Origin of the sequence: Thermococcus barophilus MP (assembly GCF_000151105.2) — an archaeon.
Classification (GTDB): domain Archaea; phylum Methanobacteriota_B; class Thermococci; order Thermococcales; family Thermococcaceae; genus Thermococcus_B; species Thermococcus_B barophilus.
Window position 1 is genome coordinate 667,822 of sequence record NC_014804.1, and the last position, 53,299, is coordinate 721,120.

71 protein-coding genes (1 of these 71 cut by a window edge) are annotated in these 53,299 nt (G+C 40.8%); 23 read left to right on the top strand and 48 right to left on the bottom strand.

The features are described from left to right. Both trmBL2 and rgy read right to left on the bottom strand, forming a co-directional pair. Positions 1-495, bottom strand: partial view of an HTH-type transcriptional regulator TrmBL2 gene (gene trmBL2 / locus TERMP_RS03815; RefSeq protein WP_013467037.1) — the 5' portion only. Its footprint begins 300 nt before the window's first position; the window shows 495 of its 795 coding nt (coding positions 1-495); it begins with the start codon at positions 493-495; its stop codon lies beyond the left edge, outside the window. A gap of 252 nt (positions 496-747) precedes the next feature. Further along, positions 748-4,398 (bottom strand): reverse gyrase, encoded by a 3,651-nt coding sequence (gene rgy, locus TERMP_RS03820; RefSeq protein ID WP_013467038.1) that lies wholly within the window; start codon positions 4,396-4,398, stop codon positions 748-750. A gap of 77 nt (positions 4,399-4,475) precedes the next feature. On the opposite strand from rgy, the gene TERMP_RS03825 reads away from it, so the two are divergent. Next, on the top strand, positions 4,476-4,850 hold the full coding sequence (locus TERMP_RS03825; protein ID WP_013467039.1) for a hypothetical protein: 375 nt from the start codon (positions 4,476-4,478) through the stop codon (positions 4,848-4,850). Here the strand turns inward: TERMP_RS03825 and TERMP_RS03830 are convergent. Next, entirely contained in the window at positions 4,816-5,370 is a 555-nt protein-coding gene (locus TERMP_RS03830) for an SWIM zinc finger family protein (RefSeq protein ID WP_013467040.1), read from the bottom strand. The two genes, TERMP_RS03825 and TERMP_RS03830, sit on opposite strands and share 35 nt — an antisense overlap. A gap of 113 nt (positions 5,371-5,483) precedes the next feature. Between TERMP_RS03830 and TERMP_RS03835 the strand changes: the two genes are divergently transcribed. Next, on the top strand, positions 5,484-5,717 hold the full coding sequence (locus TERMP_RS03835) for a hypothetical protein (RefSeq protein ID WP_013467041.1): 234 nt from the start codon (positions 5,484-5,486) through the stop codon (positions 5,715-5,717). Here the strand turns inward: TERMP_RS03835 and TERMP_RS03840 are convergent. Then, on the bottom strand, positions 5,714-7,021 hold the full coding sequence (locus TERMP_RS03840; protein WP_013467042.1) for a DUF4139 domain-containing protein: 1,308 nt from the start codon (positions 7,019-7,021) through the stop codon (positions 5,714-5,716). The genes TERMP_RS03835 and TERMP_RS03840 overlap by 4 nt on opposite strands. Positions 7,022-7,162: 141 nt before the next feature. On the opposite strand from TERMP_RS03840, the gene TERMP_RS03845 reads away from it, so the two are divergent. After that, a complete protein-coding gene (locus TERMP_RS03845; protein WP_013467043.1) occupies positions 7,163-7,861 on the top strand; it encodes an acetate--CoA ligase family protein in 699 nt (232 codons plus the stop codon). 40 nt (positions 7,862-7,901) lie between these two features. Here the strand turns inward: TERMP_RS03845 and pyk are convergent, their stop codons facing one another. Together pyk and TERMP_RS03855 are read right to left on the bottom strand one after the other, a co-directional pair. Next, a complete protein-coding gene (gene pyk, locus TERMP_RS03850) occupies positions 7,902-9,329 on the bottom strand; it encodes a pyruvate kinase (RefSeq protein ID WP_013467044.1) in 1,428 nt (475 codons plus the stop codon). Between the two features lie 51 nt (positions 9,330-9,380). Further along, positions 9,381-9,848 (bottom strand): COG2426 family protein, encoded by a 468-nt coding sequence (locus TERMP_RS03855; RefSeq protein ID WP_013467045.1) that lies wholly within the window; start codon positions 9,846-9,848, stop codon positions 9,381-9,383. 99 nt (positions 9,849-9,947) lie between these two features. On the opposite strand from TERMP_RS03855, the gene TERMP_RS03860 reads away from it, so the two are divergent. The 5 genes from TERMP_RS03860 to TERMP_RS03880 all read left to right on the top strand — a co-directional run bounded on the left by TERMP_RS03860 (position 9,948) and on the right by TERMP_RS03880 (position 13,455). Further along, a complete protein-coding gene (locus TERMP_RS03860; protein WP_237702864.1) occupies positions 9,948-10,853 on the top strand; it encodes a lysylphosphatidylglycerol synthase transmembrane domain-containing protein in 906 nt (301 codons plus the stop codon). Then, complete coding sequence (locus TERMP_RS03865) at positions 10,829-12,058, top strand: glycosyltransferase family 4 protein (protein ID WP_048159748.1); 1,230 nt, start codon at positions 10,829-10,831, stop codon at positions 12,056-12,058. The genes TERMP_RS03860 and TERMP_RS03865 overlap by 25 nt, the downstream gene beginning before the upstream one ends. Beyond that, positions 12,036-12,749, top strand: a complete 714-nt coding sequence (locus TERMP_RS03870) for a polysaccharide deacetylase family protein (RefSeq protein ID WP_048159920.1) — start codon at positions 12,036-12,038, stop codon at positions 12,747-12,749. The genes TERMP_RS03865 and TERMP_RS03870 overlap by 23 nt, the downstream gene beginning before the upstream one ends. A gap of 71 nt (positions 12,750-12,820) precedes the next feature. Further along, positions 12,821-13,264, top strand: coding sequence for a peroxiredoxin (locus TERMP_RS03875; RefSeq protein ID WP_013467049.1), 444 nt, complete (start codon positions 12,821-12,823; stop codon positions 13,262-13,264). Further along, positions 13,261-13,455 (top strand): TIGR04140 family protein, encoded by a 195-nt coding sequence (locus TERMP_RS03880; protein WP_013467050.1) that lies wholly within the window; start codon positions 13,261-13,263, stop codon positions 13,453-13,455. The genes TERMP_RS03875 and TERMP_RS03880 overlap by 4 nt, the downstream gene beginning before the upstream one ends. Here TERMP_RS03880 and TERMP_RS11520 read toward each other — a convergent pair. The 12 genes from TERMP_RS11520 to TERMP_RS03925 all read right to left on the bottom strand — a co-directional run bounded on the left by TERMP_RS11520 (position 13,452) and on the right by TERMP_RS03925 (position 19,661). Next, positions 13,452-13,592: a hypothetical protein gene (locus TERMP_RS11520; RefSeq protein WP_013467051.1), complete on the bottom strand. Its 141-nt coding sequence runs from the start codon at positions 13,590-13,592 to the stop codon at positions 13,452-13,454. The genes TERMP_RS03880 and TERMP_RS11520 overlap by 4 nt on opposite strands. A gap of 23 nt (positions 13,593-13,615) precedes the next feature. Further along, complete coding sequence (locus TERMP_RS03885) at positions 13,616-14,668, bottom strand: radical SAM protein (protein ID WP_148221063.1); 1,053 nt, start codon at positions 14,666-14,668, stop codon at positions 13,616-13,618. Positions 14,669-14,702: 34 nt separating this feature from the next. Continuing rightward, the gene (locus tag TERMP_RS03890; protein ID WP_013467053.1) at positions 14,703-14,903 is read right to left on the bottom strand and encodes a hypothetical protein; all 201 of its coding nucleotides are present in this window, start codon (positions 14,901-14,903) and stop codon (positions 14,703-14,705) included. Positions 14,904-14,906: 3 nt separating this feature from the next. After that, positions 14,907-15,203, bottom strand: coding sequence for an ArsR/SmtB family transcription factor (locus tag TERMP_RS03895; RefSeq protein WP_013467054.1), 297 nt, complete (start codon positions 15,201-15,203; stop codon positions 14,907-14,909). An 84-nt stretch (positions 15,204-15,287) separates the two neighbouring features. Next, complete coding sequence (locus tag TERMP_RS11525; protein ID WP_158304565.1) at positions 15,288-15,443, bottom strand: hypothetical protein; 156 nt, start codon at positions 15,441-15,443, stop codon at positions 15,288-15,290. A 4-nt stretch (positions 15,444-15,447) separates the two neighbouring features. Continuing rightward, positions 15,448-15,753: a hypothetical protein gene (locus TERMP_RS03900; protein WP_013467056.1), complete on the bottom strand. Its 306-nt coding sequence runs from the start codon at positions 15,751-15,753 to the stop codon at positions 15,448-15,450. A gap of 56 nt (positions 15,754-15,809) precedes the next feature. Then, complete coding sequence (locus TERMP_RS03905) at positions 15,810-16,553, bottom strand: DUF2202 domain-containing protein (protein WP_237702866.1); 744 nt, start codon at positions 16,551-16,553, stop codon at positions 15,810-15,812. A 216-nt stretch (positions 16,554-16,769) separates the two neighbouring features. Continuing rightward, positions 16,770-17,942 carry a cell wall-binding repeat-containing protein gene (locus TERMP_RS03910; RefSeq protein ID WP_048159749.1) on the bottom strand — a complete coding sequence of 391 codons (1,173 nt, stop codon included), beginning with the start codon at positions 17,940-17,942 and terminating at the stop codon, positions 16,770-16,772. A gap of 225 nt (positions 17,943-18,167) precedes the next feature. After that, positions 18,168-18,389, bottom strand: a complete 222-nt coding sequence (locus tag TERMP_RS03915) for a DUF948 domain-containing protein (protein WP_013467059.1) — start codon at positions 18,387-18,389, stop codon at positions 18,168-18,170. Further along, complete coding sequence (locus TERMP_RS03920) at positions 18,390-19,040, bottom strand: DUF4405 domain-containing protein (RefSeq protein WP_237702869.1); 651 nt, start codon at positions 19,038-19,040, stop codon at positions 18,390-18,392. It abuts the gene before it with no gap. Beyond that, positions 19,040-19,162 (bottom strand): hypothetical protein, encoded by a 123-nt coding sequence (locus tag TERMP_RS11725; RefSeq protein ID WP_013467061.1) that lies wholly within the window; start codon positions 19,160-19,162, stop codon positions 19,040-19,042. Before TERMP_RS11725 ends, TERMP_RS03920 begins: the two co-directional genes overlap by 1 nt. A gap of 34 nt (positions 19,163-19,196) precedes the next feature. Continuing rightward, the gene (locus tag TERMP_RS03925; protein WP_013467062.1) at positions 19,197-19,661 is read right to left on the bottom strand and encodes a hypothetical protein; all 465 of its coding nucleotides are present in this window, start codon (positions 19,659-19,661) and stop codon (positions 19,197-19,199) included. A 291-nt stretch (positions 19,662-19,952) separates the two neighbouring features. Here TERMP_RS03925 and for point away from each other — a divergent pair, with 291 nt between their 5' ends. The 3 genes from for to TERMP_RS03940 all read left to right on the top strand — a co-directional run bounded on the left by for (position 19,953) and on the right by TERMP_RS03940 (position 23,067). Then, positions 19,953-21,815 carry a tungsten-containing formaldehyde ferredoxin oxidoreductase gene (gene for / locus TERMP_RS03930; RefSeq protein ID WP_013467063.1) on the top strand — a complete coding sequence of 621 codons (1,863 nt, stop codon included), beginning with the start codon at positions 19,953-19,955 and terminating at the stop codon, positions 21,813-21,815. Between the two features lie 59 nt (positions 21,816-21,874). Beyond that, positions 21,875-22,105, top strand: a complete 231-nt coding sequence (locus TERMP_RS03935; RefSeq protein WP_013467064.1) for a MoaD/ThiS family protein — start codon at positions 21,875-21,877, stop codon at positions 22,103-22,105. Positions 22,106-22,257: 152 nt separating this feature from the next. Beyond that, complete coding sequence (locus TERMP_RS03940; protein WP_013467065.1) at positions 22,258-23,067, top strand: hypothetical protein; 810 nt, start codon at positions 22,258-22,260, stop codon at positions 23,065-23,067. Positions 23,068-23,084: 17 nt separating this feature from the next. Here TERMP_RS03940 and taw2 read toward each other — a convergent pair whose 3' ends face one another. After that, entirely contained in the window at positions 23,085-23,930 is an 846-nt protein-coding gene (gene taw2 / locus TERMP_RS03945) for a tRNA(Phe) (4-demethylwyosine(37)-C(7)) aminocarboxypropyltransferase Taw2 (protein WP_013467066.1), read from the bottom strand. Between the two features lie 151 nt (positions 23,931-24,081). Here taw2 and TERMP_RS03950 point away from each other — a divergent pair, with 151 nt between their 5' ends. Together TERMP_RS03950 and cas4 are read left to right on the top strand one after the other, a co-directional pair. Further along, positions 24,082-24,435: a hypothetical protein gene (locus TERMP_RS03950; protein WP_048159750.1), complete on the top strand. Its 354-nt coding sequence runs from the start codon at positions 24,082-24,084 to the stop codon at positions 24,433-24,435. 163 nt (positions 24,436-24,598) lie between these two features. Further along, positions 24,599-25,225 carry a CRISPR-associated protein Cas4 gene (gene cas4, locus TERMP_RS03955; RefSeq protein WP_013467068.1) on the top strand — a complete coding sequence of 209 codons (627 nt, stop codon included), beginning with the start codon at positions 24,599-24,601 and terminating at the stop codon, positions 25,223-25,225. Here the strand turns inward: cas4 and tsaA are convergent. Genes tsaA through TERMP_RS03975 form a run of 4 tightly spaced genes read right to left on the bottom strand, consistent with a single transcriptional unit; the run spans position 25,213 to position 27,635 of the window. Beyond that, entirely contained in the window at positions 25,213-25,857 is a 645-nt protein-coding gene (gene tsaA, locus TERMP_RS03960; RefSeq protein WP_013467069.1) for a tRNA (N6-threonylcarbamoyladenosine(37)-N6)-methyltransferase TrmO, read from the bottom strand. The genes cas4 and tsaA overlap by 13 nt on opposite strands. 4 nt (positions 25,858-25,861) lie before the next feature. Beyond that, entirely contained in the window at positions 25,862-26,734 is an 873-nt protein-coding gene (locus TERMP_RS03965; RefSeq protein WP_013467070.1) for an MBL fold metallo-hydrolase, read from the bottom strand. A gap of 35 nt (positions 26,735-26,769) precedes the next feature. Then, positions 26,770-27,318, bottom strand: coding sequence for an HD domain-containing protein (locus TERMP_RS03970; RefSeq protein ID WP_013467071.1), 549 nt, complete (start codon positions 27,316-27,318; stop codon positions 26,770-26,772). 2 nt (positions 27,319-27,320) lie between these two features. Continuing rightward, entirely contained in the window at positions 27,321-27,635 is a 315-nt protein-coding gene (locus TERMP_RS03975; protein ID WP_013467072.1) for a hypothetical protein, read from the bottom strand. A 57-nt stretch (positions 27,636-27,692) separates the two neighbouring features. Here TERMP_RS03975 and TERMP_RS03980 point away from each other — a divergent pair, with 57 nt between their 5' ends. Further along, complete coding sequence (locus TERMP_RS03980) at positions 27,693-28,259, top strand: Era-like GTP-binding protein (RefSeq protein WP_013467073.1); 567 nt, start codon at positions 27,693-27,695, stop codon at positions 28,257-28,259. Here TERMP_RS03980 and TERMP_RS03985 read toward each other — a convergent pair. From TERMP_RS03985 to TERMP_RS04010, 6 genes are read right to left on the bottom strand one after another with little or no spacing between them, the layout of a single operon-like run. Beyond that, positions 28,256-28,495, bottom strand: a complete 240-nt coding sequence (locus TERMP_RS03985) for a hypothetical protein (RefSeq protein WP_013467074.1) — start codon at positions 28,493-28,495, stop codon at positions 28,256-28,258. The genes TERMP_RS03980 and TERMP_RS03985 overlap by 4 nt on opposite strands. Continuing rightward, positions 28,495-29,079: a hypothetical protein gene (locus tag TERMP_RS03990; RefSeq protein WP_013467075.1), complete on the bottom strand. Its 585-nt coding sequence runs from the start codon at positions 29,077-29,079 to the stop codon at positions 28,495-28,497. The genes TERMP_RS03985 and TERMP_RS03990 overlap by 1 nt, the downstream gene beginning before the upstream one ends. Before the next feature lie 20 nt (positions 29,080-29,099). After that, a complete protein-coding gene (locus tag TERMP_RS03995) occupies positions 29,100-29,555 on the bottom strand; it encodes a hypothetical protein (protein ID WP_013467076.1) in 456 nt (151 codons plus the stop codon). A 52-nt stretch (positions 29,556-29,607) separates the two neighbouring features. Beyond that, on the bottom strand, positions 29,608-30,357 hold the full coding sequence (locus TERMP_RS04000; protein WP_013467077.1) for an ATPase domain-containing protein: 750 nt from the start codon (positions 30,355-30,357) through the stop codon (positions 29,608-29,610). Positions 30,358-30,408: 51 nt separating this feature from the next. Continuing rightward, entirely contained in the window at positions 30,409-30,726 is a 318-nt protein-coding gene (locus tag TERMP_RS04005; protein ID WP_013467078.1) for a hypothetical protein, read from the bottom strand. Between the two features lie 4 nt (positions 30,727-30,730). Then, entirely contained in the window at positions 30,731-31,996 is a 1,266-nt protein-coding gene (locus TERMP_RS04010) for a hypothetical protein (protein WP_013467079.1), read from the bottom strand. 99 nt (positions 31,997-32,095) lie between these two features. Here TERMP_RS04010 and TERMP_RS04015 point away from each other — a divergent pair, with 99 nt between their 5' ends. After that, a complete protein-coding gene (locus TERMP_RS04015) occupies positions 32,096-33,190 on the top strand; it encodes a TRM11 family SAM-dependent methyltransferase (RefSeq protein WP_013467080.1) in 1,095 nt (364 codons plus the stop codon). Between the two features lie 2 nt (positions 33,191-33,192). Here the strand turns inward: TERMP_RS04015 and TERMP_RS04020 are convergent, their stop codons facing one another. After that, a complete protein-coding gene (locus tag TERMP_RS04020; RefSeq protein ID WP_013467081.1) occupies positions 33,193-33,627 on the bottom strand; it encodes a CoA-binding protein in 435 nt (144 codons plus the stop codon). 94 nt (positions 33,628-33,721) lie between these two features. On the opposite strand from TERMP_RS04020, the gene TERMP_RS04025 reads away from it, so the two are divergent. After that, a complete protein-coding gene (locus TERMP_RS04025; RefSeq protein ID WP_013467082.1) occupies positions 33,722-34,165 on the top strand; it encodes a hypothetical protein in 444 nt (147 codons plus the stop codon). Here TERMP_RS04025 and TERMP_RS04030 read toward each other — a convergent pair. Next, positions 34,128-34,523, bottom strand: coding sequence for an NfeD family protein (locus tag TERMP_RS04030; protein WP_013467083.1), 396 nt, complete (start codon positions 34,521-34,523; stop codon positions 34,128-34,130). The two genes, TERMP_RS04025 and TERMP_RS04030, sit on opposite strands and share 38 nt — an antisense overlap. A gap of 9 nt (positions 34,524-34,532) precedes the next feature. Further along, positions 34,533-35,288 (bottom strand): heparan-alpha-glucosaminide N-acetyltransferase, encoded by a 756-nt coding sequence (locus tag TERMP_RS04035; RefSeq protein ID WP_048159752.1) that lies wholly within the window; start codon positions 35,286-35,288, stop codon positions 34,533-34,535. A 51-nt stretch (positions 35,289-35,339) separates the two neighbouring features. On the opposite strand from TERMP_RS04035, the gene TERMP_RS04040 reads away from it, so the two are divergent. Beyond that, complete coding sequence (locus tag TERMP_RS04040; protein WP_013467085.1) at positions 35,340-36,137, top strand: SPL family radical SAM protein; 798 nt, start codon at positions 35,340-35,342, stop codon at positions 36,135-36,137. On the opposite strand, the gene TERMP_RS04045 is transcribed toward TERMP_RS04040, so the two are convergent. From TERMP_RS04045 to TERMP_RS04060, 4 genes are all read right to left on the bottom strand, one after another. Then, positions 36,121-37,470 carry a glycerate kinase type-2 family protein gene (locus TERMP_RS04045; RefSeq protein WP_013467086.1) on the bottom strand — a complete coding sequence of 450 codons (1,350 nt, stop codon included), beginning with the start codon at positions 37,468-37,470 and terminating at the stop codon, positions 36,121-36,123. The two genes, TERMP_RS04040 and TERMP_RS04045, sit on opposite strands and share 17 nt — an antisense overlap. 49 nt (positions 37,471-37,519) lie before the next feature. After that, positions 37,520-38,869 carry a GntP family permease gene (locus TERMP_RS04050; RefSeq protein WP_048159753.1) on the bottom strand — a complete coding sequence of 450 codons (1,350 nt, stop codon included), beginning with the start codon at positions 38,867-38,869 and terminating at the stop codon, positions 37,520-37,522. Positions 38,870-39,151: 282 nt separating this feature from the next. Continuing rightward, positions 39,152-39,820: a TIGR00703 family protein gene (locus TERMP_RS04055; RefSeq protein WP_013467088.1), complete on the bottom strand. Its 669-nt coding sequence runs from the start codon at positions 39,818-39,820 to the stop codon at positions 39,152-39,154. Between the two features lie 78 nt (positions 39,821-39,898). Continuing rightward, positions 39,899-40,333, bottom strand: coding sequence for a DUF371 domain-containing protein (locus TERMP_RS04060; RefSeq protein WP_013467089.1), 435 nt, complete (start codon positions 40,331-40,333; stop codon positions 39,899-39,901). A 157-nt stretch (positions 40,334-40,490) separates the two neighbouring features. Between TERMP_RS04060 and TERMP_RS04065 the strand changes: the two genes are divergently transcribed. After that, positions 40,491-40,694: a 30S ribosomal protein S17e gene (locus tag TERMP_RS04065; protein ID WP_013467090.1), complete on the top strand. Its 204-nt coding sequence runs from the start codon at positions 40,491-40,493 to the stop codon at positions 40,692-40,694. Here TERMP_RS04065 and TERMP_RS04070 read toward each other — a convergent pair. From TERMP_RS04070 to rbcL, 3 genes are all read right to left on the bottom strand, one after another. Beyond that, entirely contained in the window at positions 40,691-41,305 is a 615-nt protein-coding gene (locus TERMP_RS04070) for an ArsR/SmtB family transcription factor (RefSeq protein ID WP_013467091.1), read from the bottom strand. The two genes, TERMP_RS04065 and TERMP_RS04070, sit on opposite strands and share 4 nt — an antisense overlap. Before the next feature lie 156 nt (positions 41,306-41,461). After that, positions 41,462-42,040: a thymidine kinase gene (locus TERMP_RS04075; RefSeq protein ID WP_013467092.1), complete on the bottom strand. Its 579-nt coding sequence runs from the start codon at positions 42,038-42,040 to the stop codon at positions 41,462-41,464. 147 nt (positions 42,041-42,187) lie between these two features. Then, positions 42,188-43,522 carry a type III ribulose-bisphosphate carboxylase gene (rbcL, locus tag TERMP_RS04080; protein WP_013467093.1) on the bottom strand — a complete coding sequence of 445 codons (1,335 nt, stop codon included), beginning with the start codon at positions 43,520-43,522 and terminating at the stop codon, positions 42,188-42,190. A gap of 519 nt (positions 43,523-44,041) precedes the next feature. On the opposite strand from rbcL, the gene hpkB reads away from it, so the two are divergent. Further along, a complete protein-coding gene (gene hpkB / locus TERMP_RS04085; RefSeq protein ID WP_013467094.1) occupies positions 44,042-44,245 on the top strand; it encodes an archaeal histone HpkB in 204 nt (67 codons plus the stop codon). A 37-nt stretch (positions 44,246-44,282) separates the two neighbouring features. Here the strand turns inward: hpkB and TERMP_RS04090 are convergent, their stop codons facing one another. From TERMP_RS04090 to TERMP_RS04100, 3 genes are read right to left on the bottom strand one after another with little or no spacing between them, the layout of a single operon-like run. Beyond that, positions 44,283-44,801, bottom strand: a complete 519-nt coding sequence (locus TERMP_RS04090) for a metallophosphoesterase (protein WP_013467095.1) — start codon at positions 44,799-44,801, stop codon at positions 44,283-44,285. Between the two features lie 58 nt (positions 44,802-44,859). Next, a complete protein-coding gene (locus tag TERMP_RS04095) occupies positions 44,860-45,780 on the bottom strand; it encodes a transcription initiation factor IIB (RefSeq protein WP_013467096.1) in 921 nt (306 codons plus the stop codon). A gap of 4 nt (positions 45,781-45,784) precedes the next feature. Beyond that, entirely contained in the window at positions 45,785-46,087 is a 303-nt protein-coding gene (locus TERMP_RS04100) for a Gar1/Naf1 family protein (RefSeq protein WP_013467097.1), read from the bottom strand. A 236-nt stretch (positions 46,088-46,323) separates the two neighbouring features. Here TERMP_RS04100 and TERMP_RS04105 point away from each other — a divergent pair, with 236 nt between their 5' ends. After that, a complete protein-coding gene (locus TERMP_RS04105) occupies positions 46,324-47,649 on the top strand; it encodes a RuvB-like helicase (RefSeq protein ID WP_013467098.1) in 1,326 nt (441 codons plus the stop codon). Here TERMP_RS04105 and TERMP_RS04110 read toward each other — a convergent pair whose 3' ends face one another. Genes TERMP_RS04110 through TERMP_RS04125 form a run of 4 tightly spaced genes read right to left on the bottom strand, consistent with a single transcriptional unit; the run spans position 47,650 to position 50,357 of the window. Beyond that, positions 47,650-48,648: a PIN domain-containing protein gene (locus tag TERMP_RS04110; protein WP_013467099.1), complete on the bottom strand. Its 999-nt coding sequence runs from the start codon at positions 48,646-48,648 to the stop codon at positions 47,650-47,652. A gap of 2 nt (positions 48,649-48,650) precedes the next feature. Further along, a complete protein-coding gene (locus TERMP_RS04115) occupies positions 48,651-49,121 on the bottom strand; it encodes a hypothetical protein (RefSeq protein WP_013467100.1) in 471 nt (156 codons plus the stop codon). 8 nt (positions 49,122-49,129) lie between these two features. Continuing rightward, entirely contained in the window at positions 49,130-49,591 is a 462-nt protein-coding gene (locus TERMP_RS04120; RefSeq protein WP_013467101.1) for a DUF2284 domain-containing protein, read from the bottom strand. Positions 49,592-49,634: 43 nt separating this feature from the next. Further along, positions 49,635-50,357 carry an SDR family NAD(P)-dependent oxidoreductase gene (locus TERMP_RS04125; protein WP_013467102.1) on the bottom strand — a complete coding sequence of 241 codons (723 nt, stop codon included), beginning with the start codon at positions 50,355-50,357 and terminating at the stop codon, positions 49,635-49,637. Positions 50,358-50,448: 91 nt separating this feature from the next. Here TERMP_RS04125 and TERMP_RS04130 point away from each other — a divergent pair, with 91 nt between their 5' ends. From TERMP_RS04130 to TERMP_RS04140, 3 genes are all read left to right on the top strand, one after another. Beyond that, positions 50,449-50,991: a YbhB/YbcL family Raf kinase inhibitor-like protein gene (locus TERMP_RS04130; RefSeq protein WP_013467103.1), complete on the top strand. Its 543-nt coding sequence runs from the start codon at positions 50,449-50,451 to the stop codon at positions 50,989-50,991. 88 nt (positions 50,992-51,079) lie between these two features. Beyond that, on the top strand, positions 51,080-51,772 hold the full coding sequence (locus TERMP_RS04135; RefSeq protein ID WP_013467104.1) for a DUF257 family protein: 693 nt from the start codon (positions 51,080-51,082) through the stop codon (positions 51,770-51,772). A gap of 1 nt (position 51,773) precedes the next feature. Continuing rightward, positions 51,774-52,415 carry a DUF257 family protein gene (locus tag TERMP_RS04140; protein WP_013467105.1) on the top strand — a complete coding sequence of 214 codons (642 nt, stop codon included), beginning with the start codon at positions 51,774-51,776 and terminating at the stop codon, positions 52,413-52,415. Here TERMP_RS04140 and TERMP_RS04145 read toward each other — a convergent pair whose 3' ends face one another. Together TERMP_RS04145 and TERMP_RS04150 are read right to left on the bottom strand one after the other, a co-directional pair. Further along, positions 52,416-52,667, bottom strand: coding sequence for a PQ-loop repeat-containing protein (locus TERMP_RS04145; protein ID WP_013467106.1), 252 nt, complete (start codon positions 52,665-52,667; stop codon positions 52,416-52,418). Between the two features lie 119 nt (positions 52,668-52,786). Then, positions 52,787-53,269, bottom strand: coding sequence for a hypothetical protein (locus TERMP_RS04150; RefSeq protein ID WP_013467107.1), 483 nt, complete (start codon positions 53,267-53,269; stop codon positions 52,787-52,789). Positions 53,270-53,299 lie beyond the last annotated feature (30 nt).

Consider the following 53,299-nt stretch of genomic DNA (forward strand, 5'->3'; position numbering starts at 1 on the left):
GTCATCCTCAAGGTTTATTGCAACGTATCCATCGTCTGCAAGAAGTATCTCCTTCTGGACGCCCTCAAGCATTTCTTTTGTCTTGAGTGTTGAGTTTCTGATTCCTCTAACAACCCACACTCTCTCTACACCGTACTTTGGAATCTCTGTCTCTATCAATGGCGTCATGAGTTCAAGTAGCTCCTCCTTGGCCTTCCTCTTTGCCTCAAGCTCTTCTTTAACTCTCTCCTGCCACTCCTCAATGAATTTCTCAAGTATGTTTTTCGGGTGAACCGGTCTGTACTTGTTGACTTTGCCAGGTTGGCTGATGGCAAAGCCCTTCTTCTCCAAGCTCCTCAACACATCGTAAGTTCTTGGTGCTGGGACTTCAGAAACGCTGGCCAACTCCGCTGGAGTAAGAACTCCAAACGCGACCAAGGCAACATATGCCCTTGCTTCGTATAAGTTCAATTCAAAATGTTCTTGTAAAAGTTCTACCATTCTGTCTTTTGCCATTTTTACCACCATCATGGTTCTGTTAAAATATATGTGAGCCAAAGGTATATAACTTTTTTCCAACTCAATTAGTTTTACATCTTATTTAAACTTCTGATTTTAACATAACTTCATCTGATTTTATCAATGTTGCATGCATATACAAAACCTTTACTCAGTTATAATTTTAAATCTTTTGGTTCAGGCAACAATATTGATCAAATGCAACAATATATTACTAAACAAAGTAGATAACAAGAAGAAGAACAGACATCACTTTAAGATGTACTGTTTAATTTCCTCATACATATTGCTGAGAACTTCCTGATAATCTGCTTTGTTTTCCTCTACCAAGTCCATAAGCTCTTCAAGCTGCCTCGTCCTTTCTTCACTTACAAGCTCTTTGTATTTACTTATGAGATAGTGATAGACTTTAGTTCCAAGTTCCGTTGGGACTAACTTCTTCCTTCCCTTTGTCTCAATGACATAGTGTCTGTCCAAAAGGGTCTTAACAATCTTTGCATAGGTGGATGGTCTTCCAATCTTACGCTCTTTCATAAGGGCAATCAGATCACCCTGAGTGTAAAGGGAAACTTTTGGTGCTCTCCATTTCTTAACTTCAATGACTTTGAGCTTCTGTCCTTTTTCAAGCCTTGGTAACTGTTTTAATGGGGGTGCCCTTAATTTAGTCCAGCCATCAAAGATTATTTCAACGTATCCTTCAATCTCAGTCTTGGCAATTCTTGCATCGATCACAGCTTTTTCATAGAGAACTTTCGCAGCTTTCATCTGCGATGCCATGAACCGCTTAAATATCATGTCATAAAGCCTGAAATGATCTCTTGTAAGTCCCCTTGCAAGGGTAATGATACCATCTCTCAGCAGTTGCATTAATCTTCCGGTGTCAATTGGTCTTGTGGGTCTTATACACTCGTGTGCTCCCTCTTCACCCCATTTTCTTGGAGCGAAGTATTCTTCTCCAATTTCTTCGCTAATGTATTCCTTTGCAACTTCAATACCCGTGTTGCTGACATGAGTTGAATCAGTTCTGTGATAAGTAATAAGACCAAGCTCGAAAAGATCCTGTGCCAATTGCATTGTATGAGGAGCGGAAAATCCTAAGAACCTTGAAGCATCTTGAAGCATTGTATCTGTGGTATATGGTGGGAATGGGTTTATCTCCTTCTCCTCAATCTGTACATCCTCAACGATTATCTCGTTGACTTCGTCTTTAACGCCTTCAAGGGTTACGCTTAAGCCGTTCTCCAAAGTCAGCGCCATGAAATCTGTCTCGCTCTCTACAAATTCCTTGTATCTCTGTATCACCCATCCAAGAACTGGCGTCTGAACTCTACCAGCCGATAAGTTTCTGCTCTCAAAAACTTCCCACAGCTTTTGGCTGAGCTCGAATCCAATCCATCTGTCCTCTATTCTCCTCACTAATTGGGCATTGACCCTAAACTCATTAACGTCTCTCGCTTCATTCAATGCTTTCAATATGGCAGGTCTTGTAACTTCGTGGAACTCAATACGCTTGATATTTGGGGTGTAAGGACTCAGGACATTCCTGATATCCCATGCAATCTTTTCTCCCTCTACATCTGGGTCAGTCCCTATGAGAATTTCATCAACTTCCTGAGCTATCTCACGCATTGCAATTACATTTTCCAGAGCATCCCTAACATTCCTTGAGCCACATCTTGGACAGACTCCTCTCTCCTCCCAGTCAACGAACTGATGACCGCAGTCTCTACAGCGTTTTATTGTGTCATAGACTGGTATGAAGTAGAGCTTCCCATCTCTCTCCTCTATGAGAACGCCGTGATAACCTTCCGTTGTAACGAGGTCGAACATGTGCCCGCCGCTTGCCAGAATCGTGAGCATTCTGTCGCCTATGCTGACTTCATATGCCACCAAGTCGCCAATCCTTCTCTTGCTTGGCTGTCCAAAGAAATTAGCAATTGTTCTGGCTTTATTCGGAGATTCAACTATCATGAGGGCAGACTTAACTAAATCCTTGGTCTTTTCACTTATCTTTCCAGCAAGAATTAGTCTGACTTTCTCCCTATCAGAGTCAATCTCTCTCAAAAGCTCCTCAAGATTAAGCTCTTCAAACGGCTTCATTTCGAACTCAGCAAAGCGCCATCTCATCTGCCTCTTCAAGCCGTTGAAGACCTTTTCGTTGTCCACTATTATTACGCTCAGGCCCTTTGTAATTCCACCAGCAAAGAGACGTGAGGTTCTTCCGCTTGCCTGGATGTAAGTTCTAACATCTGGGATCTCAATGTACCATTTTCCCTCCTCTTCTTTGAGGCTGACGAATGGATCTTCTTCTATGCGTTTGAGCACTTCTTCTTTCTTTAGAACTCTCCTCAAGAACTCAACGCTCTGTTTGAACACTTCAAGGACATGGCTGTGGAATCCTTCCAACGGCAGACCTTCAGCCAATGCCTCTTCAATTTTCATCAATTCAAACTGTGGAATGTTTCTAATCAAACGCCTCAAGCGAGCATAAAGCCTTTCGCCTTCTCTTCTATCTTCCTCATCGAGGAATTCCATGACTTCACTCATCAATCCTAAGACCCTGTAAATTGTGGGTTGCTCTAAGTCAAGGCTGAACCTGAATTTCGGCACGCCTGTAAAGATTGCGTATCTGATCAAGTGTGGCAGATCTAATCCCCTAACTATTGTTCCATAATAGGTTGCAACACCAACCAAATAGTCAATTTCTTCGTTTTCAAACTTCTCCAGGCCTTTCTTGTTTCTTGCAGAGACAAGCTCAACCTTGAAGCCTTTTTCTTGAAGATACTGTGTAAGCTTCTCAGCATAACTAATTCCTTGATCAATTGGGACAAATATTAATCCTCCCTTACCAAGTTTTGTCAAAAGTTCTTCAACATGTTCCTCAATTGACTTCTCTGGGAAGAGATAGCTGTCAACAACGTTTCTCAACGCTGACCTTCCGCTTCCTACTTCGAAGTCTAAAAGCTCACGGTAGAGCTTTATCCTATCTCCCCTTGCGCTTCCAGTTGCTGAAGCTACAATTAATACTCCAATTTTATTCTCCCGCTTGAACTTTCTTATTTCTCTCTCAAGCTTGTTAATCTGCTTGTTGAGTTCCTTCAACTGTTCTTGCTTGTCTGGGCTGTTGCCATTAAGGAATTTTGCCATCTGCTTCTTCAGCCTTATAATTTCCCATGCCTTCTGGATTATCTCTTCTGTAAAGCCGAGCAGAATAAGGGAGCGGTCAATGTTCTTTGAGGCTTTCAGAAATGCATCAACATCATCAACGAAGATAAAGTCAAATCTCTTATCCTTGAGCATCTCATCAAAGTTTCTCGCAAGCCACTGGGCTGAAGTTATGAGAATATCAAAATCCCCGCTCATGATTTTTTCAGTCATCTCCTCTTTTTCCTTCTTCTTCATGCCACCGTGGTAATAAGCGAGGTTGATCTCAATTCCAGCCCTTTCTGCAAATGTTTTCACTCTCTTAATTGTCTGCACCACAAGCGGTGTTGTTGGTAAGACTATGTAACTCTTCTTTTTCTTTTTGGCATAATACAATGCCATGAATGATCCAAAAACACTTTTACCCATGCCTGTTGGAGCTATGATGGAAAAGCTCTTGTTTTTAATTAGCCTCTTTACCCAGGTTTTTTGGGCACTCCAGAAGTTGAAACCCGTGGCTTTCTCAAAGAGATCTTCAATTTCCCTCAGCTTCTTCTCAAGCTTGTAGATATTCTCCCAGTGCTTCAGTGTTCTACGCAGCTTGAGAGCTTCTCTAATGCCCGTTATCAAATCAAAGTAAATTTCAGCCTGAATTTCCCTATCGAGACAAACATCACATGGATGCTTCTTGTACAAGCGTTCATCACTAATCCTATCCTCACAGTTTGGACACATTTCCCTATAAATCGCTTTCATTTTCTCACCCTCTAATGTTCTATTTAGGTAATGCAAAGTTTATAAGGGTTTTTTAGATTCCCATTGTGGGTGGGACAATGATAATCGAGAGAATTAAGCTTAAGGCTGAGCTCACAGAAGAGCAGTATGAGAGAGCAATAAAGCTTGTAGAAAAGCTAAAATCAACGTTTGCAAACGTTCTCGTGAAAAAATTCAAAACACAAGAAAAGATAAGCTTTATTGATGTGGATTTAGGTGTAAGGTTGAATTTTGATGTGATAATTGGAAATCGTGGTAAGCCCTTTATAGCTGTAGAAATGGGAGGAAATAAGTCAAAATATGCCTTTCAGATAATGAAATTTTTCCTTGACGAGCTCGGTGTTGAGTATTCCTTCGATTTTGACGGAAAAGAAGTTTATGACACGTTGAAGAGGAGAATTAAGGCAAAGAGCCTGCTGGATTATTTGACATAAATTTTTTCAATTCTTCAAGCTCTCTCTCAAGCTCCTCGATGAGCTCATAATCATAAAAGACTTTCTTAAATTCCCCAAACTGTATGAGCAAGGACTCATAAAATTCCTCTGAAAACTCCCTCTTTAGCAGAGCAAGAGCTTTCCTGAATAACCTCGCAGCTTCGCTTCCACTCTCATCGTGATTCACATAATAGATCAGCTCCTTTAAGACAATGGACTTTCCAATCTCTGGATTTTCAAAAATGATCTCATCTACAACAGCCTGTGGCGAGAGTTCCACTAAATGGCTTGAAGTCTCAAAATATCTCCCATTTTCAAAAGCTTCCAGCACAGCAAATACATGCTTGCAGTCTTTCCCAATAGGACAAGTGCATCTGTTTTTTCCACTTTTTATGTCGACCTCAACGTAATACGGATAAGTCCCAAGAATCTTCCCATAGAGTTTGTTCTTATACTTCAGCACCCACAGAACCTTGCCCTTTTTGAAATACTGCTCTCCCTTCTTTTTTGCATTGTTCATGTTAACCACTAAAGTTAGTAACAACGAGGACTTTTAAAGATTTCGTTCTGCGGTACTATTAAAGGGCGAAACCTATAAATTCAGGGGAGATGACTAAATGTTGAGGTGATGGCATGGATGTTTTTGAGCTTGCGCGGAGGTATCACCAAGAGCTTGGGATAAAAGAGCCGAGCTTTGCAACTTTGGCTGCGGAAATTTTTGGAGAGCTTGGCCTCAAAATATACGAGCACTTAAAGGGCGAAGGTTACACTCTCAAAAGCACACGCTTTATTGACTACGATAAGAGCCTTGTATTGGAAGTTGTAAAAGAGGAAAAAGCCTTCGAGATTCTTCTCAGAAAGGCTTAAACTTTGTAGTCAAATACTATTTCCTTCTTTTCTCCTGGCTTTACGGTTATCTTAAACTCCACATAGTGTGCTGTATCATCTATTGGCTCTACTGTAGAGCTCAATATTTTGCCGCTCCACTTGTAATGCCTGACAACAACTTCTTTCGTCCTGTTTCCAAAATTCTCAATTGTAATCCTCACTTTGTAGTATGTTGAATCGCTTTCTCTTCTCTGCTCAAGGATTTCTGTTTTACCTTTCAGATCAACATCCCTTCCGAGCTTGAGCCTCAATGTATCACCTTTAGCGGTATGGTCAATTTTCTGCTCGCCAATTAAAACTGTTGTATCGTTCATTTCTTTGTAAATCTCTACAATGCCAGCGGGAAGCACTTTTTCAGCCTTAAATGATATAATCTCATAAATCTCATTACTTCCACCGTAGGGATAGCTCTCGTATAGATACTCTCTTTCAAAGGATGTCTCTTGGGTAATGTAAGGTATCATCTTCTTTTCAAAGGAGTTTACACTAAGCATTCCAAGGTTGTAAAGGTAGAATGCTTCAATTTTTTGAGGTTGCTCTGGAATTCCAGCAGCTGCCTTTTCTGCCGTCGCATAGACCTTTTCCATAACAACTTGCGGAGGAGCATAGAAGTTCACTTCTCCCGAAACAAGCATAACTTTAAAGTCTTCAAATGTCTTGTTTGTAGGGTTGTCAATCACTATGTATCCAAAGAGCAAAGCTTTGTTGGTTAGGTAGAGCTTATACCTTGAGCTCCAGCCAATCGACTGAACTCTGTAAATCAGCTTGAACTTATACTTTCCATCTTCTTCAGCTTGTATAATGGCATAAGTTTGAGTTTTGGCTTTGCTTCCCAATTCAGTGATCTTCATATATGCAACTTCCTCGGGCTCAATCAGATAGTAAGAATCCCCCTGAACTGCTATCTTGCCGTCTTTGTAGCCTAAAAACTTTCCCGTTATTGTTTCACCGCCCTTCAGCTTTATTGTGACAGTTTTTCCAATGTTTGCTTCAAACACTCCTTTGGTTGGGTATGCTTGCGAATTAATTCCCAAGACCATAACTTTATCGCTCAAAGGCTTTAAAGTAATTTCTTCGATATTCAAACCTTCAATCTCCGCAAGAGGTACTTCGTTGAATCCCTTTTTGAGATCCAAGGTAATTGTTTTCTCGACAACTCCAATGCGTGCAGAGTCGTAGAGAACCAGAGTCCCACTTTCATCTGCAGCCCTTGTTTGATGAAGTACTATCATTGCCAAGAGCAAAAAAGCCACAAAAATTCCACCTAAAATTTTCTTTTTCATTATTTTTCACCAAGAATAGTTGGCTTTTATACTATTTATAGAGACCGACAGCTTCAAGCCGAGTTGAAGCAAATGATGGAAAGACTTTTAACATTGTAAACATAGTTGAAACTGCAGTCATGATAATTAGAGGTGGTAAAGATGGATAGGGTTTCAAAAGCAAGGGAAATTATCGAAAAAGCCAAGGCTGAGGGCAGACCTCTTGTAGAACCAGAGGCTAAGGAGATTCTCAAGCTCTACGGCATTCCAACCCCAGATTTCAAGGTTGCAAGAAATGAGGAGGAAGCCGTTAAGTTTGCAAGGGAGATTGGTTATCCAGTTGTCATGAAGATTGTCTCACCACAGATCATCCACAAGAGCGATGCCGGCGGTGTTAAGATTAACATCAAAAACGATGATGAAGCAAGAGAAGCCTTCAGAACAATCATGGAAAATGCAAAGAGATACAAGCCAGATGCAGATCTTTGGGGTGTTATAATCTATAAGATGCTTCCACTCGGAAAGGAAGTTATCGTTGGTATGATTAGAGACCCACAGTTTGGTCCAGCTGTCATGTTTGGTCTTGGTGGTATCTTCGTTGAGATTCTTAAGGATGTCAGCTTTAGAGTTGCTCCAATAACAAAGGAAGAAGCACTTGAAATGATTAAAGAAATCAAGGCTTACCCAATTCTTGCCGGTGCAAGAGGAGAAAAACCAGTAAACATTGAGGCTTTGGCAGACATAATTGTTAAAGTTGGTGAATTGGCCCTCGAGCTTCCAGAAGTCAAAGAGCTTGACATCAACCCAATCTTTGCTTATGAGGATGAGGCAGTTGCAGTTGACGCAAGAATGCTACTTTGATTTCGTTCTTTTCTTCCATTTGCTATGAAAATAAAAAGAATTAAGCGATCGTGAAAATCTTTATTGTATTTGTCCCCACTGTCTTTTCTATTGGCTTCCCCGATGTTAAAAGCACAGTATCGTTGGTCTTCACAATTCCAAGATCCTTTATGAGCTGAATAAGCTCCTGTTCATTTGTGGTATCCTCAACGCAGAAGGGGTAAACACCGTAGGAGAACATCAGGCTATTACAGACCTGTTCATCTTCAGCAAAAGCCAATATCCACTGTTTTGGCTTGAATCTCGAAATCAAGCGGGCAGTTTGTCCTGTTCTTGTGGGTGTTAGAATGTACTTTATATCAACCGTGTTTAATGCTTCAATTATGCTTCTCGTTATGGCATCTTTTATTGTACCTCTTTTCGGTATTTTTTCCTTCCATTCAAGCATTCTTGTATGTCCTGAAGACTCCCTATATGCTTCAGTGGTCTTTGCAATTCTTGCCATCATCCTCACGGCTTCAACGGGATACTTACCTATTGCCGTCTCCTCGGAGAGCATGACAGCATCAGTTCCATCCAATATAGCATTTGCAACATCTGTAACCTCGGCCCTTGTTGGGATTTTGTCGGCAGTCATTGATACGAGCATTTGAGTTGCTGTTATGACGGGTTTTCCAACAAGATTTGCCTTGTTTATAAGTTTTTTCTGGATTATAGGAAGCTTTTCTATTGGCATCTCAACTCCTAAGTCGCCACGTGCTATCATTATTCCATCTGCAGCATTGAGTATCTCGTCAAAGTTTCTAACGGCATCTGGTCTCTCAATCTTTGCTATTGTGAAAATCTGTTTTCCTCTCTTTTCGGCAAATCTCTTGACCTTCATAACGTCATATGCCGAACCAACAAAGGAAATCCCTACGGCATCAACACCATGCTCAAGGGCAAACTCCAAAATTTCTAAATCCCTCTCGGTAATTGCCTCGAGTGGAAGATTGATCTTTGGAATATTGATACCTTTTCTTGAGAAGAGTGTGCCTCCAACTATTACCCTGCAGATAACATCATTTCCCTGAACATCCTCCACTTTTAGTGTAATGTATCCATCACTTAGGTATATTACATCCCCCTTAGAAACCAGTTTTGGGAATGCCTCACATTCCACTGGAATTGTTGTTTCGTCTCCTTCTATCCCCCTATTTGTCAGCACCACAGTTTGCCCTCTGTGCAGAACAACAGCATCGCCCTTAAGCTTGCCCACCCTAATTTTTAAGCCTGGCAAATCCCCAAGAATTGCTACACGGGTATTTAGTCTCTCGGACACTTCTCTTATCGTTTCAATTGTTTCTGCATGTTGCTCAAAGTTTCCATGCGCAAAGTTGATTCTCGCAACGTTCATCCCAGCCTTTATCAGCCTTTCAATCATGTTCTTTGAGTTAGAGGCGGGCCCTATTGTAGCAATTATCTTTGTTTTATGGGAAGGAAGCCTCATCTTTAAGCACCTCTTTTAAAATATATCAGATAAGCGGTTTTATAACAGTTGCTAAACTAAAAAGCGAAATCCAAGACTCGGGATTAATGTTATCATCATGCTCAACAAACCGCCAAGAATCAGGGCGGGAATTGTTTTCCTATTTTCCATTCCAAAGATGTAAGCGGCTAAACTCCCAGTCCAGATCCCGGTGCCAGGCAAAGGCACAGCAACAAATATTATCAACCCATAAAATCCCCACTTTTCTACATACGGGTGAGCTTTCTTCCTAACCCGCTGCACATATTTTAAATACACCTCTGCCACTTTCCCCAGAAACGTTTTTTCAAGATTGACCATTACAACATCAATAAGAGGTAGAAACAGGGGCAAGGTTAAAGAAAGGAGCAAAACGCCCAAAGAAGCCGTCAAAAGAGTTTCCCATAACGGGTATCCTCTTGCAATTCCATACACTATTGCGTATCTTCCCTCAAAAGTTGGTAATAGTGAAAGTAAGAAGATATATACGAATTCATTCAACTTTGAACACCTCCAAACGCTCTACACAAAATGGAGACAGGTAAATAAAAACTTTATCTTCCAGATAACTTAGAAAAGTGAACCAATTGACTTTTAATTGTGGTACCTGATGAAGGAGTATGGGAAGGGAAGATGATCGACATAACTCCATACATTAAGACACTTACCTCACTAAACAAAAGGGGATTCGAATTGATAGGCATTGCAGTTGCTTTGTACTACTTAAGCGCCCTTATCTATGCCCTTCGCTGGAAAGTTGTCCTAAATGCAATTGGAAAGAACATTCCCATAATCGAACTCCTACGAATAACCCTTTCCTCAATTTTTGTCAACAACGTGACCCCAATGAGCAGAGGTGGAGGGGAGATACTTAGGATAACTTGGGTTGCAAAAAAATATAAGATACCTGTTGCTATTTCAACAGTCAGTATAGTGTACGAGCGAATTTTGGAGATATTTCCGATAATTTTCTTAGCTGTTATGGGAATATCCTATTTTGCCCACCATGCCATTTTAATCATACTATCCCTATTTCTTGTTGCAGTTATTGTCTGGCTCAACTGGGAAAAGATTGTAATCCTATCATTTAAACTGCTCAAAATCAAATTAAGTCATGAGGAGCTTGTTAACTTGTTGTCTCTCAGAAAAAGAGCATCGCTAACTATGATGGGGGTTGGATTGAGCTTTTTAGTGTGGTTCTTAGACATCATGAGACTCAAGGTTATAGCACTTGCTTTTAGCTGGAATCCAAGTATAAAGTTTCTGGCAATAATCTCACTTGCAAACTTGATATTTGGCCTTATGGCATTTACCCCCGGGGGAATCGGCATAGTGGAAGGCGGACTAATAGGAACCCTTGTTTATTTTGGAATTCCCTCAACATTGGCAATCTCAATAACACTAATTGAACGCTTCATATCCTATGTAATGAGCTCAGCAGTAGGATTTGCAACATTAGTGGTGTCTGGAGGTGCTGAAATATGGAAAGCCTTAAAATCGCATTAGCCTCTGATTGGTTCTTCCCAAGTACCGGAGGTATAGAACATCATATCCACGATCTCGCCAAAAACTTGGTTGAGCAGGGACATGATGTTCATATAATAACGCGTCTGGGAGAGTATCCAGATAATACTTTACCTTATACAGTCCACCGGTTTAAGGGGAGAATCACAGTTGACAGTTTCCATGTGAGTATAGGAGTTGATCTATTAAAACGGGTGAATGAACTCTACAAAAAAGAACATTTCGACATTACCCATGGACACAGCATCTACTCTCCAATAGCTGTTGGAGTCTCGAACCTCTCCAGCGGTATCAGAGGTGTTCCGAGTATCATTACAAATCACTCCTTTTTGGGAAATTCAATACTAAATCCAACATATATTCTCTTGCTTCAGACATCTCTCAGAAAAATTGATGGGTTCATAGCAGTTAGCAATGCTGTTAAGAAGGACTTGGAAAACATATTACGAGGAAGTTTAAGGAACAGACCGATATACGTTGTTCCAAATGGGATAGACACAAATTTCTGGAGACCTGTGGAAGATAAAGAGGAGTGGAAGAGTAAGATGGGATTAGATGGAGGAATAGTAATAACAACAACCTCACGACTTACAAAAAGAAAGAGGGTGAATGTAATACCCAAACTGGCAAAAGAAATTATAGAAAAATACAGGATAGAGGATATAAAGTTCGTTATAATAGGTGATGGTCCGGAGAAAAGGAGAATTAAAGAGCTCATTAAAGCTTATCATATCCAAGATAAGGTTTTGATGGTTGGAAAACAACCCCGGGAAAAGGTCAGGGAGTATCTCTGGGCAAGTGATATCTACCTATCCCCAGCAATTTATGAAGCATTTGGGATAGCAGCTCTTGAAGCACTTTCTTGTGGAGTCCCTGTAGTTGCAAACAACCATGGAGGAATAAGTGAGATAGTGAGACACGGTGTTACAGGGTTAATATCGGAGGATGACATGGAACTGCTTGAAAACGTTCTGTATCTGCTGAACAATATAGAGTTGGTTGAAAAGATGGGCAAAAATGCAAGAAAGATTGTAAAAGAGGAATTTACATGGGAAAAGATAGCAAAAGAAATAGTCGAGATATACAAGAAGACGATAGAAACATTCGAAGAGAGACCATTCATTCTGTACGCACTTCATCAGATGCTGAAGGGAGGAATAAAGAATGCTGGTGTCTTTAACCTTTGATGTCGAGCAGGATTGTCCACCATACTTAAACACTACCCGAGGCATGGAAGAAGGTTTGCCAAAGATTCTTGATCTTCTTAACGAAAAAAATGTCAGAGCAACATTCTTCTTCACTGCCGAGATGGCAAGAAAATATCCAAATCTTGCAAAAAGGATCATTGATGAAGGACATGAACTTGCTTGTCATGGCTTTAACCACGAGCGGTTTGATAAACTGGAAAAGGATAGAGCAGATTTTATTCTTGAGAAGGCATTAAATATCTTGAGAGAATTTGGAGACGTTGTGTCCTTTAGAGCACCAAATCTCCAATTTCCCGACTATCTTTTTCCAGCTTTAAGTAAGAATGGAATACTCTTGGATTCTTCAAAGGCAAGATACAAAGGGTATAAAGGCGGAGTTAAAGTGGTTGATGGTGTTTTAGAGGTTCCAGTCTCAATTACATCTTCCATATTAAGACTACCTTGGTCAGTACAGAAGGCTATCCATAAAAAGCTAAGGGAACCCAGAATTTACTTCGCTCATCCTTGGGAATTTGTTTCAATGAAAAAGGAACGGATAAGACTTGATTGCAAGTTCAACACGGGAGATAAGGCTTTAATGTTTTTAGAGAGGTTAATTGATTATTACAAGACTCAAAACGCTAAATTTGTAATGATGCAGGAGTATTTGAATGTCTATCGGGAAATATAAATTTGCCAACAGAACTCGTTTAGGGGAAAGGTTATAAAGTTAGGCTGTCCTAATTCTAATCAGGTGGTTTTATGGAGTATCTTGAGATTCCCCTTCTGGATGAAAATGGGCAGGAAGTAAAGCTGAGGGATTTTCTTGGCAGGTGGGTAGTCCTCTACGTGTATCCAAGGGACAACACCCCTGGCTGTACTATAGAGGCTAAAGAGTTCACAGAGCTTTTACCTGAATTTGAGAAGCTTGGAGTTCTTGTCATTGGAGTCAGCAAAGATTCCGTTGAGTCTCACAGAAGATTTAAAGAGAAACACAATCTTAAGGTTAAACTCCTCAGCGACCCAGAAGCTAAGTTGATAAGGAGTTTGGGGGCTTGGGGCAGAAAGATGAGGGGAGAGGGAGTATTGAGGAGCACCTTTATAATAAACCCCGAGGGAGAAATTGTGTGGGAAAAGAAGAGGGTTAAAGCTAAGGGACACGCTGTTAAGGTTCTTGAAGTTGTTAAAGAACTGGTGAAAAAATGAGAATAATAACTCCCATTCCACCAGAAGAGCTTAAGATGATCCTAAAGAAATCAAACGCTGCAGTTAGATTGGAGATTAAAGAAGCCAAACCTTTTCATGGAATGCCCAGGTATGAGGTGATTATTAGCGGAGATAAAGAGGAAGTAGAGAAGTTTATGGAAAAGCTTAGGTTAGCGAGAGCTGGGGGTTAGCTTTCCTTTTTCAGGCTTCTTTTCTCCAAGTGTTTCTCCAACAAAGTTCTCAGAATAAATAGTGCTAAAAATAGTGCTACAATTAAAGCAACTTTTCCAAGAGAGACTCCGTCAGGAGCAGATATGAGATTGTGCACGGTATCACCTCACCATATGTCTTTCATCCTATCATTGCGTTTTTCAACTCAAACTCTGCAGCAAGCTCAGCAGCCCTCTGCATCTCTTCATAGTTCAGCCTTCTGGCAATTTCCGGGTATCTATCCGCTCTGTACTCTGGTCTGTACTGAAACATTACATTTACCCTAACTTCTTTTCCGAGATTCTCCGATATCCACTTTAAGATAGGCTTAGTGCAACATTCCAGATGGTTCGGCATTACCAAGTGCCTTATCAAGAATTCTGCTTTATAGTGCTTCTTAGCCAGGAGAAAGTTCCTTGTCACGACTTCCCAATAGCGAGGAGCCTTTGAGTATTTAATGGCATCTTCGTTGTTGCCCCACTTAAAATCGGCTAAGTATACATCGACTATCCCATCCAAGAGTCTCATTGCAATCTCACTCATGTACATGTTTGAGTTCCAAACCACCGGAATTGGAACCTTAACGTATCTGAGGGTCTCAAGGATAAAAGGTAAATTTGGTGTTGGCTCACCCCCAACAAAATTAACATTTTTGGCTCCCTCTGCATATGCAACGGCAATTTTAGTCGCCATATCCTCTGGAGAATATCTTAATCCAACCCTGTACTGACTTATATCCCAGTTCTGGCAGAATACACATCTAAAATTGCACCCAGAAAAGAATATGGTGTACGATGGAATTAATTCAGGCTCCTCTCCAATGTGCAAAAAGTCGCTTGCAATTAATGTATCTTTAACTCGGCAGTAGCCAATACTCTCCTTTCTGTTTACATGGCACTTAATCTCACAGAGCTCACATTTCTCAAGGATTCTGTCTGCTATTAAAGCTTTGAGATCAAGCAAACTTTTCTCAGGGCTCTCGCTTAGATCGTTTTCTCTCAGTTTTTCCATACCTTCTTCATGGATATTCCATAGTTCTTCAAGTGGGTCATCTTTTGAAAAATCAACCTTCACCTGCTTGACATAGAAAAAGTTAGGCTTCTCTTTGCCAGAGAGCACCTCAAAATAATGGGGCATTGCCCTCTTTGCTTTCTCAATTTCCCCGATATCTACTCTGCGGAACCACATATCCATCATTAAAAAATAAGCAAAAACCTATAAAAATATTTCAAACTTCCTCAAGCTTCTTCTTAACATCTTCAGTGTATCTCTTTGTTTCCTCTAATACATTCCTAAGGTTGCTGAGTTCAAGTTTGAGCTCACTCAGAGTTTTATTCATCTGATAGAAAGCAAAAACGACAATGACAATGAGGATTAAACCTAAAATTATTGAAATCCATCCACTTGGTGTTCCACCATATGCGGGCATCCTTCACTCCTCCTTCAGATTTTTTATAATGTCATTATCTATTACGAACCTAAAAGGTTTTGCCCTGTAGTATTTTTTAGCTCTTGGATCACCGGGTTCAAGCCGGAGCTCACTTTCAACGAGATTCGCTTTTTCAAGTTTTTTCAAATGGAGATACAAGAGTTGTCTTGAAATGTTAAGCTCTTTTGCAAGCTCATAAACATACCACTCCTTTTCACAGAGCATCTTGAGTATTTTGACTCTTATCGGAACACTTAATGCCTCCGCAACCACTGTCAGTTCTTGTATGCTTCCAACCATTTTCACCACGTAATCTAAATTATTGCATAAGCCAGAATTCCCTTACGTACTATTATAAAAAGGGAAAATAAAAACTTTTCGAAATCATTTTTTGGCGATTAGGTAGATCAGTACACCAATTAGTATGAACGGCAGCAGTAGGAAGGCTAACCTAAACAGCAGGAGGAATACTCCAAAGATTCCAAACCACCACCCCATTCTACCAAACATTGGGCCCCCAAATCCTCTGGGCATTTTCATCACCCTACTCTGGTAGATACAACCAACCAACAATTTTATCATTATAATCAAGTGTAACCTTAATCCCAAAGGCAGTCTGATATGCACTTCCAATGCTCAGCTCTTCAATTGAGTAATCACCGACAATTTTTCCGACATAGTGACCATAATTATCACTGAGCTTTTGAACAATGCCTCTTGATGTCTGAAATTTCTCAACCTTTGTACTTCTCAAGACATTTAATGCATCTTCCTCAACTTCTTCAACGGGAATTTCTTCAATTGGAAATTCCCCGTATTCAACGAAGTGAAACATTTTAACAGCTTCCATATTTTCACCCTCCACAATGCTTAACCACAAAATGGAAATATGGAAAAAGAAAGAGTTCACCATCTTCCTCCTCTAAATCCTCTCATACTTCTACCTTTATCATCCATTCCAGTGTTCATAGGGCTCGAGATTATCTCATTGTACTCATCCTCGCTGATTACTTGGGGTTCATATGTTATACCATAGTTCTGAAGCACGCTTGTGAATGCTCTCAAATGATTTTCTGAACCCGCCATGAGGTTTTCATATACCTGGATTATGTCGGCATTGTCAGTCTTTGCAATCCACTCCTCCAGATCCTTGATATCTGTCTCCTCAATAAGTGCCCCAACTTTGAGTGCATCTTCAACGCTTTGGCTTCCCATTGCTATAAGCTGGTCATATAAAGCCTGAAGCTCTGGGTTTGTGAATACTCCAACTTCATCAACTGCTGGATCCTCAATGCCGTACTTTTCGAGTAAGCTTAACACTGCATCCATGTGCATCTGCTCACTGCTTGCTATGTTCTGGAATATCTGCAAACCGTACATTTCATAGAGTGTTAAATAGACATCCCTCGCAAGCTTTTCCTCTTCCCTCATCCAGAGCAATCCATCAATCTCTTCCTGTGTGAGTGTGTCGTTTCCATAGATTGCAACGTATGGTCTATCCCATGTTGTGTTGCTCCCTCTGTCCCATGTATCTGCCCACCATGGCATTGCTGCTACACTGCCGAATATAATACCAAACATGAGACCCAACAGCCCTAAACTTAATATCTTCTTCCTCATGTTCTTGACCTCCTCCATATGTAACTTCATTATTACATATGTAGCTGAACTTTATAAAGTTTTCGGTGCAAGTTAATGCCTCTGGATAAAATCAGCGTTCTTGAAGATAATCAGGTTGCAATATCCTGAAGGATATACAAAAAAGCAGAACCTCTCAATCTACTTTGCTCTTTCTAATTTTAGCAGCTTATTTAAGCATCATGATTTAATCTGCTAATAACTAAGCTGAAAAATATAAAACTGGATTCAGGGCTGTTCTCTTCTTCTAACGGGCATATGCACTTTTCCTTTTATGATACCTCTGCCAGCTAAATAGCAAGTTCTCAGTTCTTCCCTAAGCTTTATCATAAGCTCCTGGGCAGTGTCATAATCACCGTTTCTTACAGCTGCTTTTATTGCCTCCATCAGTTGCAACGCCGCTGTTACATTGACCCCCAATCTTTCCATGACCATGAGCTGAGCTTCGACTCTTATGATTTCCCTCTGTAGCTTCATCTTAATGTCGCTCATTATCATTTTTCTAATATCTTCACCGGCAAATCTGATGACAACCTCTGCTTTGGATTTTGCGGCTATTGCAAGACCATATGCCAGTCCATACTTTCCACTGCTGTATGCATCTTTTGCATCCTCAAGTTGCTTTTCTGCTATTCTTAAGAGAGTTTTAAGGGCAGGATTTGTTGCATTCTCAGCGAGCTCTTTTGCTGTGTTCACTTTTTCCTCAGCTATTTGTATTGCCTCAAGGGCCCTCTCAGCAGTTATGTTGAGATGGAGCTCTGTGCAGTTGCATTCCTGCTTTCTAAGCTGTTTCATAATGTGAAGCATTGTTTGATTCATGGCAGGGGTTCCGATTATTGTGAAGTTGCCTGCCCTGACGTGCAGCCGCTCCATAATTTTTGTAATGTTCGTGGTTTGGTTCACCAGCACTATCATTGCCCTCTCACGGATTGCGAGCTGCAGTGCCTTTTCAATTCCTGCCAAGTCGGTACCTGCCACAAGGACAACTCTGTTCTGCAGCTGAAGCTGAAACCTCACTGTGGCATTTTTTATTACCGCCAAATCCGTTTCATACCTGTTCTGTCCCCACCATCTTTCAACGTTAATGCCTAAATTCTGCAGATCTTCAACGTATTCCTCCGGAACTGCCACTGGTCCCCCAATAATAATGACCTCATCTGGGGCATAGCTGATTATCTCCGCAGTTACATTGGGATTGTAGATTCCCCAAGGAGTCTTAACTATTACAACATTCACGTTTACCGTTATATTCGCAATATAATCCGCCAATGCACAGTCTGCCTCATTGTCACTCACTAAAATGACTACTGTGGTTTCTGACGCATTTACAGGCGTAAATGTCAATGGGAGACCTAAGATTATCATGCCAAACACCACTGACAGCATTTTTTTCCACATCATTCTCCACCACCTCCATTATTTTTAATAAACAAGATATATTTAAGCTTTTTTCACGAAATCGTCACTTATTGTTTCTGTTTGTTCAATTTGAGCCCAGTATTTTGTCCAATTCCTTGTTGATTGTTAAATAACGTTTGCAATCGTTTATCTATGTTTAAAACCACATCAAAAGTCAATTTAAAGACATCAAAAGAACATTAAAGAAGTCAGAAACAGTTAAGAACTTTAAACTTCTTGAAGGACTTCATTGATGTGTTTGCTCTGATCCCTTAACTGCTGTGCCACTGAATTAGTCTGCTTGACCTCTTCAAGGAGTGCATCCAAGGATCTCTTCAGCATATACAGTGAAGATGCAACCACAATGACCAAGACTGCCCAAAAGCCAATTATCAAATAATCTATCCTTGTCATTTCAGGATAAAAGGAGGGAAAATATGGCCCAGGCATTCAACCTCCCCCCTGTTTTGCTTTTGCTATGGCTTCAGCTAAGATTTCCTTAAACTGCTCTCTGTCCAACTCATTGTTAACCTCTACCATCTCAAGCAGCTGATCAGGCTGTGCTTCAATATTATAGTCTGCCTTTAAGATTTCAACGAGTTTTTGGGGATCGACATCATACATCTCAGCAAGTTGCTCTAATGTCAAACTCTTCAGCATAGAGCCCGTTATCTCTATTGTTGTGTTATCAACCGTTACCGATATCCCTTCAGATGATGTAGTCTCAGATGTAGTTTCTTCCTCGGCAGTTAATGCGGCAAATGCAAAATATCCACCAACAAGTACTAAGCTAATTAAGATTAGACTTCCAGCCACTTTAACCCTACTTTTCTTAAATGCAGATTTAAGCATGACAACCATGCTGTTGAATCCGATTATTAAATGAACTGCCACTAAACCAATCATGACAAATCCCAGATATGTATGTACTGTTTCCCAAGTGTCCTTAGTTACACCCAAGAACGTCCATCCAATGGCGTCTGCTATTCTGCCTGACGGGGCTTGATAAAGCGCAATTCCAGATACCGCTATGAGTATAAACACTACTGTTAAAACTAAGTCAACTGCTCCTCTTAACCACGCTGGTGCCTTCATTTCCATCACCCACAATCCTTTTTAGTGCATTCTTCTTTTTGAGCCGTTACATGTACGGGGGTAGCATTTTCTTTCTTCTCAATGATTAAGGATGATAACAAAATTTCGAGTTTTTTCAGCAACTCCACAAAGCCCACCTCCAAAAATAAAAAAGAAGGGAAATCATTTCATAAGGAAGAATCCCACAATGTTTCCATCGTAGCTCAAGAAGACTTTTATTCCGTTCTGAGTCTCATATGCTTTGTACACTTCAAGTGAGCTGAGGTCGTAGTCACCAACTATCTTTCCAATGTATTCTCCATCAAGCACTAACTTTTGCACTGTAATTCCTCTTGGAGTTGTGAACCCCTCAATGGTGACACCGCTTAAATATTCTTGTATCTGCTGCTCATCAACATTGGCTTCTCCAAGGTACTGCCCTTTAATTCCAAGCCCCATAAACTGAGGAGTTCCCTTTCCATGCTCACCATTTTGACCATGCATGTATCTTGCTTTGACAAAGTTTTCACATGGACATTCTGTTGTGTTTGCTGTTTCTGAAGGGGCACCCTGGTATGCTGCAGCTGCTCCAAATACCAAACCAACCACTAAAGCCAACAACCCAACGCCCAATATTTTCTTTCTCATGTTGAATCACCTCTCCATATGTAACTTCATTATTACATATGTAGCTAAACTTTATAAAGTTTTCGGTTCGAAAAAGAGAGCGCTGGATGTTCGAAATTAGCCATCAATGATCGCAAACAATTCATGTTGTACCGTTTATTACGGAGAAGCTTCGAAAAAATTTGCTAAACAGAAAAATTTATTTGAATAAGGATCGTTAAATATTTATATTTTCTCAAGATGGAGCAGTTAAAGGTTTTTGTGAACTCAAAACTTTTATAGAATTTCACCATTATGAAATACGGTGGTTCTATGAAAGGTTGGTGGGGAAGAATTTTAAGAGTCGATTTAACAAACAACAAAGTCAAAGTGCAGGAATATTCTCCAGAAATTGCTCAACTCTTCATCGGTGGAAGGGGATTGGCAGCAAAGATTCTCTGGGATGAAGTCAAGGGAGTTGATCCTCTTAGCCCAGAAAACAAGCTTGTCATAGCTGCTGGACCATTTAACGGCCTTCCAACGCCAAGCGGAGGAAAATTGGTTGTTGCAGCTAAGAGTCCACTTACTGGGGGATATGGGGACGGAAACATAGGAACAATGGCAACTGTGCATCTTAGAAAGGCTGGTTATGATGCCATTGTTATTGAAGGAAAAGCCAAAAAGCCCGTGTATCTTTACGTTGAAGATGATAATGTAAGTATTCTCAGTGCTGAAGGATTGTGGGGTCTTGACACCTTTAAGACAGAAGAAGAGCTGAAGAAGATCCACGGCAAGAATGTGGGCATATTAAGCATTGGACCGGGTGGCGAGAATTTAGTGAAATATGCAGTTATAATGTCACAAGAAGGAAGAGCTGGAGGAAGACCCGGTATTGGTGCAGTAATGGGAAGCAAGAAGCTCAAGGCTGTTGTAATTAAAGGAACAAAGGAAATTCCAGTGGCAGATAAAGAAGAGTTAAGAAAACTAAGCAAAGAGGCTTATGATGAGATATTGAGCAAGCCAACCTATGAGTTCTGGCACCGTCAGGGAACGATGGCAGCTGTAGAATGGACAAATGAAAACTCAGCACTTCCAACATACAACTTCCAAGACGGTTCATTCAAGTTTGCAAGATCAATTGATGGTTACACCCTGGAGGGCATGAAGGTCAAGCAGCGTGGCTGTCCTTACTGTAACATGCCCTGTGGAAACGTTGTTCTTGACGCCGAGGGCTTGGAGAGCGAGCTCGATTATGAAAATGTAGCATTGTTGGGCTCAAACCTTGGGATTGGACAGCTCAACAAGGTTGCAGTTTTGAACAGACTCGCCGACATGTACGGTCTTGACACAATATCTTTGGGTGGCTCAATAGCGTTTGTCATGGAAGCTGTTGAGAAAGGACTTCTCAAAGAAGGCCCAACATTCGGAGACTACAAGGGAGCAAAAGAACTTGTCAAAGAGATTGCATTCAGGAGTAGCGAGCTTGGAAACTTCGCCGCTGAAGGTGTAATGAGAATGGCTCAAAAAGTGGAAGGAGGAGAAAACTTTGCAATGCACGTTAAAGGATTGGAAGTAAGCGGTTACAACAGTTATATCTATCCCGCAATGGCACTTGCATTTGCAACATCATCAATCGGTGCCCACCACAAGGAAGCATGGGTTATTGCTTGGGAAATCGGTACAGCACCAATTGAAGGAGAGCAGGCAAAGAAGGTTGAGTACAAGATTACATATAGCCCAGAAAAGGCTGCAAAGGTTATTGAGCTGCAGAGATACAGAGGTGGACTGTTCGAGATGCTCTCTGCATGTAGGTTGCCATGGATTGAGGTTGGGCTAAGCATTGACTATTATCCAAAGCTCCTGAAGGCAATAACTGGAGTCACATACACATGGGACGACCTCTTTGCAGCAGCTGACAGGCTATATGCATTGATTAGAGCTTACTGGGTTAGAGAGTTCAACGGAAACTGGAGCAGAAGGATGGACTACCCACCAAAGAGATGGTTCATTGAGGGACTTAAGAGCGGACCATACAAGGGCAAGCACCTTGAGGAGGACAAGTACGACAAGCTGCTCAGTGAATACTACAAGATGCGCGGCTGGGACGAGAGAGGAATTCCAACTAAGGAAACACTCCAGAAGCTCAAGCTTGACTTCGTCATTCCGGAGCTTGAGAAGGTTACGGAGCTTCATTAATCTTCTCTTTTTGAAAACTTTTTATTTGCCTGTTGAAGATGTTCCTATAGGTGATACTCATGATAAGAATTAAACTCATGGGTGCTTTGGCTCATTTAGCTGGATCAAGAGAGATTTATATTGAAGTTGATAAACCGAAAACAGTGGATGAGATATTAAAGGAGATCGTCAAGGGTTACGACAGATTACATGACAAGATAATTATGGTTAACGGAAAAGTGGCGAGAGGAGACGTTATTGTGAAAGATGGGGATGAAATAAAGGTAATGCCAGTGTTGAGTGGTGGGTAAAGTGGATGAGAAGCTAAAAGCTTGCAAAAACTGTCGGTGGTTTGGTCCGATTGATTCTTACTTCCTAACACAGGGGATATGCCGAAAGCACATGAAAACAACCCACATGAACGCTATCTGTGATGACTGGGAGCCGTTATGGGGCAATAAAAATGAAGATAGCAGGGGTTGAAGGATTGGACTTCAAAATTCCAAAAGAGGCATGGTTCAGCTTTTTTAATACTCCATATCCTGGACATAAGGTTGGAACCGCAATTGATATCTATTTTCTCAAAAAAGCTCTTTTTCCATTTGAAGAGGGAAAAATTCTGGAAATTAAAAAATTTAGAACTCCACGATATATCCCTGTTAGAGAGGACTACCTCATGATTTTTCAAGTTGATGGATTCTGCTTAAAAGTTCTTCATGTTAAACCCAGCATTAAAGTTGGAGATAAAGTCTATTTAGGAGATGAGATCGGTGAATTGGTTGTTTCAGGCTTTTTTAGGCCGTGGAGCGACAGACATGCTCACTTTGAACTGAGGGATTGCAAAGATAGATACAGAGCAAGAGGAGGCTTTTTAATGCATCCAAAAATTCTAAAACTCGTGCCCACAATTAAAGGGAACAAGTTTGAGGTTGTTGAGAAGACTGAACACTACTACTGGCTGAAGCCTCTAAAGAAAGGAAAGAAAAATCTAACGCCCTTATCTTTCGGTGGTCTTCCAATTGAAGGTGGCTTGCCTCACTACCACTACGGAGCAATTTTTGGCAAACGAAGAAAAGTTGAGATTCTTGAAGCAAAGTTTTCAGTAAGTCAAGAGCTTCCCAATGGAGTTGGGATTTTTAATGCCGATTTCCAGATATTTGCAAATCAACAAAAAGTGAAGGGCATAGGGGTTTACTGCAACCAAGAGAAGATAAAGCTGATTGGGGGAGAGTTTGAGATTGGTGATGTTGTGGAGATCCGGTTCTTAAAATAATGTTACATAGAGCACTTTCACCTCTTATACACCTTCACATCTAAAACAACATGCCAGACTCCGGGGGCATAGCGCTTGATTATCCTGCTTTCCAAAAGCTCAGCCTCATAGCCGTACTCTTTTGCCGTTCTTTGGAAAGTTTCAAATGGTTCCTTGGGCATCAATTTTTCAGGAACAGTATTGTGATAGTGAATTACTGCCTCATCTTTCGCAATCTCCAAAGCTTTTGGGATAAATTCGTGAGTTTTAATTACATAACCCATAAGAATTCTGTCCGCAATGTTCTCTCCAGGAAAATTCCTATTATCGATGTTATAAGCAGTCATTCTATCCTGAACTTTATTGAGCTCAATGTTCTCCACCAAGAATTTGAACGTATATGGATTTTTCTCAATTGCAATGACCTTAGCATTGCAGTGCTTTGCTATTGGGAGCGAGAGATGCCCAATTCCAGCAAACATATCCACGACGAGCTCATTGGATTTTGCTATGCTTGCCATTCTAACTCTCTCCTTAACATTTGCTGGGGAGAACATTACTCTTGCCACATCAAGCTTGTAGAAAATACCATTCTCTTTGTGAACCGTTACCGTGTCTTTGCCATAAATGATTTCATAGTGGGGCTCCCGAAATTCCCCTAAAATCCGGCCCTTCCTTAGGACGGTCTTTACTCCCAAAACTTCAGCATAGACTTTGGCTATTTCGTATTTGTACGGTAAAAGCTCTTCTCTAAGCGGTAGGATCAAAACATCCCCAATTTGAACCCAGTGCTTGGGGAGAAGATCAACTAATCCCTTGGGAAGCCTTTTGCTCAGTATCTCCCTTATTCGAGGTTTTATGAGCTGGGTCTTTCTCTTCTTCATCAGATGTAAGCTCCTTATGAGATGTTTAAAACTCTTTGGTATCATAAATCATTCGTAGTAACTTGTCGTTTCGGCAAAAAGCGATTGAAAAAGCTTAAAAAGAGGGAAGCCTATAAAGGTATTGAGAACAAAGCGGGGGTAGAGTTAAACAATGGATGATGAAGGCTCGAGTAGTTTTTGGCTCATGAATATATTTAAATCAAAGAAGAAAAAGAATGGAGTTCTTGAACAAAAAATCACAGAGGATGCCTATGAGGATTTGAAGGCTCTTTTAATGAGGGCAAAGCCCGAAGTTGAGGAAGATAGGATTGTTCTGAAACTGCCCAGGGGCGATGTTATTTTAACAAAAGACAGCCTCAGAATTATTGCAGAGAGCAGGGAAGATGCAGAAAAAATTTTAAGAAATCTGCACCACTACTCAATGCCCCCAGGACTCTGGCCTGCCTACGGATTAAGCTATTCCATAAAGAGAGATTCTGCAGTTTTAAGGAAGAGTAAAGCTTGATTTTCTTATTTTTGTTTGTTCTCCTACTCTTTCAACACACCCCAAAGGTTTTAAGCTTAGTTTTAGATACTTTATTCAGCGGATGATGGGCCTTGCCCAGTCTGAACGGTGATGACGTCGGTATTAGCTGACGCTACTTTAACTTCCATCAGGAGGCACAACAATGAGCGATGAACTTCTTGAGTTTTATGCAAGCGAAGCTCTAACATGTCCCCGGCGCATATACTTTAGACTTAAAGGATATCCAGAGAAATGGCCTGAATTCGTTAGAGTTAGACTGAACCAAGGCGTCAAGACTCACAATGTTTTAGGTGAAATTTTAAGTAAGCAATTTGGCTTTGAACTTGAAAAGCACATAGTTCTTCGCTCTTCTCGTCTCGGCTTTGAAATCCATGGGAGAATTGACGCCTATCGGGATTTCCCCATTGAGATAAAAGGCAAAACTTCACTTCCAAGGCTGCCTTATGAGTACCACCTCGCCCAGCTAAACATCTATCTGAGATGGGCAGAAAGCGAGTATGGCTACCTCTATTATGTAAAACTTCATGAGAACCCCCACAGGGTCTTAAAATGGATAGACTTCTCAAGCTTTCCAATAGTCAAAGGGAAAAATTTCAAGGCTTTTGAGATCCCCTATGATGAAAAGCTGTTCAAGGAAACGATAAAGCAGTTCTACATTGTGAAAAAACATTACGAAAAAGACAAACCCCCCGATGGATGGAGAAATTATATGTGTAAGTTCTGCCCCTACTATTACATCTGCTACGGGGATAACGGCTACGAACTCTGAGATTTCAGCTTATCTTTTATCTCCACTGGCAGTCTCTCATAGGTCTCGTTTAGAAATCTTATTAAGTCTGCAAGATCCTTGGCGGTTAAGTATATTGTCCTTGAGCCCAATTCAACTATTAAAGCCGTGAACTCCTCTGGAGATACTTCCTCAAGTTCATCTAAGTGCTCGCTTATTCTTGGAATTAAATTAAGCTTGCCAATTTGCCGTGCGTTCTCAATATCAAGCTCCCACTCTTCGAGTTCCCTTCTGGCTGGACAGTCCAAGCTCTCAACAAAGATCTTTATGTCAGCTATTGGTGTTCCATTCTCGGCATCAATAGGATCAATGTATATTCTGCCCTCCTCGATCCTGTGAATCCGGACAGTATATATGGCTAAGGGGTTAGGTCTCACGGGAGAGCGGGTAGCAAAGACTCCGGTTAGGGGATTCTGCGGATTGCCGTGGGGATGGACTTTCAACACTCTTCTCTTTTCTAAAGTGTCGCTTTTATGAAACCAGAGGATAAGCTTGATAAAATCCCCCTCGTGTAAGCCATCAGCTGCGTCCCTAAACCTTGGGAAAATCTCTAATATATCTTCCCCAGCATCTTTTCTAACAACTCCCACAGGTATAATCTTGAACTTCTCCATTTTATCACCTCACTTTCCACTTCAAATCTTTCTCAATCACTGCTTCAATTACTCCCTTGTTGTAAAGCTCTGCTATGAATGCCCTTATTGGAACCTGATTCAACGCCAAAGATTGAGGGGTTATCTTCGCTCCAAATGTCTTGGCTAAGCGGTAGCTCAGTTCACTTATGCTCATAGGTCTCTTCAGTAGCTCTAAAATTTTCTTCTCAGTTTCCTCAACTCTCTGAAGATTGAATTCAAGTAATTTTTCAGCTTCTTCTTCCTTAACAGGTCTTCCATGAGAGGGTATCAGCAGAAATCCTTCAATTGCATAATTATGTAATTGAATAATTGAATCTTTAAATAGTGCTACATCGACCAAATAAGGCACACCGACAGCTTGAATTATCCTCTCCCCAAAGAAGCTGTCTCCGCTATAGACGACACAGTTCTCTTCATCTACAAAACCCGTCATTCCCGGTGAATGTCCGCTGAGCTTTACTGTTTTTAGACCAAACAGTTCATCGTTCCACTCAAAAATAGCATGAACTTTAACCTCATGTGGGAACTGAAACACAAGGAAGCCTTCGGGGGCTTTTGAGCCAAAAGTTAGGAGCTCTCTATTAAGAGGGCTTTCTGCTATAGAAAATTCAAAGCGGTGGATGAAAAGAGGTTTGTCAATTTTTGTAGCAACGCTTATGTGATCGGCATGCCCATGAGTTGCTAAAAGAGCCTTAACTTCACTCCCGAGCTTCCTAACTTCCCTCAGCAGATCTTTATGTCTTCCGCTTCCATGTCCCACATCAACAAGAACAGCTTTTCCTTCATGAATTTTTATCATCGTTGAAGGACTTCCCGGGTAGAGATACAAATTTTCACCTAACTTTTTTGTTCCCATAAAAATCACCAAAGAAGTTAGGATGTCAGAAGTAATTAATTTTTCCTAAGCTTCTCCACTTCCTCAATAAGCTCTTGGAAATACTTGTGAAATTCGCTTTTCTTTAGATATTCAAGTGCTGACCAAAATTCATCTAAATTGCCAAAACCAGCAACTTCGTATTCATATGCCTGAAGAGTCATCTCAAGCTTGTCCGCAAACTTGACTAATCTACCCTCCAAGCTGCTTTCTTCCTCATACTCCTCGAACAGCTTAAAATATTCTAAGCTTTTCTCCCCAACCTCAAGTAAAAGCTCCATAACAGCCTTTTTTTCAGCCTTTCTCTTATCCACGTATCTTTGAGCATCTAAAGGGAGATCTGTAATTTTGGATTCTCCAAGGTCGTGGAGAAGGGCAATCTTGAGGGCTTTTTCTACATTGACATCAATACCCCTGCTCCTAAGATCTTCTGCCAAGAAAAGGGTTATAAAAGCAACTCTAAAGCTGTGATCTGCAACACTTTCAGGATTCGGAACCCCTCTAAGCAACCATCCCATCCTGGGCAAGCGCTTAAGTTTTCCTGCTTCAATAAACAGCCTCAGCATAGCTACTCCTCCGAGACGTACAAAGCCTTTTCAGTTTCTATAGCCTTAGCTATGATTCCATCTCCCACAAATCTGCCGTAGACTTTCACCTGTTCCCCTATCCCTATATGGGGAGTACCCGAAAATTCAATTTTCAAACCATTTATACGAAAAGTTGTTCTGTAGCTTGGCAGTTCCATCGGAAGGAATTCTATGAGTGGTTTGTCTTCCACGATTCCCTCAAGAACTACGTTTTTGCCTCGAAATTTATTATCTCTCAGCTCATCGGGAAGAACGATGTAATAGTAGTGATGACCGAACTTAACCCTCTTGGGCATCTCAACCACCTTTATGCTTATATTACCCTCTGAGTGATATACTTATCGGTGAGAAACATGATAAAGGTTGCGATCATTGGTGCCGAAAACGTAGGTAAGTCTACGCTCATGAATGCACTCCTGGGAAAGAGGGTCTCCGAAACTGCTGAGATTCCAGGAACCACAAAAAGTATCATAAGGAAAACTTTTGGAAAAATTAAGATTCCAAAGACTATGAAAAATCCATTCGGGGGAGCAGATGAGTTTGTATTAATTGATACGGCGGGGCTTTTTGATCCCAAATATGAGTTCAGAGGGAAGGTTTTAAGTGAGGAAAAGTTTAAGGAAATTTTAGATGAAATAACATCAGCCGATATCATTATTCACATGATCGATGCGCAATACGGTCTCCATAGGGGAATGGAAAAGCTCCACCATATATTGAAATTCAGATACGAAAAGCCGATAATTGTTGTGATTAACAAAATCGATTTAGTTCCGAGAGAGAGGGTTGAGGAACTTAGACAAATTGTGAAAAAGCGCTTAGAGCAGGAACCCATACTCTTGTCTTTGGTCACATATGAAGGATTCAATGATCTCCTGAAAGCACTTGTATATTATGCCCAATACGCAAAGAAAAGCTAAGTTCTCCTTGTATATTTTAAGTACTTTGGAATTTTAACAAGAGCTTTTAATGAGATGATGTCATCGGGCAAAGCATATTCGTTTGCAAGTTCTTCAGCTAATTCCTTGGGAACACCGCTTTTTACCAATACCCTCTTAAATTTCCGTTTGCTCTTTCTTATTGTCCGTTTGATCCCTGCTAAGTTCCACAGAAGCTTAGGTATCAAAAATAAAAGTCTGAAAAAAGAAAGAACCATTAAAGCTCCTCCTCAAAGTCTTTTGTCACCTTCTTTTTTCCAAATTTCTTTAGTTCCTCAAAATTCTTTATTTTGCCCATTTTCTCTTTCATGAATGCAGCTATCAGCGTTTTTATGAAGTTCATGCTCTCCATGTATTCTTTTGTAAGCTCAAACGCTTTATCTGGATCCATACCTGCCGCAACGAGCTCTTTATAAAAATTGGCAACGTTTTTACCGAATTTTTCGGCTTTATCTGGGTCGTATGCTTCGTTTATTAATTCTTTTATTGGGCCAAATATGGAGTCCATTATTTTTGGAAGGCTCTCTGAGAGAACACCCATAACTTCCTTTAGCTCTTGTATGTCCTCCTCATCACCTTTGCTCTTTTCATATGTCTTCAGCATGTCTCTCATTATCTCAATTTTTTCTTCTATAATCTCTAAGTCCTCCTCGCTTTTCGCTTCTTTGAGTTGCTGGGTGAGATCTTTTATTGTTTCTTCAATCAGCTTCTTTATCTTGTCTTCGTTATCCACAGCTTTTTCCATTGCCTCAAGGACTTTTTTCTTTATTTCCTTTTCAAACTCTTTTTCATCAAACTCCATCTCTATCACCTCAACAATTATTATCTCTGATCAAACCTAATTGGGATTCCGATTAAATCAAACCACTTATTGATCACTTCTTTTCTCAGTGTGTAGCACTTTCCTTTCTCGCCTTCCACCATTTCAAAAACGTTGAGCTTCAAAAGGAGCTCCACTTTCTCCCTGACGGTATTTCTCGAGCCTTTCCCACGTCTTGCTTTAAGTTCCCTCGCTATTTGACTTATGTTCGCTTTTTTGAGGTCAAACACTATCTTGACTATTTCTCTCGCAATAGGATCGTGTCTGATCTCGGGTATCACAATATCAATGCTGAGCTCTCCATACTGTGCATAGATGTTTATGAGTCTGAGATAGTTCTGAGCCAGTTGGGAAACAAGTTCAAAGCTTTTCATGAGCTCATCCAGTGCTTTTCTTAAGGTCTTTAGTTCCTCTGCAAGCTTCTCGACATCGTCGTTCTCTGCCATCGCTGTTCCCATAAATCCTTATGGTTGCTCAATTCATATAGGTGTTTTGATTAAAATTGAACAACTAAAGTATCTCTATATTCCCCTTGGCAACCCAATATCTAAAGCTCTTGAGCTCAAAATTCGGAAGAAGAGATTTGGTTATTCTAAGCTTCCCACCAATCCTGTTTTCAACTTCATGGGATGTTATAGATATTACCTGATCAGCTATGCTGGACAACCATGCTGAGAACCTTGGTGAAATCTCATCCCTGTTAAGAAAGTAAATTCTCGTTGGAAATGCAATGCCCTTTTCAAGTTTTAACTTTTCATTAAACGCCATAGATTCTTCAATTACCTTCATGTATCTTTCCTCACCGATACGCATTGCAAAAGAACCTGCCGTGAATATCGCAGCAATTGAGTTTTCAATTTGCTCTGGGGTTAAAATCTTCTCAAAGAGCTCAACCATCTTCGGGATATACATCCTTGGATCAAAGCTTCCAAATTGATGAACCCCCTCATACGAATATTTTATGCCATACAATGATCCAAATACATCAAGTATCTTCAGCCTGCCTTCTTTCAGCGTTGCCTCAGCATTTAAACCAACTACAGAAAGGCGGTTGAAAAGATTCGAAAGCGGGTATCTGTGGTTGATCAAAATTCCTAAATCCCCCTCATCAATTCTGTTCTTTAGAATCTTGAGCCCTAATATCCACCCAGCAGAGCCATTTAAATCACTTTCATACGAAATTACAATAAGACCCCCTTTAATGAGCCCTCCTCCCAATGCCAAGTCCAGTTCGGGGATTCCTGTAGACACAACTCTCATTCTATTCACCTGCTAAGTGTAGTTACATCTAATAGTTCATAAGGTTTTAGCTCAAAGGCTGCCGCTTCGCTCTTTGAGCGTATTTAAAAGAACGGGCTTAATATCGCTGAGAGTTTTCCTATCAAACACATTCTCCCTTTGAAGAGAATGCCTAAGAATTGCCATTTTTTCAAAAGCTGTTAAAAGATTTTCATCTTTTGAATTCAATGCCAGTTGCCGTAGTATGCGGTACATCTCTTCGATGGTATCCATAAGCAGAACTCTGTCATCGAAGATATCATCCCCTGCCAAAATCCTATCCACAAGCTTTAAAACAAATTCAATTTTTTCGTATTTACCAGTTCTGGACAATCTGGTAATAATGGACATCTTTTTACACCCTATGTTCTTTTTTCAGCTCGTCTTCAATTACTTTCACCAATATTTCAGATATAAGCACCGAAGAGAGCTTTGGATCTTCAACATGCATTACAAGATCAAGAGCATCCCCGATCTTGTTATTCTTCAGAAGATAATGGGCAATGTCCCCCAAAGCCAATGAACGAAGTTTCCTGCTTTTTAGTTTGCTTGTCATTCGAGCAGCTTCGACAACTTGTCCAATTTTAAGGTAATATTGAACCGCTTTAACAATGACCTCTTCTGACTCAATTTTTTCCGAAATATATCTTGCGATGGACGAGTATTTGGGAGAGGGGTTGTCTATAAGATAGTTCAGAACAGCCTTGCTTGCTATTTCAGAGTCCTTGGGATCGAGTGTTTGAAGATAAGGTATAACAGTACCGGGTCTTCTTTCCATGAGAGCTTTCATAATTTCAATGAGCTTCTGCTCTTTATCACTCACGTGTGAGAGTGCTTCCACTGAATGAGCTATGTCTCCGTTTATAGCAAATATCACAGCTAAATCCTCGTTTATGTCAATTCCAAGGTTATCAGAAATTTCAATTGCCACAGTTAGAAGGCGATCAGCATATTTTTTATCAAGATCCTTGTGTTTTAAATAAAATAGAACTTCTTTTACTGTCTGTTTGAGCCAGTACTTACTTTTAAGTTCTTTTATCATTAAAATCGCTCTATCATATTCACCAATTTTTAAATAGGACTTTATGATCTCTGCAATTGCATATGATCTGTAAGGTTCCTTATTAATGTGATCAAGAATCAACTCAATTTTTCTAATTCTGTATATAATCCTAATCTTCTCTCCAACAAGAGTACTTAGATATTCTTTTAGGATGTTCACGAGTATCTCGTTCTTCAACTTTTCATTTGATATGTACTCAGAATAATAAAACGCCTCATCGATCTCACCAAGCTGGAGCATGTAAGATATTAGATCCCTAAACAGCTTATCACGGGTTTTCTTTGGCAAAATCATGATGTCCTCAGCAAGCTGTCTAAACATCTTTTTTGAGGATTTCATTTTTGCTTTTCCAAGGTAAAATGCAATAGCCAGAAGAGCCTTTAGGATTTCGATTGGATTGTCTATCTCTTCTGCAGCATCGAAAGCCTTTTTAAATGCTTGTTCATACAGAGGATTCTTAGCCAGCGCCAGTGTTGCCCCAATTCTTGCATAAGTAACGGCCCTAATATAGGGGCTTTGGATAACATCCACTGAAGCGAGTGCTTCTTTAATGAGCATACATGCATCACCTGATTTAATTTGTTTTTGTTTGGGTGTCAATCCTTATTAATTTTCGGTTGCCAAATCTTTTTAAAGCATGGCTATTAGCTTCCCACTATGTATGCATTAATACTTGGAAAGAATCCTAAGCTGAGCGAAGCAGAGTTTTACTCATTTGTAAGAAGATTCGGACTCAAAATTAATGTTATTGAAGCTTCCCACAACTGGATAATCTTTGAGAGCTCCAAAAAAGTAGAGCACCTTTTTCACAGACTTGGCGGTGCACTGAAGCTTGTAAGGATCACAGGGAATGAAGAAAATGCAGTAAAAGAACTTACATATTCAAAGCTTTTTACAGTTAGCATCTACGGGAAAGAGGACTGGAAGCTCTGGAGAAAGCTTGGAAGCCAAATAAAGAAAATCTTTAAGGGTGAAGGTTCCGCTAAATTCTTTAAGCCAGCCAAGGTCTATGCTATGCCCTCTGAACTAATTCTAAAAGGATTTCCAGAGACTAAGGATTTTGTGTTCATCTATGGAGAAAAACTCTGGGTGGGCGAGACGATAAAAATTACCGACCCATTTGAGCTGAAAAAGCTTGATGTTGAGAGACCAGTTCAAAGGGCAATTTTTTCAATCCCTCCCAGATTAGCGAGGATAATGGTTAATCTGACAGAGATTAGGCAAGGAAATTTCTTAGATCCCTTCTGTGGCATTGGAACAATAGTGCAGGAATTCCTCCTCCAAGGGCTGAACGCATATGGGAGTGACTCAGATCCTAAGGCAATTAAAGGAGCAAAAGAAAACCTGAAGTGGTTGAAGAAAGAATTTAAAGTCAAAAAAACCGCTCACTTAGAAGTGTGCGATGCCAGAAAGCTTAAGCGTTGCTTTAGAACTAAGTTCGATGCCATAGTTACAGAACCCTGGCTGGGAAAGCCTCTTAAGTATAATCCCACAAGGGGAGAGGCCATACAAATGGCAAATCAACTTGACCGCTTTTACTATCAGGTCTTCGACAGTTTTAGAGACGTGCTTAAAAGAAATGGGAGAGTGGTATTTGTATTTCCAGCATACAAGCTCAAGGATGGGAGAATATACAGGAAAGAAAGAAGATGGCTGGAAAAGCTTGGCTTTGAAGTCTTAGCGAAATACACTGACTTTGAGGAAAGGCATAGAGTGGTTAGAGATATTCACGTGCTGAGGTTTAAGGGCTAACACTACAAATCTCCAAACAGTCTCTCGTGTTCTTGCTTTATACATCTATGGGCAACCGCAGTAAGTCCAGCCTCTTTTGCCTTTTTGAATGCTTCTCTGTTGTAGGTGTTAAACTGAAACCACACAACTTTTGCACCTTTCTTAATCGCCTGCTCAACATACTCCATTGTAAACTCTGGCCTTACAAACAGGTCAACAATATCCACTTCACCGGGAATATCAAGCACGGAAGGATAACATTTTCTACCAAGCACTTCCTCGTATCTTGGATTTACCGGGATAACATCGTACCCATGATCCAGGAGATATTTCATGACATCATGGCTGGCTCTTTCGGGTTTTGGAGATGCTCCCACGAGAGCAATCCGCTTATATCTTGTGAGAATTTCTCGGATATCATCGTCTGTTAACCTATCCAAAGGCATCTTCTTAACCATAGAACCACCTGAAACTAAGTTGGCATGAATAAATAAAACTATTGCGGTAATAACATTTAAATTCATGAAAACTTTTTCATTAATAGGTGGTAAAATGCTCTATGAAGAAAAAATAACCAGCAGATGGATCCCCGTTCTTGTAATATTGCCTGTTGTGCTTTCACTTTCTATCGGTTTTTGGGCAACGTATCAGGCTGGAGAGGGCATTGAAATTCCGCTTGCTGTTGGGGCATTTGTTGTTCCATTAACAATCGATATCTCTTACATGAGGATCCAAATTGATGACAGAGAAATCAGGATTAGAGGCGCTTTAGGGCTGATAATACGTAAAACAGTAAAGCTTGAAGATATTATAAGTTTTGAGGTGTACAGCGGATGGATGAGTTGCTCCGGATTCATCCACTTCAATATGCCCGCAAAAGGGTGCGTTGTTTTAAACACAAAACGATGGAGCATCTCATTTTCAACTAACAATCCAGAAGAGATAGCTCAGGTATTGGCTACTCTTGGCATTCCACGAGAAGCTTCAGACCTTTAGCCCTTACAACTTTTACCCTCTCTCCAGCTTTTGCATGTCCATTTATACATTTTGCTCTCCAGTATTCATTTCCGATTTTCACAATCCCTTCAGGGGTTAAATCCTCAACAACAACTGCCTCTTTTCCCATTAATGCCTCGATGCCTACTTCTGCCTTCTTCCTTAAAATCTGCCCAAAAGATGGCACTATTGCGATGTCTTTTATAACGAGAAGCGCTATAACAGTGACAGATAATGATAAAGGAACCCTAACCCCAGCAGATGGAAGGACTACAAACAAGAATATCCCAACTACAATTTCATCTATCATCAAAAATACGAACTTCAGCACATCCTTTACCATCTCCCTTAATTTCATTTAATCACCTCACAGGCTTAAATTCGGCAAAGAACCATAAATTAGCAGCAACAATCCCACAAGAACTGGCTGATGAACAATGTAAATCTTAAGGGTATGCCTACCAGCCCAGCATACAAATCTAACGGGCAATATTCTTGGAAAGTCCAGGTTAAACCTTCTCATGCCCTCGGGATAGAGAAGAGAACCCATAGCCATGCCGAACAAATAAACACCTAACCAGGGGAATATCGGAAAATAATCAAGTGTGAAAAATTCGGATGGAGTTATACCAAGAGGAAGCAAAGCTATCGTGTTCGCATGTATTTTGGATATAATCAAACTTCCCAACAAAAAGAATACTCCAAAAAAGATGTTCTTTTCCTTAAAGCGATAGAATGGTATTGCCAACAAACTTGCAACCCCAAGGAAGTGAAGAATTCCAAAATATATCGTTCCAGAGCTTAGGAGAACCTTTGTTGTAATTGTTATAAGGATGCCCAACCCAAAGAGCTTTGCAAACCTCCTTAAGTACTTCTTATACGGTCTCGGGTTCTTCTTTATGCTTCGCGAATAGCTTATCCAAAATGATAGCCCAGAGATAAAGACGAATATTGATGCTGTTGTATAGGCAAAAACTTTCCAAAACACCTGATGCCCTGAATAATTGAGAAAATACTGCAAATCGGTGATAAAGTTCGAAATAACCATCATTATGATTCCAATTCCTCTTGCAAGGTCTACCTCCCAAAAGCGTCCAGATGAATAAATTTCACTGCCAAACATCCTTATCAAAAATGTATTAACCTCCCATGGATATTTAAGTTTGTGGTGCATGTGAGGATAGTAAAAACAAAAGCCAAGAGCATCTACACAAAAAGCAGAATTCCCGGCGTTGATTATGTTATCAACCAATACGTTGGGTGTCAATTTGCCTGTAAATACTGTTATGCAAAGTTTATCTGCAAGTGGAAGCCCTACGGGGAGTGGGGAAGCTGGATTGAAGTAAAAGTCAATGCTCCAGAACTTGCGAGGAAATATGTAGAGGGGGGAGTTGTAATGTCAAGCATTTCTGACCCCTATCAACCAATCGAAGCAAAAGTGAAACTAACACGAAGGGTTTTGCAAAATATGAGCAAGCGAACAAACCTAAGCATTCTTACAAAGTCCCCTCTTGTTACGAGAGACGTTGATATTTTTAGGCAGTTTAAAAACATCGAAGTTGGCCTGACAGTTAACAGCTTTGAAGGAAAAGAAAAGAAGCTTTTTGAGCCGTTGACTCCAATCCAGAGGGCGAGAATTAATGCCCTAAAACTTCTCCATGAAGAAGGGATAAAGACATACGCATTTATAAGTCCCATAATTCCAGGGATCACAGATGTTGAGGCAATTGTTAGGGAAACAAAATCCTATGCAGACTACTTTTTCTTTGAGGTGTTAAACTTAAGAGCAAGCGGGAAAGAGTTTCAGCAGATTTTGAGAGATAACTATCCAGAAAGCTATGAAACTATGGTTAACGATGAGAAGTTTTGGAGATTCATAAAGCAACTAAAAGAGGAAATCAAAAGGCTGAATGTAAAAACAGAAGGGATTGAGATTCATAAAAGAGGATGGGAGTTTATTCAACTCCAATAACTGCTATAAAAATCGAATTAACATTCGTTCTTGTTGGTCCCGTAATGAGCAAAGCCTTCGCCTTTTTCAAGGCATCATAAGTGCTGTGAGTTGCTAAATACTCATCGACATCAGTCCCTCCTTTTTTCAAAACATCGAGAGTGTAGCTATCAACCAATCCTCCAGCAGCGTCTGTAGGACCGTCAGTTCCATCTGTGTCCATTGCCAAGACTGCCGTCCCTCTCAATCCAGATATTTTCCGGCTTATGCTTAGGGCAATCTCTTGATTAGGCCCACCCATGCCTGCTTTTCCCAAAATTGTAACTGTCGTTTCCCCTCCAGCTATTAAAACCACGGGCTTCTCAAAGGGCCTGTTTTTATTGTAGATCTCTTCTATAATTGAGCCCAAAGCTAAAGCAACATCTTTCGCCTCCCCCTCAAGTGTCGTCGTTAATATGTATGCTTTCAGACCAAGCTCTTCAGCCTTCCCCCTTGCACTCTCACAAGCCTTTGAGACACTGCCGATTATGAAGTTGTGGACATTCGGCAAATTCTCCTTGAGCGTCTCCTCAACTTCTCCTTTGAGACCTTTTTCTATGTGTCTTTTTACACCCTCTGGAATCTCTTCCCATATCCCATAGACTTTCAAAATTCTGTAAGCATCTTCAAAAGTCGTTGGGTCTTTAACCGTTGGTCCAGACGCTATTGCCTCTAAAGGATCTCCAACGACATCTGAGAGAATTAAGCTTATCAGCGTCCCTTTCACCAGTTTGGCTAATTTTCCACCCTTGACTTTTGAGATGTGCTTCCTCACGGTGTTAATCTCATAAATTTTCGCACCGCTTTTCAGCAGAAGTTCATTTGTCTTTATCTTGTCCTCTAAGCTTATTCCATCCTCCGGAAGGCAGAATAGGGCAGAACCGCCGCCGGATATGAGCACCAAAAGGATATCATCTTTATCAACTTTCTTGGCAAGTTCAACACCAGCTAAAGCTCCCTTCATTGAGTTTTCATCTGGTATCGGATGTCCCGCTTCAATGACTTCTATTTTTTTCAGTGGGAGTGCATAGCCATACTTTGTAACAGCGATTCCTTCTTCAAGTTTATCCCTAAGAATCTCTTCAACAGCTTTTGCCATTGAACATGCAGCTTTTCCAAATGCCAGAACGTAGATTTTGCCTTTAATTGGAAATTCTTTTCCCATAACAATAAGCTTATCGTCTTTCATTTTCAGAGCTCTTTTGACGGCCTCATAGGGATCTGAACTTTTTATGGCTTCTTCCATCAGGGTTAGGGCTATTTCTTTGGCTTTAACATCTCCATAGCTTAGAAGTTCGTCTTTGTTAATATTCATGGGCCACCACCAAGGAAAAGTTAGAAAAAGAAGGCTAAAAAATTTAGGTTTAAAGCAAGACTGCACCCATTATCAGGATCACTATCGCTGCCACAATGCCCTCAACAAATGTTGCAACCGTTTGCAGTTTGTATCCCTGCATCACGTCCATATTAGAGAACTGTGTAACCACCCAGAAATAGCTGTCGTTTGCGTGGCTTACAACCATCGAACCTGCACCAATTGCAAGAACTGTCAATGCCCTTCCATAAGGAGTGGATAGACCAAGTGAAGGTAACAGCGGTGCCAAAAGGGCTGAAGTTGTTATTATGGCTACTGTTGAGGAACCTTGGGCAGTTTTCAATAAAGCTGCTATTATGAAGGGCAGAATTAAGCCGAGATGATATGATGAGAGCGTTGTTCCTATGTAGTCTCCGATTCCAGTTTGTCTGAGAACGTATCCAAATGATCCTCCAGCACCAGTTATCAAGATTATAATGGCTGCATTTTTTAATCCCTCTGCAACCCAGCCAGTTGGTCCATATACATGCTCATCAAGCTTATCGACGAGCTTAAATGACAACAGAACTCCCAGTAGAAGGGCAGTTATTGGATGTCCAATGAAGTCGAAGAATTCTTTTGCCATACCAGTGCCAAAGGGGTGAGATGGAAAGTCTGCTATTGATTTTAGAACTATCAGAATTATTGGGACTACTAAAGGAGCAAAAGCCCATTTTGCTGGTGGAAGCTTTCCGTATTTCTTAATTAAATCCTCATATGATTCCTCTATATCTGGCTCGATATATATCTTGCTGCCAACTTTAAGACCATAGTACAAACCAGCTAAGGCAGCGGGAATTGATGCAATAAGTCCAAGCAGGATGACTAACCCAAGGTCTGCGTTTAAATTAGCGGCGGCGGCAATTGGCCCAGGAGTTGGTGGAACAAGAGTATGTGTGGCGTACAATCCGGTACTTAATGCCACAGCCGTAACTGCCAGAGATATTCCTGCTCTTTTGGAAAGGGCTTTGTTCAATGGGGACAAAATCACAAATCCAGAATCACAGAAAACTGGAATTGAAACTATGTATCCGATGATACTCATTGCGTGAGGGACTCTGTGTTTTCCAACGATCTTTAAGACAGCTTCAGCCATTGATATTGCTCCACCTGATTTTTCCAAGATGTAGCCGATTATGGTACCCGCGGCAATCACTATTCCAATGGACTTTAAAGTTCCACCAAAGCCAGCCGCAATGGCATCTACTGTTTTTGCAAGCCCAAGACCTGAGAATATTCCCACAAAGTATGCTGCTGCTAGCAAAACCAAAAATGCATGCACTCTGTACTTTCCTGTAAATAGTATAATCAACCCTACTGCTATCGCCAAAAGCAACAACAAAATTGAGCCAGGAACCATTGAGTTTCCCTCCTGCCCATAAAGGGCATCTATCAATATGCACAATGTTGTATATAACAGTTACGATTAGGAAAATATTGTTGAAATTTTATAACAAAATGTTACATAACAGTGCGAGTAACATAGTATACATATGACAAAAATATAACACAAACTTTGAAAGATTTTAAACAATAACACCTAAAAGTTATATTAAATATCTCACGATATTTGCAAAGTTAGTCTAAACAAACATCTGCTCAAACAAAATCAGAAAGTGAATAACAAAAACATAAGAATCACTCAATCCAGCATCCCCAAAATTTTGTCAACTTCATTTGCTATCTCAACATCAAACAGATAAATTGTCGGCAAAAGCCACCAGAGACGGTAGTTATGCATTTTGTCTTCTTCCCCATAGTATTGGAATACAAACCTGCCAAAACCCGTTAAATCTCTGTGAATGTCTCTAACTTCTCTCAAAACACGCCTAACCTTTGGTGGATACTCTTCATAGGGTAAAGGAACACTCTTTGTAAACACATTGTCCTTATAAAAATCTGTTGTTAAACCCACACTGTTGACATGTTTCAAAAGCTGCTTAAACTTCTTTGTGTCCCAGAAACGCTTGAGGATGATTCGCGGATCTTCTTTTGCCAAGGGAAAAGTTTGCTCTTCTTCTTCGAGCCAGAAAACCAGGTAAGGCTGACCTCTCTCAATGACTATCTTGGCTAAAAGCCTTGCATTTGGAGGAATCTCCTGTTGAGTTTCTGTGATACGATACTCTTTTCCTTTTACGGTGTAGCTTTCCCCTTCTCTTTTCTCCCCAGCTCCTGAAACGAAATAAGCTCTCTTACCCTCTATTGTCCCCAAATGCAAATCGTAACCCCATGCTTTTAAGTCCTTGAACTTAAATCTCCTTTCTGCTGGCACTACCCCTGAATTTTCAATAATGTAATACCCTTCAAGCATTTTTCTTCACCAAAAGTTAATAAAAAGGATGGATATTTAAATCTTTGGTCAGCACTTAAAATCCTCATCATCCTTCCATCAGCGCTGCGCGGGGTCATCATATACAATTAGCTCAATGACCGCTTTTTGGTTTGGGTTTTTTAACTTTTCAATTATTCTCCTGTCAATATCTTTAGCCGCTTTGTTGGCTTTAACAGCAAGGGTTCGCCCGTCAATATAGGTGCTTTTTCGTATGACCATCGAAACATCGTTTTCAAAAGTTAACCGCTCATCTCCTGAGGCAAAGATTTCATCGACGAGATCATCAACGATAATCCTGATCCTGATCTTTTTTCCTGATTTAAGAGCCTGTTTAAATTCGTCGCTTAGATCTCTGAGAGACTTATCTGCCTTAATGCAGATTATACAATCCCCTCTGGGGGTTAAGAAATCTTCTTTTGTAATCTCCAAAGTCGATTTATGGGTAGCTTTGATATTCTCATGACCGTAACAGTGAATTACCTCTCTTGTCATAATCAGAGTAGTGAACTTTGGGATTTATAAATCTAACATCAAACTGCGGGATATCAGTGCAGCTTTATCTAACAATTAGCAAATCCACGAAAAGTTTAAAACAGATTTACTTGATTGAGCTATTGGATGTAATGTCAAGATTATCGGAGGGATGAAAATGGGAAACATAAGGCAAGGTTTCATTAAGAGAGTCGCAAGGGAGCTTTTGGACAGATATCCAAATGAGTTTACAACAGACTTCGAGCACAATAAAAGAAAAGTTCAGGAGCTAACAACAGTACAGAGCAAAACTATAAGGAACAGAATTGCCGGCTATTTGACAAAACTCGTTAGAATGAAGCAGGAAGGAAAGATACTCTAAACCTCATACAGCTCTTTCTTTATTCTTTTCAGTTCAGCCATAAGCTCAGTTGGTAGGTATTCCTCGAGCTCTTTGAGGATTTCCTCAAATTCGCTTTCACTCTCCTGGGCTATCCTGCGCATGAGATTTTCTATGTATGCCTCTGCGAGCAGTCTTACCTCTTCAAGTTCTTGCTTTGCCCGCATATGCTCAGCTATCTTTTCTTCAATGTCTTTTAGAAACTCTGCGAGCTCTTTAATTTTAGTCTCTACGGGTTCCTGAGATTTTATCAGTTCCTTTGCCTGTTCATATTCAGCCGTTCTCCTTGGAGCTTTCGGCTCATACATTTCTGTTCCGAAAATGTACGGCGTTAGCAGGACTTCAAGCCTAAAACCTCTTTTAATCGTATAGTACTTTCTTGGTCTGCCACGGGGAATCTTTTCAACCCTTCCTTCAATCAATCCCGCTCTTTCCAAGATCCTTAAGTGTTCTAAAACAGCTTTTTGTCCCACACCCAGCTCTTGGGAAAGCTCACTAACAAAGTAGGGTCTTTTGGTGAGAAGTAAGAGTATTCTACGCCTTGTCTCATTTCCCAGCACATCCAGCAGTTTTCCCATCTCATTATTTAACATTCTTCTCACCCCCACTTATCTAACTTAATGTTAGAAAAGTTCAAACTTAAGCTTTTCGGTTTAAACTATCTCAAATGAACCTTAACTCTGGATGAAATTTAAGCAGAGGAATTACAATCGCCTAAAATGATAAAAGGGCATGACCAAACCTAAAAGTCATGGAACCACATGATGCTTTCTGCATCTTGCTTCATAACTTTCCAGCCCGCCAACCAAGATTACGGGCGAATCTCTTGGGGCAGGTTTACCGTTGATTAAGCGCTGGCTTCTCGTTGCTGGGGCTCCGCAGACAGTGCAGATTGCAGTTAGATAAACTATGTTATCAGCTCTAACCAAAAGCTCCTTGGTAACTGGAAAAGGATCGCCTTTGAAATCAAGATTAAGCCCAGCAGCAATGACATAAACACCTTCATCCGCCAGTTTGTTCAAAGTCTCAACAATTGAGAACGGGAAAAACTGGACTTCATCAACACCTATAACTTCAAGTCGTTCCCTTTCTGTTATCTCATAAATCATCTTGACCCCTTCCTCCGTAGTTGGAATGACATACGCCTCATATCTCAGCCCGTTATGAGCAACAACCTCGCTTTCGCTGTATCTGTTGTCTATTGAGGGCTTAAAGAGCGCTGCCTTTCTTTTTGCAAAAATCTGCCTTTCAATCCGTTTTATCAGCTCTGTTGTTTTCCCAGCAAACATTGGGCCAGTGATAACTTCCAAAAATCCTTCTGGATGCATTAGACTCACCGATGCTAAATGAAAAGTAAGGTGTTAAAACTTCTTTTCCTCAAAAGTTTGACGAATAGGCAACAAACAACAAGGAATGTTGGAGTTTATGTGCAACCATTTATAATCCCCTAAACATTTAAGAAAAAGGAAGAAACATCAAACTGGAGTCACATGGCCCCACTTTTCCAGAGCTCTTGCAAGCTCCTCATGAGTCTTTGCATACTCATCAAGCGGAATTCCCTGCATGTAGGCATCGATTGCCTGCCGGACTGCCCTTGCTCCTGCTGCTGGCCCGTCTGGGTGACCAAGGGTTCCTCCACCAACTTGAATAACTATATCAGTTCCAAGAGCATCAAAGACTATCGGCAAGTTGCCTGGATGTAATCCACCAGAGCTGGTCGGGAATCCTGCTTTTATATGATAGAACTTCTGCTCAAGGTGGAAGACATCGTTTTCATCGGGCTTGTAGTGGCTTTCCCTGAATATCCTTGCATTCTGAATAACATCCCATTTTCCTCCCTCAAGCTTCCCCGCTCCAGCCGTTCCGACATGGAGCTGGTCTATGCCTATGAGCCTGTAGAGCTTGGCAAGGACGAACATCGAGATGCCGTGGTACTTGTTCCTCGTAAAGGCAGCGTGCATCGCTCTGTGGCCGTGGATAGCCAAGCCGTAGTCAGCTGCCAAATCACGGATGTACTGCAGTGCTCCCCATCCGGTTATGACAACATCAACCATCGCATGTTTGAGGCCGAGATCCGCTAAGATTTCAAGCCTCTCCTCCATCTCGGGAACGTTGGCGGTTATGTTGGCGAACCAGGTCTTCTTCTCGCCAGTTTCGTTCTCGACTTTCTCGATGATTCTCGCGATTATCTCAGCCCTTTCTTCGAAACGATTATACCAGGGGCTTGTTAGGTTTTCATCGTCCTTCATGTAGTCAGCACCGTTCATGAGCAACTCTGTAGCGAGCTTCTCGAACTCCTCCGGAGAGTAGCCGACCTTGGGCTTTGGAACGACACCATAGATTGGCCTGTCCTTTATCTCAAGCATCTTCCTGACGCCTTCCATACCGAAGGCAGGCCCGTCAAATTCCCTAATGAGTTTCTCCGGGAAGTAAATATCCTCAAGGCGAAGTGCCTTGGCACGCCTCATTCCAAAAATGTTTCCTGCTATACTCGCGAGAAGTCCTGGAAGGTTGGCCTCCTCAAAGGCGTGGAACGGATATGCTATCTTTACTATCCAGCTACCATCGCCCATGTCATGGAAGTCATAGGCCTTGGCAGAAAGGTCCGCCCATCGCTCCTCCTCATACCAGTTGTAGAGCGTTGTCCAGGTTCCAGTTGAGCTCTCGGCAGCAACACCACCTGCAACAGCCTCTATGGAGTAACCTTCTGCCGGAGTTATACGAAACACTGCTATGATGTCCCTCTTTTTGTTCGGTTCATAACTCTTGTCCACATAGTAGTCATATATCTTGTCAAATTTCTCAGACATCTTAACTCCCTCCGTTTTTGAGGTAATAATAGGATTGGCTCGAGAGGTATATAAACGTTATTGATCAAAAATGTGACAAAATTAAACGGTATAATTAACATGATACGGGGATCTCCTGACTGTGGGTTTTTGCTGAACTCCAATGGTACTAAAAGACTTAACACTACGAGGTGGCAGATTTTGATTTAAAATCGGTATATCTCTTCTGTATGCTCAAAACCGCCACATTTAAGAATAAAAGTTTTAAAAATAACGATGATACCATTACAAAAACATGCCCAATTAGGAGAGTATCCAGCACAAGAAAAGCATTTTGACTAATACATCAATATAATACACAAAGCCTAAAAATTCGCAACTTTGTTCTATCTGCAGCAGTTTGCCTTAACTCTCAATAATTATAAGGATGATAAGCGTATAATCAGAGGAAAACGGCGTTTTTCCGAAAGGTTTATATAGGACTTCTTTCAAAGAATAAAATGCAAATATTAGTAAAACAACTTTAAGGAGGTAGGGAAAATGGCTGAGTTGCCAATTGCCCCGGTTGATAGATTGATTAGAAAGGCAGGTGCACAGAGAGTCAGCGAGGAAGCAGCCAAGCTCTTAGCCGAGCACCTCGAGGAGAAGGCTGTTGAGATCGCAAAGAAGGCTGTTGACCTCGCAAAGCACGCCGGCAGAAAGACAGTCAAGGCTGAGGACATTAAGCTCGCTATTAAGAGCTGAAGCTCTTTCGTTTTTGGCTTTTCTAATTTTTGCTTTTCTATGGATATTGCCATTGAGTTTTCCAAGGCTTGAAGATATTGAAATTGAGATTTCTGTCTTTGATCTCCGCAATTACAAAAGTCGGATCACTCCTCCTTGGTACCGTTGGAGAACCGGGGTTTAAGAGAGCTATCTTTTTCCCCATGAATTCATAGACCTCGTAGAAGAACCTGTGAGTGTGTCCAAAGATCAAAATGTCAACCTCCATATCAAGGGCTTTATACTTAAGCGTCTGGGTATCCAGGGAAAGAAACTGATGTCCATGAATAATTCCAATTTTGAGTTCTTCCACTTCTAAGATTCTTTCTTCAGGAAAAATTGGCTCATCTAAGTTTCCTCTAACAGCAACAACAGGAGCAACATTCTCCAAAACCTCTTTAACGCTTGGAGATGTTAAATCTCCAGCATGAATAATAAGCTCCACATTCTCTTCTTGAAATTTTTCAAAAATTAGATTTGGGAGATAGGAGGTTTTATCCGGATAATGGGTATCACTTAAAATACCAATCCGAACCATCGGCGAGGTCCCCTCTCATCATCAATCAGCGACGGGTTTGAATCCTCATCTGGTTCTGTTATAGGCTTAATCTTATGTTAAGTCTTTCTACAAGTTCCTTGTATCTGTTCCTCACCGTAACTTCAGTTACGTGAGCTACTTCAGCAACCTCTCTCTGAGTCTTTTTCTCTCCTTCAAGAACGCTCGCAATATATAATGCAGCGGCAGCAACCCCCATAGGTCCTCTCCCGCTGGTAAGACCAAGTTTGATGGCTTTTTGAAGTATCTTAACCGCTCTATTTTTTGTTCTTTCGCTCAAACCCAGCTGATCAGCAAATCTACTTACATAATCGATTGGACTCGTTGGGGTAAGCCTTAAATGAAGCTCCCTTGCTATAAATCTGTAGCTCCTGCCTATTTCTTTCTTGTCAACCCTTGCAACTTCTTCAATTTCATCCAAGGTTCTTGGGACCTTTGCCATTCTACATGCTGCATACAAACATGCAGCTGTCACTCCTTCAATTGACCTCCCCCTTATGAGCCTTTCCATAACAGCTTTTCTATAAAGAGCAGCCGCCATCTCTTTGATATTTCTTGGAAGACCCAGTTGGGATGCCATTCTGTCTAACTCACTTAGAGCAAATGCCAGATTTCTCTCCGCAGCATCACTGACCCTAATTCTCCTCTGCCATTTCCTAAGACGATACATTTTTGCCCTCATTGTACCCGAGATATCGTGACCATGAATGTCTTTGTTCTTCCAATCAATGGTGCTGGAAAGACCCTTATCATGAATCATCATTGTCATTGGAGCCCCAACTCTACCCCTCTTCACCCTTTGATCGGCATCAAATGCTCTCCACTCTGGACCCGAATCAATTATGTTCTGAGCAACCACATAACCGCATGCTGTGCACACGATTTCTCCTCTTTCGGGGTCGTAGATAAGCCTAACTGACCCACAGACAGGACATTTCTTAAAGTCTTCGGCAGAAATCAAACAATCACCCCCTCCTTCTGGGGGCAGGGCGCTTTCTCTTGAATTTTTTTCCTTTCTTTTTCTGAGTCTCTTTCTTTCTCTTTCTCTCGTCAATGTAAAGAACCTGTCCAACATACTTCTCAGGAGCCTTTACCTTTGGTTTTACCGCTATATATGGCATCTTCACTGGGCCAAATACATCCTTAACGATGCCCACAAGCTGAAGATCCTTATCCACAACTGGATCGTTTAATGATGGGATCCAATTAGAACGGAGTATCAGAAAACCCTGCTTTGCATAATGAGAAACCCTACCTAAACGCTTCATAGCCCCACCCCGAACCAAAATCTTTTTAAATCTTTCGCTTTTTTATTTTTAAATCTTTCGTATTATTATCTTAAGTCGTAAATTCGGACGAAAAAGTTTTAAGAAAGAAGGTTCATATCCAGTGGAATCTTATGTTGTATAAATGAAACTCTTTCTCGAACAAAAACCTTCGCCCGTTAATCTTTTAAAGCAACCTCCATTTTAATAACAAAATGGTATTTTAAGGGGGTGATGGGATGGCAGTTATAGAGGAAATTGCAAAGGTAAGCTTCGAGAGAGTAGGAAGTCATTCCCATATCAAAGGTCTCGGACTGGATGAAAATGGAAAGGCAAAGTTCATTGCAGATGGCATGGTCGGGCAGATTAAAGCAAGAGAGGCAGCAGGAATTGCAGTTAAGCTGATAAAGAGGGGCAAACTTGCTGGAAAGGGCATACTCCTTGTTGGGCCAACCGGAAGCGGAAAAACAGCAATCGCTATAGGTATCGCCAAAGAGCTTGGCGAAGATGTACCATTCGTTCAAATCTCTGGAAGTGAGATATACTCAGCTGAAATAAAGAAGACAGAATTCCTAAAGCAGGCATTGAGAAGGGCTATAGGAGTTAGAATAAGTGAAGAAAGAAAAGTGTATGAAGGAAAAGTTGAGAAAATTGAAATCAGAAGAACAAGGCACCCATTCAATCCATATGTTGAGATTCCGGAATCTGTGATACTGACGCTTAGAACAAAGGATGATGAAAAAACGATTAGGGCAGGAAGGGAGATTGCATACCAACTCCTCGATCTTGGAATTGAAGAGGGTGATGTAATCCAGATCGATGCAGAAAGTGGAAGAATTTCAAAAATCGGAACAACAAAGGAAGAAGAAGGAATCTTCCTAAAGAAAAAGGTTGAAATGCCAAGTGGTCCGGTGCTGAAAATCAAGGAGTTTACATATACTGTTACACTTCACGACCTGGACGTTGTAAACGCAAGAGCCGGAGGAATATTTACCCTGATTTTTGGAGGAGGACTGGAGATAACAGACGAGGTCAGGGAAAGGGTTGATGAGACCGTTAAGGGATGGGTGGAAGAAGGGAAAGCCGTGCTCGTTCCGGGTGTATTGTTCATTGATGAATGCCACATGCTTGATATAGAGGCATTTTCATTCCTTGCAAGAGCTATGGAAAGTGAGCTGGCACCGATTTTGATCCTTGCAACCAACAGGGGGAAGACAAAGATTAGAGGAACTGACATTGAAGCCCCTCATGGCATTCCAATTGACATGCTGGATAGACTGCTTATCATCAACACAGAACCTTACAAAAAAGATGAAATCAGGGAAATCGTGAAAATTAGAGCCAGAGAAGAAGGCATCGATATAAGCGATGAAGCAATTGAGTACCTCGCAGAGCTCGGGGAAAAAACAAGTCTGAGGTATGCTGTTCAGTTGCTTGCCCCTTCAAGCATAATTGCCCAAGGACAGAAAGTCAAAAAAGAGCACATAATGAAAGCACAGGGATACTTTGCTGATATAAAAAGAAGCATTAGTTATGTGGAGAAACTTGAGGGCATGCTCCGCTGATTATCTTTCTATTTTTAGTTCTTTCAGCTTCCTGCTGAGCTTCAAATGGAATGTGAATTCGTGGTAGATTGAGTTTTTCAAGAATTTCAGTTTAAGGTCATTTAGCTTTACCTTTCCGCCAAATTCTCCAAAAATCAGGACATCTTCAACCCGTATTACACCAAACACCGCTGCAAGGTTAAAGAGCAGAGTTCTCATCTGGTACGGAGTTGCATGGTGAGTTGAAATCTTTTCATGGGGATACTCAAATAGGAAGTATTCAACCCCTTCAAGCTCCGCTATATCGGTCATCGCAATATCTGCTGTTAAAAGAACTACAAGAGAAGGCGTTTCTTTGTCGAACTGCTTAAGTGATTTGACAATAAGCTCATCATTAGTTCCCGACTCTTCATGAACCCTTCTAACTTCTATTATCCTGTCCTTTAATGCTTTAAATTCCTTAAGAGCAATATATGCTGCTTTTCTTGATTTTTTCATTCTCCTGTTGTGGAATTCATCCAGAAGGTATGAGTTGGGGAGGATGCGTTTCAGAGCATTTATGTGCCCCAAATGGTACTTATAGTTCATTGACTGTTCAATTTCCCAGATAACAACGTCAACCACTGCAAGCTCATACCTCTGGAGGGGGATGTAAGAGGACACGAACCTGTGATAGAAGATATTCGTATCCAAAGCAAAGATAACTCTTTTGCTTAAGAGTGCATAGCTTTCCAGATGTTTCTCAAAATCGTCAAGATTGCTGTATTTTAGAATACCAGAAGCTAAAACACACTCATGAAAATCTCTGTAGGTTGGGAGGTCGTGAAAACTGTCCTTTTTCTCTGACAGAATTCGAGAGAAATCCTCCGGCTGTGTCAATGCCTCTATCCCGTATCCATATCCTTCTCTTCTGAACTTCAAAAGAGGGAAGTTCCCATAAAGCGGATATGATACAACAGCATCGTCGGGAAGAAGGTTGAGCAGAATTTGGACTTCAGGCTTATCAATAATAATTTCCACCACTATCCCTCCATAAAGTCCTCCAACTTTTGAGAATGGATAGGGATCATCATGTAAGGCCTGTTCGCAAACTGAAGATCTTTCTCTGCAAGGGCGAGGTAGAAAACATGGTCCACCTTCAGCGGCACCCCATGGACAAGTGCTCCAGCCACTAATGCCTTTCTTCCAGAAGTTATGTCTATAGCTATTTCAAATCCTTTATCTTTAAGCTTTCTCAAAAGGCTCTCAACTTTTCTCCTTGCTTCCTTGAAGTTAGCCTCTTCTATGGTTATCACTTCAACCTTTGGTGAGAACCCGAAGGCAGCAGATATTATTTTAAGCGCCTCAACTGCAACTGGAATCTTGTCTTGATATATGTCTTCAAGGAAAATGTAGATCTCATTGGGCCTGTACTTTTTCTCCATAACCACAGCGTAATATGCATTTATCATTGCCCATGTGGAACGACCGAGCATTGTTATATATGCCTTCATTTTCACTCTTACCCCACTAATATCAACCCATACAAAACACTTTCGCCGAAGTTCAGATCAACAATTTTGGAAAGCTCTATTCCTATAGCATCAATGGAGGGTCTTACCTTTGTTGGCATTTTGCATTGTTTGCTCTTTTCAAACTCACACACCTCACAGAGATTGCAGTTTCCTGGAAAGAGAGCTAACACATAGGGGTTCCCTTTTCTAAAAAGTTCCTCTTCTTTCTGAAGCAGATACAACAGGACTTTTCTCTTTTCTTCCTCAAAGTCCTCATAGTCAAGCTGGAACTTGAGCAGAAGGGCCTTCTTAAAATGCTTTATCCACTCTTTGCTCTCTTTCCATGAGGGAACATATGGAGGGCATGAAGGGCTTTTACCATAAACTGGACAAGTTCTACATTTCCAAACGGGTCTGGGAGAGACAACAATACTCTCAGTGTCTATTTCCCTTTCGTATATGAGCTTCATGGCTATCAAAGAGAAAAAGAAATTTGAGGATAAAAACTTTGTCTCAATCCATCAGCCTGCCGCCGTTCACATCTATGAGCTCCCCAGTTATGTGGTCGTTCTCTAAGAGAAAAATCACAGCATGAGCGACATCTTCCGGCTTTGCTATCTCCCCAGTTAAGGAAAGCTTTCTGAGCTTCTCCTTTATTTCTGGAGGTATAAGCTCTGTATCAACTGGACCTGGTGCAACTGCATTCACCAAAATGTTTGGTGCTAAGTGTCTTGCTAAGTTAAAAGTTAGGGCTATAAGACCGCCTTTTGAAGCAGCATAGTGTGCCCCAACGGTTCCTCCATCTTTTCCTGCGATTGATGTTATGTTCACGATCTTCCCTTTTTTCATATATCTCAGAACCTCTTGAATAACCAGAAAGGCACCTTTTAGGTTTATGCTTATTACCTTATCCCACTCCTCTTCTGTTATCTCCAGGGGATTTATAGAATTTCCAAGAATGCCAGCATTGTTAACCAGGATGTCTATTCTGCCGAATTTTTTGATCACAGCCTCTACCATCTTTCTTACTTCTTCCCTGCTGCTTACATCAGCTTTTATAACCAGTGTTTCAACACCATATTCCCTACACAACTCTTCAGTTCTCTTTGCCTCTTCCTCATTGCGAACATAATTTATCACTACATTTGCTCCTTTTTGTGCCAATGCAACTGCTATTGCCCGCCCAATTCCCCTTGATGCTCCGGTAACAAGGGCAACTTTACCGGCGAGCTTCATTTTTATCACCTTATAAATTTACAACGCAAGGGTTAAAAATACTTGCTCAATTTCCGAAATATTTTTACGTTTAAAAAGTGAAAAGATCATCATGAAGGAACTGCTTGTCCTATTTATCTCAGCTTTTGTTTTGATATCGGGGTGTGTAGGGCATGGAGATGATAGGATGAGTCTTAAGGTGACTTCCGTTTTTAAGAACGGTGAGCCTATTCCAAGCAGGTATACTTGTGAAGGGGCAGACATAAGTCCACCTCTAAGAGTCGAAGGTCTCAGTGACAAAGCCGTCAGCATTGCAATAATCGTTGACGATCCTGACGCTCCAATAGGAACTTTTGTCCACTGGGTTGCATGGAACATCCCTCCTGTCAATGAAATACCCGAGAATATACCCAAAAAAGGCGTTGTCGAGTCACCAATACATGTTGTTCAAGGGAGGAATGATTTCGGGAGAATTGGATACAACGGCCCTTGTCCTCCTCGCGGACACGGGATTCACCATTACCACTTTAAGATCTACGTTCTTGACACCCAGCTGAATTTGAAGCCGGGGGCTACTAAGAGAGATCTGGAAAAAGCTATGAAAGGACATATTATCCAATATGGTGAACTTATTGGTATTTACGAACGAAAATAAATGCCTAATTTTTCTGTTTTCGTTTTTCAGCTTTGTTCCATAACATTTTTAACAATCGAGGGTAGAGTTAATTAGGGGGGTGTTCTGCGTGGTAGAAAAGGTTTCATACCTGATGGAACACTTTTCAAAGATCAAACCAGGAGAGATCGTTCTTATAGAGTACACACCCGACTCGTTTTACCCCATAGCATTCTACGTCCTTGCTACATACTCATTGAAGCTTGGACTCCCTCTTCTAATCGATGATATCTTAGACACACTACATCTTTATAAGACGTATCTCGATTTTGCTGGTCTGAATACTGACTTCCTGTACAGCGAGGATGTCTTTGTACTGAAAATTGGAGGGCATAAAGAAGTCGGCAACGTAGTCTCTGAAATCAGACTTACCGGTGAGTTCTACATTCAGTATGAAAACTATAAAGCAGCTTTTGATTCAATACTGAGCCAGAGAGATTTCTTTATAAACATTGTTCTTGGGTTTGACAGGTTAACAGACCTTTATCCCTCTTACCAGCGGTATCTATTCCTTCTTACCCGAACACATTACCTCGGGAATAAACGAAGGACAGCCTTTTATTTTGTTAACAGAGAACTGTTAAAGAAAACACCTCTTGTGCTCCCAATTTTTGAAGAGATATCAACAAGTGTCGTAAGACTTGAGAAAGAGGGCAACACCATCTTGGTGACATTCCTAAAGTCGCCCTATCCTTCCCTTGTTGGTTCCCAATTCAAATTCAGCATAGAGGAAATGCTGAACTACCTGAAGGAGGGACTTTAAGATGGAAGTTTTTGAACTACTTGAGAGCTTTAAACGGGGAGAAACGGTTCTATTCCTATATCCTCCAATCTCTCCATCGTATATCCTCCTGAGAAAAGTAGTGGAATACTGCAAAAAGAGAGGTCTCGATCTTTATGTGGCGGACATATTTGACATGCTGTACACATACAAAACGCAGTTGGAGTATATTGACATAGAACTCGATCTCGATGACGATAGGATATCCGTTATCAAAGAAGGCGGCAAGATACATGTGGGAAATGTTATCAGCAGAATCAGCGTAGATGAAGACGCAGCAATTCACCTGCGAAAATACGAAGAGGCATTTGAGAGCTCACTGCAGGATAAGGAATTCGTCTTTGATGTAACGCTTGGATTTGATAAGCTCTTAGCATTCTACTCAGAAAGTCCAAAAGATTTGAAGATGATCCTGATGGCAGTTAAGGATTTTGTTGGAAACAAAAAACGTACTGCGATATATTTCGTTAATCAGGAAGTTGTCGCAAATATAGGAAATGCCCTGGAATTCCTAATAGATTCAGCAACTTCTGTGATAAAACTCGAAAAAGATGCGGATGGATGGTATATTCGAGTCTTAAAATCTCCAAAAATAGAGATAGTGGGAGCAAAAGTCAAAATTTAATCAGCCGTATCTCACTTTAACATATAAGTTCACAGCACTTTGAAAAGCTGCAAGGGCGTTCAGCATTAAAAATATCCAGTCTCCGATTATGTAGGAGTATATCGTGAGCAGAGTTGATGCCGTCACATAGATGAGTATAAACCTAAAGTTTAGAGGGCATTGCTTCGTCCTTATTGTCTCGATTGTCTGAGGAACCCAGGAGCTTACCAGAAGCAACATTCCCATTAAACCTATTATCTCTCCCCCTACCATCTCATTTCACCCCCTTATTTTTAAGGCTTCACGAACCTCTGAGAAAAGGTTAAAAAAACATTGTGAATTTAATTGAATCAAAAATAGTAAACGAAAAGTGAAAGTTTAACAAGATAATGTCAATCCTCCCGCTTTTGGTTAATCTCTGCAGCCAATCTTGAAGTCGCCCATGTTTTGACATCATCATCCAAGATATCGTTAATAAGTTTAAGTGCTTCCGGAATCTTTCCCTTCTTTGCGAGAGATATGGCAACCTCTGCCTGAATTTTGGAGCGATTGGAAACATCTTTAATCATCGATGCAATCCTAAGACTCTCATCGATCATATCAAGATTCAGAAATTCAAAGGCAAGACTCATAAGTGCCTTTGTTATGCTGTCCTCATTTTCCATTTCAAAAATGGCATCAAGCGTCTTTTTCAAGACCTCCCGATAGTCTTCACCCATCTTGGCCATTTCAACTGTTATTTTTGAAAATGCTTTTGCTTTTATGCCTTTATCAGGTATTGTCTCAGCAATTTGAACTGCGGTTTTGAAATCCCGATTACCTATGAGCTTTGAAATTGCTTCATACAGAGCCCTTGACTGATACCATTCCTGCATCAATAACACCAAGTTGAGTTTTGTTTTTAG

Bases quoted from the DNA above. Each gene is read 5' to 3' on its own strand.
- TERMP_RS11525 (WP_158304565.1), bottom strand. From the start codon at position 15,443: ATGAAAATGCCCAGAGGATTTGGGGGCCCAATGTTTGGTAGAATGGGG.
- TERMP_RS04020 (WP_013467081.1), bottom strand. From the start codon at position 33,627: ATGGTTAAGAAGATGCCTTTGGATAGGTTAACAGACGATGATATCCGA.
- TERMP_RS03870 (WP_048159920.1), top strand. From the start codon at position 12,036: ATGCTGGTGTCTTTAACCTTTGATGTCGAGCAGGATTGTCCACCATAC.
- TERMP_RS03935 (WP_013467064.1), top strand. From the start codon at position 21,875: ATGATAAGAATTAAACTCATGGGTGCTTTGGCTCATTTAGCTGGATCA.
- TERMP_RS04130 (WP_013467103.1), top strand. From the start codon at position 50,449: ATGAAGGAACTGCTTGTCCTATTTATCTCAGCTTTTGTTTTGATATCG.
- TERMP_RS03830 (WP_013467040.1), bottom strand. From the start codon at position 5,370: ATGAACAATGCAAAAAAGAAGGGAGAGCAGTATTTCAAAAAGGGCAAG.
- TERMP_RS04075 (WP_013467092.1), bottom strand. From the start codon at position 42,040: ATGCATCCAGAAGGATTTTTGGAAGTTATCACTGGCCCAATGTTTGCT.
- rgy (WP_013467038.1), bottom strand. From the start codon at position 4,398: ATGAAAGCGATTTATAGGGAAATGTGTCCAAACTGTGAGGATAGGATT.
- TERMP_RS03865 (WP_048159748.1), top strand. From the start codon at position 10,829: ATGGAAAGCCTTAAAATCGCATTAGCCTCTGATTGGTTCTTCCCAAGT.
- TERMP_RS04115 (WP_013467100.1), bottom strand. From the start codon at position 49,121: ATGAAGGCATATATAACAATGCTCGGTCGTTCCACATGGGCAATGATA.
- TERMP_RS04055 (WP_013467088.1), bottom strand. From the start codon at position 39,820: ATGCTTGAAGGGTATTACATTATTGAAAATTCAGGGGTAGTGCCAGCA.
- TERMP_RS03980 (WP_013467073.1), top strand. From the start codon at position 27,693: ATGATAAAGGTTGCGATCATTGGTGCCGAAAACGTAGGTAAGTCTACG.
- TERMP_RS04105 (WP_013467098.1), top strand. From the start codon at position 46,324: ATGGCAGTTATAGAGGAAATTGCAAAGGTAAGCTTCGAGAGAGTAGGA.
- TERMP_RS03965 (WP_013467070.1), bottom strand. From the start codon at position 26,734: ATGGGAACAAAAAAGTTAGGTGAAAATTTGTATCTCTACCCGGGAAGT.
- taw2 (WP_013467066.1), bottom strand. From the start codon at position 23,930: ATGAAGAAGAGAAAGACCCAGCTCATAAAACCTCGAATAAGGGAGATA.
- TERMP_RS04125 (WP_013467102.1), bottom strand. From the start codon at position 50,357: ATGAAGCTCGCCGGTAAAGTTGCCCTTGTTACCGGAGCATCAAGGGGA.
- TERMP_RS03915 (WP_013467059.1), bottom strand. From the start codon at position 18,389: ATGCCTGGGCCATATTTTCCCTCCTTTTATCCTGAAATGACAAGGATA.
- TERMP_RS03840 (WP_013467042.1), bottom strand. From the start codon at position 7,021: ATGAAAAAGAAAATTTTAGGTGGAATTTTTGTGGCTTTTTTGCTCTTG.
- TERMP_RS03890 (WP_013467053.1), bottom strand. From the start codon at position 14,903: ATGCCCGCATATGGTGGAACACCAAGTGGATGGATTTCAATAATTTTA.
- TERMP_RS03985 (WP_013467074.1), bottom strand. From the start codon at position 28,495: ATGGTTCTTTCTTTTTTCAGACTTTTATTTTTGATACCTAAGCTTCTG.
- TERMP_RS04050 (WP_048159753.1), bottom strand. From the start codon at position 38,869: ATGGTTCCTGGCTCAATTTTGTTGTTGCTTTTGGCGATAGCAGTAGGG.
- TERMP_RS04090 (WP_013467095.1), bottom strand. From the start codon at position 44,801: ATGGTTCGGATTGGTATTTTAAGTGATACCCATTATCCGGATAAAACC.
- TERMP_RS03875 (WP_013467049.1), top strand. From the start codon at position 12,821: ATGGAGTATCTTGAGATTCCCCTTCTGGATGAAAATGGGCAGGAAGTA.
- TERMP_RS03950 (WP_048159750.1), top strand. From the start codon at position 24,082: ATGGATGATGAAGGCTCGAGTAGTTTTTGGCTCATGAATATATTTAAA.
- TERMP_RS04025 (WP_013467082.1), top strand. From the start codon at position 33,722: ATGCTCTATGAAGAAAAAATAACCAGCAGATGGATCCCCGTTCTTGTA.
- TERMP_RS03995 (WP_013467076.1), bottom strand. From the start codon at position 29,555: ATGGGAACAGCGATGGCAGAGAACGACGATGTCGAGAAGCTTGCAGAG.
- TERMP_RS03900 (WP_013467056.1), bottom strand. From the start codon at position 15,753: ATGGAAGCTGTTAAAATGTTTCACTTCGTTGAATACGGGGAATTTCCA.
- TERMP_RS04100 (WP_013467097.1), bottom strand. From the start codon at position 46,087: ATGAAGCGTTTAGGTAGGGTTTCTCATTATGCAAAGCAGGGTTTTCTG.
- TERMP_RS04120 (WP_013467101.1), bottom strand. From the start codon at position 49,591: ATGAAGCTCATATACGAAAGGGAAATAGACACTGAGAGTATTGTTGTC.
- pyk (WP_013467044.1), bottom strand. From the start codon at position 9,329: ATGAGGCTTCCTTCCCATAAAACAAAGATAATTGCTACAATAGGGCCC.
- TERMP_RS04140 (WP_013467105.1), top strand. From the start codon at position 51,774: ATGGAAGTTTTTGAACTACTTGAGAGCTTTAAACGGGGAGAAACGGTT.
- TERMP_RS03975 (WP_013467072.1), bottom strand. From the start codon at position 27,635: ATGCCCAAGAGGGTTAAGTTCGGTCATCACTACTATTACATCGTTCTT.
- TERMP_RS03970 (WP_013467071.1), bottom strand. From the start codon at position 27,318: ATGCTGAGGCTGTTTATTGAAGCAGGAAAACTTAAGCGCTTGCCCAGG.
- TERMP_RS03925 (WP_013467062.1), bottom strand. From the start codon at position 19,661: ATGAGAAAGAAAATATTGGGCGTTGGGTTGTTGGCTTTAGTGGTTGGT.
- TERMP_RS04035 (WP_048159752.1), bottom strand. From the start codon at position 35,288: ATGTTTGGCAGTGAAATTTATTCATCTGGACGCTTTTGGGAGGTAGAC.
- rbcL (WP_013467093.1), bottom strand. From the start codon at position 43,522: ATGTCTGAGAAATTTGACAAGATATATGACTACTATGTGGACAAGAGT.
- TERMP_RS03845 (WP_013467043.1), top strand. From the start codon at position 7,163: ATGGATAGGGTTTCAAAAGCAAGGGAAATTATCGAAAAAGCCAAGGCT.
- TERMP_RS04015 (WP_013467080.1), top strand. From the start codon at position 32,096: ATGTATGCATTAATACTTGGAAAGAATCCTAAGCTGAGCGAAGCAGAG.
- TERMP_RS03920 (WP_237702869.1), bottom strand. From the start codon at position 19,040: ATGGAAATGAAGGCACCAGCGTGGTTAAGAGGAGCAGTTGACTTAGTT.
- TERMP_RS04150 (WP_013467107.1), bottom strand. From the start codon at position 53,269: ATGCAGGAATGGTATCAGTCAAGGGCTCTGTATGAAGCAATTTCAAAG.
- TERMP_RS03990 (WP_013467075.1), bottom strand. From the start codon at position 29,079: ATGGAGTTTGATGAAAAAGAGTTTGAAAAGGAAATAAAGAAAAAAGTC.
- hpkB (WP_013467094.1), top strand. From the start codon at position 44,042: ATGGCTGAGTTGCCAATTGCCCCGGTTGATAGATTGATTAGAAAGGCA.
- TERMP_RS04000 (WP_013467077.1), bottom strand. From the start codon at position 30,357: ATGAGAGTTGTGTCTACAGGAATCCCCGAACTGGACTTGGCATTGGGA.
- TERMP_RS03940 (WP_013467065.1), top strand. From the start codon at position 22,258: ATGAAGATAGCAGGGGTTGAAGGATTGGACTTCAAAATTCCAAAAGAG.
- TERMP_RS04010 (WP_013467079.1), bottom strand. From the start codon at position 31,996: ATGCTCATTAAAGAAGCACTCGCTTCAGTGGATGTTATCCAAAGCCCC.
- TERMP_RS04030 (WP_013467083.1), bottom strand. From the start codon at position 34,523: ATGAAATTAAGGGAGATGGTAAAGGATGTGCTGAAGTTCGTATTTTTG.
- TERMP_RS03905 (WP_237702866.1), bottom strand. From the start codon at position 16,553: ATGAAGTTACATATGGAGGAGGTCAAGAACATGAGGAAGAAGATATTA.
- TERMP_RS04065 (WP_013467090.1), top strand. From the start codon at position 40,491: ATGGGAAACATAAGGCAAGGTTTCATTAAGAGAGTCGCAAGGGAGCTT.
- TERMP_RS03880 (WP_013467050.1), top strand. From the start codon at position 13,261: ATGAGAATAATAACTCCCATTCCACCAGAAGAGCTTAAGATGATCCTA.
- TERMP_RS03835 (WP_013467041.1), top strand. From the start codon at position 5,484: ATGGATGTTTTTGAGCTTGCGCGGAGGTATCACCAAGAGCTTGGGATA.
- cas4 (WP_013467068.1), top strand. From the start codon at position 24,599: ATGAGCGATGAACTTCTTGAGTTTTATGCAAGCGAAGCTCTAACATGT.
- tsaA (WP_013467069.1), bottom strand. From the start codon at position 25,857: ATGGAGAAGTTCAAGATTATACCTGTGGGAGTTGTTAGAAAAGATGCT.
- for (WP_013467063.1), top strand. From the start codon at position 19,953: ATGAAAGGTTGGTGGGGAAGAATTTTAAGAGTCGATTTAACAAACAAC.
- TERMP_RS04070 (WP_013467091.1), bottom strand. From the start codon at position 41,305: ATGTTAAATAATGAGATGGGAAAACTGCTGGATGTGCTGGGAAATGAG.
- TERMP_RS03885 (WP_148221063.1), bottom strand. From the start codon at position 14,668: ATGGATATGTGGTTCCGCAGAGTAGATATCGGGGAAATTGAGAAAGCA.
- TERMP_RS03895 (WP_013467054.1), bottom strand. From the start codon at position 15,203: ATGGTTGGAAGCATACAAGAACTGACAGTGGTTGCGGAGGCATTAAGT.
- TERMP_RS04145 (WP_013467106.1), bottom strand. From the start codon at position 52,667: ATGGTAGGGGGAGAGATAATAGGTTTAATGGGAATGTTGCTTCTGGTA.
- TERMP_RS04060 (WP_013467089.1), bottom strand. From the start codon at position 40,333: ATGACAAGAGAGGTAATTCACTGTTACGGTCATGAGAATATCAAAGCT.
- TERMP_RS03910 (WP_048159749.1), bottom strand. From the start codon at position 17,942: ATGATGTGGAAAAAAATGCTGTCAGTGGTGTTTGGCATGATAATCTTA.
- TERMP_RS04045 (WP_013467086.1), bottom strand. From the start codon at position 37,470: ATGAATATTAACAAAGACGAACTTCTAAGCTATGGAGATGTTAAAGCC.
- TERMP_RS03825 (WP_013467039.1), top strand. From the start codon at position 4,476: ATGATAATCGAGAGAATTAAGCTTAAGGCTGAGCTCACAGAAGAGCAG.
- TERMP_RS04005 (WP_013467078.1), bottom strand. From the start codon at position 30,726: ATGTCCATTATTACCAGATTGTCCAGAACTGGTAAATACGAAAAAATT.